Raw genomic sequence first — 57,543 nt, 5'->3', positions numbered from 1 at the left:
GTGGTACTGCGGGCATCAGGCGGCAGAGACAATGCGCAGGGCAGAGCGCAGATACTGGCTATCCTTGAGCAATTGGGCATAACGCATCTGGCGTTGCAGTATCTCGACCAGCTTTCCGGCGGTCAGCGGCAGTTAGTGGGTCTGGCGCAATCGCTGATTCGTCGCCCTGAACTTCTGTTGCTGGATGAGCCGCTCAGCGCGCTGGATTTAAACTATCAGTTTCACGTAATGGATCTCGTGCGTCGGGATACCCAGGCGCAAAATAGGGTGACGATAGTCGTGGCGCATGACATTAATATTGCACTGCGTCATGGTGACCATGTCCTGATGCTAAAAGACGGTAGGCTGGTCGCCAGCGGCGCGCCGGAGACGGTGATTACTGCGGAGCGTCTGGCTGAAGTGTACCGGGTACGAGGACGCGTGGAGCGCTGTTCGCAGGGGAAATTGCAGGTGGTGCTGGACGGCGTGATCGCTGTTTAAGACATATTGCCTGATGGCGCTGCGCTTATCCGGCCTACCCATTGCTCGTAGGCCGGATAAGGCAGTTATACCGCCATCCGGCAAAGGTGATTATTTCGCTTTACCCTGATTCGCCACGGCAGCCGCTTTCGCAGCGATCTCGTCAGCGTTGCCCAGATAGTAATGTTTGATCGGCTTGAAGTTTTCGTCGAACTCATACACCAGCGGAACGCCGGTCGGGATGTTTAACTCAAGAATCTCATCTTCACTCATGTTATCCAGGTATTTCACCAGCGCACGCAATGAGTTACCGTGAGCGGCGATGATCACGCGCTCACCGCTCTTCATACGCGGCAGGATGGTGTCGTTCCAGTAAGGAATAACGCGGTCGATGGTCAGCGCCAGACTTTCGGTCAACGGCAGCTCTTTCTCGCTCAGTTTGGCATAACGTGGATCGTGACCCGGATAACGCTCATCATCTTTGGTCAGTTCCGGCGGCGTCACGGCAAAACCGCGGCGCCACTGCTTAACCTGCTCGTCACCATATTTTTCTGCCGTTTCCGCTTTATTCAGCCCCTGCAACGCGCCATAGTGACGTTCATTGAGTTTCCAGGATTTTTCCACCGGTAGCCACGCCTGATCCAGTTCATCCAGTACGTTCCACAGCGTATGGATAGCGCGTTTCAGTACGGAAGTGTAGGCAAAATCAAAGCTGAAACCTTCTTCTTTTAGCAGTTTACCCGCTGCTTTTGCTTCGCTTACGCCTTTTTCAGACAGGTCAACATCATACCAGCCGGTGAAACGGTTCTCTTTGTTCCATTGACTTTCACCGTGACGTACCAGAACCAGCTTAGTTACAGCCATACTCTCACTCCTATAAATCATATGTAATGATAATAATTCTCATTATATTGCCGCGAGGTGTTGGCGGCAATGCTTACGCATAACCATAGCGAAAATAGTGGCGCAGTGTAAGGTTCTTGTGAACTCAGAGTTGCGATTTTGTCTTTAAGTGGTGGAGGTTTGAGCAGGGCAATGGCGCGTAGGCCCGATAAGCTTGCGTCATCGGGCATGTAGCGGCATATCGTTAGAACGGAATAAACTGATACTCGGTCAGGCTGGCGTACTCCTCGCCAGGGCGAAGGATACAGTCAGGCTGCGGCCATTCAGGATGATTCGGGCTGTCCGGCAGCAGTTCGCTTTCCAGCGCCAGCCCTTGCCAGTCGGCATAAGGTTCCGGCCCGCGGGAAGGTGTACCCGCCAGATAATTGCCGGAATAAAACTGTAGCGCCGGGGCGGTGGTGTAAACCATCATTTGTAGCTTTCCATCCTGTGACCACAGACGGGCCGCCGGCTTTTTGCCATCACCCTGCGTCTGTAGCAGGAAAGCATGATCGTAGCCTTTAACCTTGCGCTGATCGTCATCGGCGAGAAACTCGCTGGCAATGACTTTTGGCATCCGGAAGTCAAACGAGGTATTGGCTACCGATTTTAGCCCCTGGCGTGGAATACCGGATTCATCTACCGGCAGATACTCATCCGCCAGAATTTGCAGCTTATGCTGGCGCACGTCGGTCCGATCGCCGTCCAGATTAAAATAGACGTGGTTGGTCAAATTCACCGGACAGGGCTTATCGACCGTTGCCCGGTAAGTAATGGAGATTCTATTGTCATCGGTCAGACGATATTGCGCCGTGGCGCACAGATGGCCAGGAAAGCCCTGGTCGCCGTCATCAGAGGTGAGCGCGAATAATACCTGGCGATCGTTCTGGTTCACAATTTGCCAGCGGCGCTTATCAAAGCCTTCCGGTCCGCCGTGTAGCTGGTTCTCGCCCTGGCTTGGGCTTAACTGTACGGTTTCGCCGGCAAACGTATAGCGGCTATTGGCGATACGGTTCGCGTAACGGCCAATAGAGGCGCCGAGGAACGACGTCTGTTCAGGGTAGTGTTCCGGGCTGGCGCAGCCCAGCAATGCTTCCCGAACGCTGCCGTCAGACAGCGGAATACGGGCGGAAAGAAGAGTGGCTCCCCAGTCCATCAGCGTTACCACCATCCCTGCGCTGTTGCGCAGGGTTAGCAGGCGGTACGGTTGACCATCGGGGGCCAGTGCGGGCGTTTCATTTAGCACTGTCCTGCTCCTTGTGACGGTTTGCATACATAAAAGGTTTCTTTGATTCCGGTTTTCGCTTCGTACTGTTGCGCAACGGCCTGCTGCACAGCGGGAACCAGATCTTCCGGGATCAGCGCGACAACACACCCGCCAAAGCCGCCGCCGGTCATGCGCACGCCGCCTTGATCGCCGATGGTCGCTTTGACAATGTCTACCAGCGTGTCTATCTGCGGGACGGTAATTTCGAAATCATCGCGCATTGAGGCATGGGACTCCGCCATCAGTTGGCCCATACGTTGCAAATCACCTTTCTCCAGCGCGCTTGCCGCTTCAACGGTGCGCGCATTTTCGCTCAATACATGGCGAACGCGTTTTGCGACTACCGGGTCCAGTTCGCTGGCAACGGCATTGAACGCCTCAAGGCTAACATCGCGCAGGGCCGGCTGCTGGAAGAAACGGGCGCCGGTTTCGCACTGTTCACGGCGGGTATTATACTCGCTGCCCACCAGCGTGCGCTTAAAGTTACTATTGATGATCACCACGGCGACACCTTTCGGCATGGAAACCGCTTTGGCGCCGAGCGTACGGCAATCAATCAGCAACGCATGATCTTTTTTGCCGAGCGCAGAGATGAGCTGATCCATAATGCCGCAGTTACAGCCAACAAACTGGTTCTCGGCCTCTTGTCCGTTGAGCGCAATTTGCGCGCCGTCCAGCGGCAGGTGATAAAGCTGCTGGAAGACGGTGCCCACCGCCACTTCCAGCGAGGCGGAGGAGCTTAACCCGGCGCCCTGCGGCACATTGCCGCTGATGACCATATCCACGCCGCCAAACGCGTTGTTACGCTGCTGCAGGTGTTTCACTACGCCGCGCACATAGTTTGACCACTGCTGGCTATCGTGGGTCACGATCGGCGCATCCAGTGAAAATTCGTCCGCCTGATTGTCGTAATCGGCGGCAATCACCCGTACGGTACGATCGTCGCGCGGCGCACAGCTAATTACGGTCTGGTAATCGATAGCGCAGGGCAGAACGAAACCATCATTGTAATCAGTATGCTCGCCGATCAGGTTGACGCGGCCTGGCGCCTGAATCGTGTGGGTGGCAGGGTAGCTGAAAATTTCAGCAAACAGCGCGCGCGTTTTCTCTTTCAGATTCATTTTTATACTCCGGATTCGCGAAAATGGATGTCGCTGACCGCGCGCAGGCGTTCAGCCGCTTGTTCTGCGGTTAAATCACGCTGGGTTTCCGCCAGCATTTCATAGCCGACCATAAATTTACGGACGGTCGCAGAGCGCAGCAGCGGCGGGTAAAAGTGTGCGTGCAACTGCCAGTGTGCGTTTTCTTCACCGTTAAACGGCGCGCCGTGCCAGCCCATTGAGTAGGGGAAGGAACACTGAAACAGGTTGTCATAACGACTGGTCAGCTTTTTCAACGCCAGCGCCAGAGAGTCGCGCTGCTCGTCGCTTAAATCGGTAATGCGCAGGACATGTGTTTTGGGTAACAGTAGCGTTTCGAACGGCCACGCCGCCCAGTAAGGCACCACCGCCAGCCAGTGTTCGGTTTCGACCACGGTGCGGCTGCCGTCCGCCAGTTCTCGCTGGACATAATCCACCAGCATTGGCGAACGCTGTTCGGCGAAATAGGCTTTTTGTAAACGATCTTCGCGTTCGGCCTCATTCGGCAGGAAGCTGTTGGCCCAGACCTGTCCATGCGGATGCGGGTTCGAACAGCCCATCGCCGCGCCTTTATTTTCAAAGACCTGCACCCACGGATAGGTTTTGCCTAACTCGGCGGTCTGCGTCTGCCAGGTTCTGACGATTTCCGTCAGCGCGGGCAGGCTCAACTCCGGCAGCGTTTTACTGTGATCGGGAGAAAAGCAGATCACGCGGCTGGTGCCGCGCGCGCTCTGACAGCGCATCAGCGGATCGTGGCTGTCCGGCGCATCCGGCGTGTCGGCCATCAGCGCTGCGAAATCGTTAGTAAAGACGTAAGTCCCTTTGTAATCGGGATTTTTATCGCCGGTGACACGCGTATTGCCCGCACACAAGAAGCAGTCCGGATCGTGGGCCGGCAGCATTTGCTGAGACGGCGTTTCCTGCGCCCCCTGCCAGGGGCGTTTTGCGCGATGCGGCGAAACCAGAACCCACTGGCCGGTAAGCGGGTTATAACGGCGATGCGGATGATCGATGGGATTAAATGGGGTCATAACAACGTCCTTAATCTGGGTATCCCTGCGGATGGCGTGACTGCCAGTGCCAGGTGTCCTGCGCCATTTCGTCAAGCGTGCGGGTGACGCGCCAGTTCAGCTCGCGATCGGCTTTGCTGGCATCCGCCCAATACGCCGGGAGATCGCCGTCGCGGCGCGGCGCGAAGTGGTAATTAATGGGTTTACCGCAGGCTTTACTAAAGGCGTTGACCACATCCAGGACGCTACTGCCGACACCCGCGCCGAGGTTATAAATATGTACGCCGGATTTGTCCGCCAGTTTTTCCATCGCCACGACGTGCCCGTCGGCTAAGTCCATAACGTGAATGTAATCGCGTACGCCGGTGCCATCCTCGGTCGGGTAATCGTTGCCGAAAACGGCGAGCGATTCGCGACGACCCACGGCGACCTGGGCGATATAGGGCATCAGGTTATTCGGAATACCTTGCGGATCTTCTCCCATGTCGCCCGACGGGTGAGCGCCGACCGGGTTGAAATAACGCAGCAGCGCAATACTCCACTCCGGCTGGGCTTTTTGCAGATCGGTGAGGATCTGTTCTACCATCAATTTACTTTTGCCGTAGGGGCTTTGCGGCGTGCCGGTAGGAAAACTTTCGACGTAAGGAATTTTGGGCTGATCGCCATAAACGGTGGCGGAGGAGCTAAAAATAAGGTTTTTAACGTTGGCCGCACGCATGGCGCTGACCAACCGCAGCGTACCGTTGACGTTGTTGTCATAGTACTCCAGCGGCCTGGCGACCGATTCGCCGACGGCTTTCAGGCCGGCAAAGTGAATCACGGTATCAATCGCGTGATCGTGCAGAATTTCGGTTATAAGCGCTTCGTTGCGAATATCGCCTTCGACAAAGGTCGGGTGCTTACCGCCCAGACGTTCAATAACGGGCAGCACGCTGCGCTTGCTGTTGCAGAGGTTATCGAGGATGACGACGTCATGACCATTTTGCAGCAATTGTACGCAGGTATGACTTCCAATGTAACCGCTACCACCTGTAACCAATACTCTCATAATTCGCTCCGTTAAGCCTATGGTATGGAATAACCATAGCATAACAAAGATGCGAAAAGTGTGACATGTAATAAATTAGTGGAATCGTTTACACACTGGTGATTTTACGCATTTATATCAATTAAATGATTACAAATCATCTGGCTTGAGAATGCTTCTGCTTTTTATCCGAAAAAAAGGCGCGTTACGCGCCTGGGAATGAAACGGACGGGGCAGGAGCTGTCAGTCTTTTTTACGCGAGAGTAGCTTCCTGGCGAGCGCCCCGACAGCGACGACGCCGATGGCGGTCACTTTCCAGAACTTAAGCAGCGCGATACCGAGCATAGCAAGCAGACCTACTTTTTTGGCCGCGATACCGCCAATCAGCGCGGCGAGCCCATACTCCGCTATTTTGTCCGTTGATTCGTTGAAGTCAGCGTAGCGTTGTCCAGCGTTGAACTTGACGGAACTGAGAATTCTTTTCGCCAGAGGGATTTCGTGGTCAACAGAACCTCTGTCGGTCACCAGATTTAAAGAAAAATAACCTTCACGTCCCAGCAGATAGGTGTTGTAGTTCACGCCTTGTTCATTCAGTGGTTCGTTGGTGCCGATATCCTGGATGGCGGCGGACCAGATCAGACGATGATTGGTTGCATCGTAGGTAGGCTTCTCGATCCAGCCAATAATTTCTATCGGCTCAATGCCTTTTGCAATACGATCTTTATTCGCTTCTTTTGTGCCTTTGCGCAGGTTATCCATTAATTCATCGGCATCCCAGTTTTTTGCATCGTCATCTTTTACATAACCAGAATCATCATATTCGATAGAAATAAATCCATTCATTTCCTTTTTAAATACGAGACCGTAAAAATATTCATCGTCAACATAGTTACCAATTTCACGCATAAATACCGCCGCTTCTTTTGCGGGTATCCAGGTAAATCCTTCCGGCAGATTAAGCGTGGCTTTATCACCTAAACTAATTTTTGTCGGACCCGCAACGGCGGCGCGACTCATGCCTTCAACAGCGACCTCAACGGCGGTTTTACGCGCTTCCTGCGCAGCGGTCGGCTTTTGCTCAGCATAACTGCTGGGGCAAAATAACATGGCTGCCAGTAAAAATAGTATTATTTGTGGAAAACGAAAAGCCATAATGAATCCCTTATATTCACATACGACATCATTGTCGAAAATTTCAGGATTATTATGACAATGAGGCGGTCAGCGATTCAAGAGATAGTAAGCTTATCGACAGTTATTATTATTCTTAATAAAAGGAGAGTGGTTCCAGAATGGCGCGCGGCGCCATTCTGATAATACATTTAATTATTGCATCGTCCGGAAACGTACTTATAACGTTCGCCATCTGGTACAAATTCCAGCCGGTGGGTAATACAGGCAGGCGCATCCTCTGCATGATGGGAAACGAACAGCAGTTGGGTCTCTCCCTGGCGAATTAATACATCTACAAAACGGCGTACCAGTTGGCGGTTCAGCGGGTCCAACCCTTGCAGCGGCTCGTCCAGAATCAGCACTGTCGGATGTTTAACCAGCGCGCGCACGATCAGCGCCAGCCGCTGCTGTCCCCAGGAGAGACTGTGGAAGGGGGCATCCGCCGTACGCTTATCGATTCCCAGAATATCCAGCCACTGTTGCGCCAGTTTTCGTTGCCTGTCTGAAACGGCCTGGTAAATGCCGATAGAATCGAAATAGCCGGAGAGAATGACATTGCGTACCGTGGTACTGACGCGGTAATCCAGATGTAAACTGCTGCTGACGTAGCCGATATGTTTTTTGATATCCCAGATTGTTTCGCCGCTTCCTCGCCGCCGCCCGAACAGCGTAAGATCGTTGCTGTAGCCTTGCGGATGATCGCCAGTAATAAGGCTAAGCAGCGTAGACTTACCCGCTCCGTTAGGACCGACGATCTGCCAGTGTTCGCCTGGATTGACTCGCCAGTTTAGGTGGTGGAGGATAGGGCGATCGTTATACGAGACTACGCCATCGTTAAGTACGATCCGTGGTTCGCCATCGGGTAACGCATGGCGGGCGGAAGGTTCGTCCGGTTCGGGTAATTGTACGTCGGTCAGACGCTCGCTGTGCGCGAGTTGAGCAACCAACGCCCGTTGCAGCAACTCTGCCGTCGTTCCGGTTTCCGCCAGCGTACAGTCGGCAAGCACGCCGGCAAACTGCACGAAGTCCGGGATTTCATCAAAACGGTTGAGTACCAGCGCCAGGGTCATACCCGCCTGGTTCAACGCCGTCAGGCGTTGCGCCAGTTGTTGACGGGCGGTCACGTCAAGCCCGTCGAACGGTTCATCAAGGATTAATAACTCCGGCTCAGACATCAGCGCCTGACACAGCAGCGCTTTTCGCGTCTCGCCGGTAGAAAGGTATTTAAAACGCCTGTTGAGTAAAGCGGAAATGCCGAACTGCTGCGCCAGCATCGCACAGCGGGCAGGATGGTGAACATCATCCTGAATAATTTCCGCGGTAGTGCGCCCGGTATCGTCTTCGCCAGGACTGAGCATATCGGTGTTATTACGTTGCCACTCATCGCTGACCAGCTTTTGCAATTGTTCAAAGGACAGACGAGTAATGCGGGTAAACCGACACTGGCGCTCGCCTGTTAATAACGGCAGTTCACCCGCCAGCGCGCGGGCGAGCGCCGACTTCCCGCTCCCGTTAGCCCCAACGAATGCCCAGCTATCGCCCGCTTTGAGCGTCAGCGAATCCAGATGAAGTGTTTTTGTATCGCTCAGACGAAACGTGCCTTGCGAAATTTGCAACGATGACATTTTGCATCCCATTTTTTGCAGCGATGAATGACAGGGATACGTCTTTCGGCAACGGATGTCAATGTGCTTAGCACAACGTCGCAATAATCACTCTGTCCGCATTAAACCAGGCAATCACGTCATCGCCTTCCTTTAACGTGGCGGCATCTGAAGTCGGTATCGTGGCGCACAGCGTCTGGCCGTCCGGCAGCGCCATCAACACTTCACACTGTTCCGCGCCGCGCTCGATATGGCTGATCGTTCCCGACAACTGATTGTCAGCGGCGCGCGCAACGGCTGCATCCCGGGTAATGCCAACCCACGGCGCTTTTAGCAGGATCAGCACTTCTTTACCTTCCTCCAGGCCGAGACGCTCGCCGCTTTGTGCCGTCAGCGCGACTTTGAGCCGCGTTTTGCCGTCGGCCAGCAGCACGTCGACATGCTGTTGCACCTGATCGCGATCGCGGGCGGTAATGGTGCCGAACCACTGATTTCGGGCGCTGGTTTGCAGTGAAAAGCGGGAGATAGCTGCCAGCAGACTGTCAAGCGGCAGGGCGTCATCGTCGCTTAACACATCGAACGCTTTTTGCTGAATTTGACCCAGCAAATCGTAAAGCTGGATCAGACGCTGGCCATAGCGGGTTAATACCGCGCCGCCGCCGCCTTTGCCGCCCGTTGCGCGTTCAACCAGCATATGTTCGCTAAGCTGGTTCATGTCGTTTATCGCATCCCAGGCGCTCTTATAGCTGATTCCCGCGTCTTTCGCGCCCTGACTAATCGAGCCGGAAAGCGCAATGTGTTTCAGCAGAGAGATACGTCGGGGATCGGCAAAAAGCTTTTGCTGAAGTTTCAGGGTAAGAAGGATTTCGGCCTGCATAACCAGCTCCTGGTAAAAAGACTATTGTGACTGAAAAGCGCGTCAGCGCAAAGCCGACCGCACAAAAGGGGAGTGCTTTTCTGTGTGATGCGGTTAAAATACAAAAAGGACTATATCTGGAGTTGCCCATGTTAGAGTTATTAAAAAGTCTGGTATTCGCCGTCATCATGGTGCCGGTAGTGATGGCCATCATCCTCGGTCTGATTTACGGTCTGGGTGAGGTGTTCAACATTTTTTCCGGTATCGGTCAGAAAGACCAGTCCAGACAGAACCGCTGATTTCCCCAAACGCCCGCTCAGTCGGGCGTTTTTGTTACTCAAGATCCTGCTTTTCCTGCCGATATTTTCTGTGTTTAATCGTTAATGGGTATGAATAACCGCTGGGAAACCCCTGAGATTATCGTTATATTGTCGTTTACATAACGAAACGCATAAGGAGTTACAGATGGCGCATTCCTGGTTACGCCTGGTCGCAGGGGCGACATTATCTTTCGTCATCGCTGGCTATGCGCTGGCGGATGAAGGCAAGATCACCGTATTCGCCGCCGCGTCGCTAACGAACGCGATGCAAGACATTGCGGCAGAATATAAAAAAGAGAAAAATGTGGATGTGGTCTCCTCATTCGCCTCCTCTTCAACGCTGGCGCGCCAGATAGAAGCGGGCGCGCCGGCGGATCTGTTCATCTCTGCTGACCAGAAATGGATGGATTACGCAGCCGATAAAAAAGCGGTGGATACCACGACGCGCGAAACATTGCTTGGCAATAGCCTGGTGGTGGTAGCGCCGAAAGCCAGCGAGCAGAAACCGTTTACCATCGACAACAAAACGGACTGGATTCGTCTGCTGAACGGCGGGCGTCTGGCGGTGGGCGATCCGCAACACGTACCGGCGGGAATTTATGCCAAAGAAGCGCTGCAAAAGTTGGGCGCATGGCAAACGCTTGAACCGAAACTGGCGCCGGGCGAGGATGTGCGCGGCGCGTTGGCGCTGGTCGAACGTAACGAAGCGCCTTTGGGCATTGTATACGGTTCTGATGCGGTCGCCAGCAAGGGGGTCAACGTGGTGGCGACGTTCCCGGAGGATTCACATAAAAAAGTAGAATACCCCATCGCTATCGTGGAGGGGCATAAAAATGCGACCGTCAGCGCGTTCTATGATTACCTGAAAGGACCGCAGGCCTCGGCAATCTTTAAACGTTATGGATTTACGACGAAGTAATGATACTGACCGATCCAGAATGGCAGGCTGTCCTTCTTAGCCTGAAAGTGTCTTCCCTGGCCGTGCTGTTTAGCCTGCCGTTTGGGATCTTTTTTGCCTGGTTACTGGTGCGATGCCGGTTTCCGGGCAAAGCCTTACTTGATAGCGTCCTGCATCTGCCGCTGGTGCTGCCGCCGGTGGTGGTCGGCTATCTGCTGCTGGTGTCGATGGGGCGACGCGGGTTTATTGGCCAGTGGCTGTATGACTGGTTCGGTCTCACGTTTGCCTTTAGCTGGCGCGGCGCCGTGCTGGCGGCGGCGGTGATGTCCTTCCCGCTGATGGTGCGGGCCATTCGGCTGGCGCTGGAGGGGGTGGATATCAAGCTTGAACAGGCCGCCAGAACGCTGGGCGCCGGGCGCTGGCGCGTTTTTCTGACTATCACCTTACCGCTTACCCTGCCGGGTATTATTGTTGGTACGGTGCTGGCGTTTGCCCGTTCGCTTGGCGAATTTGGCGCGACCATTACCTTTGTTTCCAATATTCCGGGCGAAACCCGCACCATACCTTCCGCCATGTATACCTTGATCCAGACGCCGGGCGGGGAGAGCGCGGCGGCGAGGCTGTGCGTGATTTCGATTGTATTAGCGCTGATTTCGCTGTTGATTTCTGAATGGCTGGCGCGGATTAGCCGTGAACGGACGGGGCGCTAACCATGCTGGAGCTTAATTTTTCCCAGACGCTGGGAACGCACTGTTTAACCCTCAACGAAACGCTGCCAGCCAGTGGGATCACGGCTATCTTTGGCGTCTCCGGCGCGGGAAAAACCTCGCTGATTAATGCCATCAGCGGTTTGACTCGCCCGCAAAAAGGACGCATCGCGCTGAATGGCCGGGTGTTGCATGACGCGGAAAACGGTATCTGTTTAACGCCGGAAAAGCGCCGCATCGGTTATGTTTTCCAGGATGCGCGCCTGTTCCCCCATTACAAAGTACGCGGCAATTTGCGCTACGGCATGGCGAAAAGCATGACCGGTCAGTTTGATAAGCTGGTGTCGCTGCTGGGAATTGAAGCGTTGCTTGATCGCCTGCCGGGGAGCCTGTCCGGCGGAGAAAAACAGCGCGTAGCGATAGGCCGGGCATTGCTCACCGCCCCGGAGTTGCTGCTGTTGGACGAACCGTTGGCCTCGCTGGATATCCCGCGAAAACGCGAATTACTGCCGTACCTGCAACGGCTGGCGCGAGAAATCAATATTCCCATGCTGTATGTCAGCCATTCTCTCGATGAAATTCTCCACCTGGCGGATAAAGTCATGGTGCTGGAGGATGGACAGGTTAAAGCGTTTGGCCCGCTGGAAGAAGTCTGGGGAAGCAGCGTTATGCACCCGTGGCTGCCGAAAGAGCAACAGAGCAGTATTCTGAAAGTTAGCGTGCTGGAGCATCACCCGCATTATGCCATGACCGCCCTGGCGCTTGGCGACCAGCACCTGTGGGTAAATAAACTCAATCAGCCGCTGCAATCCACACTGCGTATTCGTATACAGGCGTCGGATGTCTCGCTGGTACTACAGCCGCCGCAGCAGACCAGTATCCGCAACGTATTGCGGGCAAAAGTGGCGAATTGTTATGACGATAACGGACAGGTGGAAGTCCAGCTTGAGATAGGCGGCAGAACGCTGTGGGCGCGAATAAGCCCGTGGGCCAGGGATGAGCTGAATATCAAGCCTGGCCTGTGGCTTTACGCGCAGGTGAAAAGCGTTTCTATCACCGCCTGACTATAGCAGGTGGGTGTAAATAAATTTGGCGATGCTATTGGTAGTGTTATCGCCGATCACAACGTCAGCGCGCGCTTTCACCGCCTCATCGGCGTTGCCCATCGCAACGCCGGTACCTGCCGCCTCCAGCATACTGATGTCGTTGTAGTTATCGCCGAAAGCGATCACATTCTTCATTGACCCTCCCTGCGCTTCTATCCACTGGGTAAGGCGCTTGCCTTTACTGTTGCCTTTGCGCGCGATATCCACCTGATCGTGCCATGACCATTCGCACTCCAGGCCAAGCGCCTGTTCAACATGCTGACCGAACCGCTGTAGCCTGGGAATATCTTCATCGGTAAGCGCAAACTTCCACACGGCATTCACGTCGCGCGCCGCCTGCGCCAACGAAGAGACCTGTGTAAAGGTCGGACGTTGCTCCGGCGGCAAGGTCTGCGCCCACCGGGAGGTACGCACGACGTGACCGGTTGGGTGTTCGTAAAGCATAGCGTCATCAACATACATCAGGCCGTGAATCTGATGCTCATCCAGTAAATCAATCAACTGCAACGCCTTATCCACGGGCATAGGATCGGCATCCAGGACAGTTTTAGCTTGATAATCATACAAATAGGTGCCGTTGCAGCAAATAGCAGGTGTTTCCAGCGCCAGCGCCTGATAAAAAGGATGAATAGCAACGTGATGGCGGCCAGTGACAATGATAAGTTGAAAGCCCGCCTCTTTGGCGCGTGATAGCGCGTCAAGCGAGGAGGGGAGTAAGGTTTTATGCGGGGTTAATAACGTTCCGTCTAAATCGAGGGCAATCACGCGTGCAGTCATAATTTTTTCCAGATTAAGAGTAATAATTCCGTCTGTCGGCATGGTACACCGGGACGGTAAGCAGACAAAATTCTGCGTCTGAATTCAGCATTCGCCGTCAAAAGCGACTACGTTAAGCTGTGTCCTGTTATTGCAGCTACATGCCATATGCAAAGGAGTATTCATGAAACAAACAGTCTATACCGCCAGCCCTGAGAGTCAGCAAATTCACGTCTGGAGCCTGAACCACGAAGGGACGCTGACGCTGGTGCAGGTCGTAGATGTGCCCGGTCAGGTTCAGCCGATGGTGGTCAGTCCGGATAAACGCTACCTCTATGTCGGCGTGCGCCCGGAGTTTCGTGTCCTGGCGTATCGTATTGCGCCGGATGATGGCGCGCTGACGTTTGCCGCCGAATCCGCCCTGCCGGGTAGCCCGACCCATATTTCTACCGATCATCATGGTCGTTTTGTCTTTGTCGGATCGTATAACGCCGGTAATGTCAGCGTGACGCGCTTACAGGATGGTCTGCCGGTTGAGCTGGTGGATGTGGTGGAAGGGCTGGACGGCTGCCACTCGGCAAATATTACGCCTGATAACCGTACCCTGTGGGTGCCTGCGCTAAAACAGGATCGCATTTGTCTGTTTACGCTAAGCGATGACGGCCATCTGGTGGCCCAGGAGCCGGCGGAAGTAAATACAGTTGAAGGGGCAGGCCCGCGTCATATGGTCTTCCACCCGAATCGACAATATGCCTATTGCGTCAATGAACTGAACAGTTCGGTGGATGTCTGGCAGCTTAAAAATCCGCATGGTGAGATAGAGTGCGTACAAACCCTGGATATGATGCCCGCCGATTTTTCCGATACCCGTTGGGCGGCGGATATTCATATTACGCCGGATGGACGGCATCTGTATGCCTGTGACCGCACCGCCAGTCTGATTACCGTCTTTAGTGTCTCCGAAGACGGCAGCGTACTTAGCGTTGAAGGCTTCCAGCCGACGGAAGCCCAACCGCGCGGCTTTAATATCGACAATAGCGGAAAATACCTGATTGCTGCGGGTCAAAAATCACATCATATCGCGGTCTATGAAATTACGGGCACTCAGGGGTTGCTGACGGAAAAAGGTCGTTATGCCGTCGGCCAGGGGCCAATGTGGGTTGTGGTGAACGCGTACTAAAGCGCTGTGTGCCGGAGGGCGGCGGGCTGCCTGATTAATTTCAATAAACATCGCTTGCAGTAAAACCACGGGCCGCCACATCTGCTGCGGCGGCCCGTTTATAAACCTGAACCGGAACGGCGATTACTGCTTAGGTTCCGCCACCACTTTACTGCCAACACCGCGGTTGTTGTATTCCCACATGCGGTTGTAGTTAGTGTCGTTCAGATTACGCTGCACCTCGTCTTTGTCATCCACGGTTCCCGTATTTCCGGCAAACGGACGTTTCGAGATGACCGCGTCGGCCCACGGTTTGGCAACGTTGAAGCCCTCGTTAATCACGCTGTCGCGGATCACTACCTGACCGTTGGTGTTGGCGTCGACATCCAGCGAGCGGCCAAGCTGCGCAACGCCATCGCCGGAGGCGTTAAAGCGGCTGTTGATCGCCAAAAAGCCATAGTAAATATTGGACAGCGTCGCCGGGGCGAAGACGTAGGCTTCCTGCTGTGTGCGGGAGTTGACGACCTGGAAGTTGGTGTTATCGAACACCACGGCGCCGCGTCCGGAAACCATATCCACATCGCCTTCAATATAGCTGTTCGTCACCAGCGTACGCGGCTGACGATCGGTCTGCAGACGGTTCTGCACGCCGCTGTTGGTCACAAAGAAGGTGTTCTGGCGGCCAAGGATATTGACCTTGTTAATCTGGACTTTGTCGCCATCGGTACGCAGCGCCACCGCCGGATGGTTTCCAGCATCGACGCTGTCGCCCAGCGTGTTCTCGATGGTCAGATTTTGTAGCTGCAGACCGTTATTCTGTGACCAGAACGCGGCAGAACACATCACACCGATCGTTGCGGCGTGTTTGCTTTGGCAGTTATCGAACATATACCAGGCGGGTTTACCAGGCATATATTTCCCGCCGGGATTCACCGCGCGGCGCCAGTCAGCGACGCTCATTTCACCATCAATCGCCATCCCAATTTTCACATCGATCGGTTTTTCACCGGTCCCGTACAGGGTCAGACTTCCCGGCGCGGCGGGAACATACACGGTCCCCTGATAGTCGCCCGGCATAATAGCAATGTACTGGCGTTTGTTCGTGCGTTTAACCATTGCCGCATCGACCGCGGCCTGAATCGAGGTGTGCGTAACGCCTGGCGTACCTGCCGGCCCCACCACAAAGTCAGGCTGTGCGGGCAGGGTAATCGGCGACGGCGACCACGGGGCGGTATTCGGCGTCAGGGAGGCAAAATAGCGCGCCGCAACGAAGTTTTTCGCTTCATTTGCCGACAGAATTGGGCGCGAGGCGGTGCCAGGCGCGGTTTGATCGGAAGGGATCTGATCGGGTGGCGTAGAGCTACAGGCGCTCAGCGTCACGCCAAAAGCCAGTGCCAGCGCCAGACGGGAAACCGATAATGTATTCACAGGTTGCTCCGGGCTTGAAAAAGTTAAATGACATCCATTGAAGCCTGCTTTTTTATACTAAGTTGAACGAAACGGGAAGGCGAAAAGGTAAAAAGTTCCTTTTCAGGCTGGAAACACCTGTCGCATCAGATAGTTTTATCACAATTAAGCAACAACTTTCGCGCTTTGAGTTGACAATCCGGAGCAGAAAGAAAATAAATGTCTATACAACTCATGACAGGCAAGAGAGCGACAGGAATGCGGCAACTTTTACCGGGCGATACTGTCTGGCGAAACATCAGGCTGGCGACAATGGACCCGCAGCGGCAAGCCCCGTACGGGCTGGTGGATAACCAGGCGCTGATTGTACGCGAAGGGCATATTTGCGATATCGTGCCAGAGACGCAGCTTCCTGTCAGTGGGGACAATATCCATGATATGCAGGGACGACTGGTAACCCCGGGACTTATCGATTGCCACACGCATCTGGTGTTTGCCGGTAACCGCGCCGCAGAGTGGGAGCAGCGGCTTAACGGCGCGTCATACCAGCATATTAGCGCTCAGGGCGGCGGCATTAACGCGACGGTATCAGCAACCCGCGCCTGTGCGGAGGAGACGCTCTACCTGCTGGCGCGCGAACGCATGATGCGCCTTGCCAGCGAAGGCGTTACGCTGCTGGAGATTAAATCCGGCTATGGTCTGGAGCTGGCGACAGAAGAAAAGCTGTTGCGCGTCGCTGCAAAACTTGCCGCCGAAAACGCTATCGACATTAGCCCCACGCTATTGGCCGCTCATGCTACGCCAGCGGAGTATCGTGACGACCCGGACGGCTACATCACTCTGGTCTGCGAGACGATGATTCCGCAGCTCTGGCAAAAAGGGTTATTTGATGCGGTAGACCTCTTTTGCGAGAGCGTCGGCTTTAATGTGGCCCAGAGTGAGCGCGTGTTGCAGACGGCGAAGGCGTTAGGTATTCCCGTTAAAGGCCATGTTGAGCAGCTTTCGATGTTGGGCGGCGCGCAGCTGGTGAGTCGTTATCAGGGCTTATCGGCGGATCATATCGAATATCTTGATGAAGCGGGCGTCGCGGCGATGCGTGACGGCGGTACTGTCGGCGTGTTGTTGCCCGGCGCGTTTTATTTTCTGCGCGAGACGCAGCGCCCGCCAGTTGAACTGCTGCGCCGCTATCAGGTGCCTGTCGCCGTCGCCAGCGATTTTAATCCCGGCACCAGCCCGTTTTGCAGTTTGCATCTGGCGATGAATATGGCCTGCGTACAGTTTGGTCTGACGCCGGAAGAGGCATGGGCGGGCGTTACGCGCCATGCCGCACGCGCGTTGGGAAGACAGGCGACGCATGGGCAGATCAGGGCCGGCTACCGGGCGGATTTTGTGGTGTGGGATGCTGAACAGCCGGTAGAGATTGTGTATGAGCCGGGGCGTAACCCTTTATATCAGCGGGTATACAGAGGACAAATCTCATGACGCAATGGTATCCGGCTTCTCCGGCGCTCTGGCAGGGGCGCGATGACAGTATGGAAGCGCCGGATGCGCGGCGTCTGTTTCAGACCGTCACGCGCAGCGAGACCTTTTCCCCCGAAAACTGGCAGCAAAAGATCGCGTTAATGGGATTTGCCTGCGACGAGGGGGTAAAACGCAATTCAGGCCGTCCCGGCGCGGCAGGCGCCCCGGACGCGTTGCGTAAAGCGCTGGCGAATATGGCCAGCCACCAGGGACATGAACGGCTGGTGGATTTAGGCAATTGGGTTGCGCCGACGCCCGATCTGGAAGGCGCGCAGCAGGCCTTGCGCGATGCGGTAAGCCGCTGTCTGCGGGCCGGGATGCGCACGCTGGTGCTGGGCGGTGGGCATGAAACCGCGTTTGGACACGGCGCGGGGGTGCTGGACGCGTTTGCGCAGGAAAGCGTAGGGATCATTAATCTTGATGCGCATCTGGATCTCCGTCAGACCGACCGGGCAACATCCGGGACGCCGTTTCGTCAACTGGCGCAGCTATGCGACGCGCAGAGCCGCGCGTTTCATTATGCCTGTTTCGGCGTGAGCCGTGCGGCGAATACGCAGGCGTTGTGGCGGGAAGCGCAGTGGCGGAATGTTACCGTGGTGGAGGATCTGGACTGCCATGACGCGCTGGCGCAGATGACGCAGTTTATCGACAAGGTGGATAAAATTTATCTGACTATCGATCTCGACGTATTGCCTGTCTGGGAAATGCCGGCCGTCTCCGCTCCCGCAGCGCTGGGCGTGCCGCTGATACAGGTTCTGCGTTTAATTGAGCCGGTTTGCCGCAGCGGAAAATTACAGGCGGCGGATCTGGTTGAGTTTAATCCACGCTTTGATGACGATGGCGCAGCGGCGCGCGTGGCGGCGCGGCTTGGCTGGCAAATCGCGCACTGGTGGCGTTAATCTGTCATCCGGAAAACATTATCCGCATAAGGAAGGCTTCACGCATGTATTCATCCCGCTCCCGTTCTGCGCCTGCGCCTTTTTACGAAACGGTGAAACAGGACATCTGTAAAAAAATAGCCGGCGGCGTCTGGCAGCCGCACGATCGCATTCCGTCGGAAGCAGAACTGGTCGCTCAGTATGGCTTTAGCCGAATGACTATCAACCGGGCGCTGCGTGAGCTGACGGATGAAGGGTGGCTGGTGCGTTTACAGGGCGTGGGGACGTTTGTCGCCGAACCGAAAGGCCAGTCCGCGCTGTTTGAAGTCCGCAGTATCGCCGAGGAGATTGCCGCCCGCCGTCATCAGCATCGTTGTGAGGTGCTCACGCTGGAGCGCGTGCGGGCAAACGCCATCCAGGCCAGCGCTCTCAACGTCAATGAGAGCGATGTCATTTTCCATTCCATCATGGTGCATTATGAAAACGATCTGCCGGTACAAATTGAAGATCGCTGCGTGAATGCGGATATTGCCGTGGATTACCTGACGCAGGATTACCGTCAGACCACGCCGCACGCCTATTTGTCGCGGATCGCGCCGCTAACGGAAGGGGAACATATTGTGGAGGCGGTGCGCGCCACGGCGCAAGAGTGCGCGTGGTTAACTATCAAAGAGCATGAGCCCTGTCTGCTCATTCGTCGTACAACCTGGTCCGCGTCGCGGATTGTTTCTCACGCCCGTTTACTTTTCCCCGGGTCGCGCTACCGGCTACAGGGACGATTTATCTCCTGAGCGGGCCGCTGCCGGAAAACGTGATTGCTGACACAATATAACAAAATTGTATCATTTTTGTTAATTCTATTCTTGTGCTTACTTGTATAGACAAGTATATGTCTGATTCTTATCTGTGGGTCTGCGGCGGTGCCTGATAGTGGTGTTTTAGCGTTATTTGGCGATGGCAGACCGATAATAATGAGGAGTCATTGCTATGCCTGAAAGCAAGTATCGTCAGCAGACTATCCGCGCGCCCCGAGGCACGGTATTAACGGCGAAAAGCTGGCTGACAGAAGCCCCGCTGCGGATGTTAATGAATAATCTCGATCCTGACGTGGCGGAAAATCCGCATGAGCTGGTGGTCTACGGCGGGATTGGTCGCGCCGCGCGCAACTGGGAATGCTATGACGCTATTGTTGATGCGCTCACCCGGCTGGAGGCGGACGAAACGTTGCTTATTCAGTCTGGCAAACCGGTCGGCGTATTTAAAACGCACGACAACGCGCCGCGGGTATTAATCGCCAACTCCAACCTGGTTCCCCACTGGGCGACATGGGAACACTTTAACGAACTGGATGCGAAAGGGCTGGCGATGTACGGTCAGATGACGGCCGGAAGCTGGATCTATATCGGCAGCCAGGGAATCGTGCAGGGAACATACGAAACCTTTGTCGAGGCGGGGCGTCAGCACTATAACGGCACGCTGGCGGGACGCTGGGTGCTGACCGCCGGACTGGGCGGCATGGGCGGCGCGCAACCGCTAGCCGCGACGCTGGCCGGAGCGTGTTCGCTGACGATTGAATGCCAGCAAAGCCGTATCGATTTTCGTCTGCGTACTCGCTACGTGGATGAGCAGGCCGCCACGCTGGATGACGCGCTGGCCCGCATTACGCGCTACACCCGCGAGGGGAAAGCCGTGTCCGTCGCCCTGTGCGCGAACGCGGCGGATATCCTGTCGGAACTGGTTAATCGCGGCGTGCGCCCGGACCTGGTGACCGATCAGACCAGCGCCCACGATCCGCTACATGGCTATTTACCCTCCGGCTGGCGCTGGGAGGAGTATCAGAAAAACGCGCAATCCGATCCCCACGGGACGATGCAGGCAGCGAAACGTTCCATGGCGGCACATGTTCGGGCGATGCTGGCGTTCAGTAAAATGGGCGTGCCGACCTTTGACTATGGCAACAATATTCGCCAGATGGCGAAAGAGATGGGGGTGGAAAACGCCTTTGATTTTCCGGGATTTGTGCCAGCCTATATTCGTCCGCTGTTCTGTCGTGGCATCGGGCCGTTTCGCTGGGTGGCGCTGTCCGGCGATCCGCAGGATATCTATAAAACCGATGCTAAAGTCAAAGAGATAGTGGCTGAGGATAAACATCTGCATCACTGGCTGGATATGGCGCGCGAGCGCATTCATTTTCAGGGGTTACCGGCGCGTATCTGCTGGGTAGGCCTGGAGTGGCGGCAAAAACTGGGGCTGGCGTTCAACGAAATGGTGCGTTGCGGCGAGGTATCCGCGCCCATTGTGATTGGCCGCGATCACCTGGATTCCGGTTCTGTCGCCAGCCCTAACCGTGAAACCGAAGCGATGCGCGACGGTTCCGACGCGGTTTCCGACTGGCCGCTGTTAAATGCGTTGCTGAATACCGCCAGCGGGGCGACATGGGTATCGCTCCATCATGGCGGCGGGGTGGGAATGGGGTTTTCGCAACACGCCGGTATGGTGATTGTCTGTGATGGCACTGACGAGGCCGCCGCGCGTATTCGCCGCGTGTTACACAACGATCCGGCGACGGGCGTCATGCGCCATGCCGATGCCGGATATGATCTCGCGGTGGAATGCGCTGTTGAGCAAGGTCTGAATTTACCGATGGTTGCGGCGACGCAGGGGAAAGGCTGATATGAACACCATGACACTCACTCCGGGGCAGTTAAGCCTCTCTCAACTGTACGATATCTGGCGTCATCCGGTACAGCTTCGGCTGGACGCCAGCGCTATTGACGGCATTAACGCCAGCGTCGCGTGCGTCAATGATATCGTTGCCGAAGGGCGTACCGCCTACGGCATCAACACCGGTTTCGGCCTGCTGGCGCAGACGCGCATCGCTGATGAAGACTTGCAAAATCTACAGCGATCGTTGGTGCTGTCTCACGCCGCGGGCGTAGGCGACCCACTGGATGACGCGATGGTGCGTCTGATCATGGTATTGAAAATCAATAGCCTGGCGCGCGGGTTTTCCGGGATTCGGTTGAGCGTGATAGAAGCGCTCATCGCTCTGGTGAATGCCGGCGTGTATCCGCTGATTCCGGCAAAAGGCTCGGTTGGCGCGTCGGGCGACTTAGCGCCGCTGGCGCATCTGTCGCTGACGCTGCTTGGCGAAGGAAAAGCGCACTGGCAGGGTGAATGGCTTCCGGCGCAGACGGCGCTAAAAAAGGCCGGACTGGAGCCTGTCGCGCTGGCGGCCAAAGAGGGGCTGGCGCTGCTTAACGGCACCCAGGCGTCAACGGCCTTCGCGCTGCGCGGTTTGTTTGAGGCACAGGAGTTATTTGCCTCCGCCGTCGTCTGCGGCGCGCTGACTACCGAAGCCGTGCTGGGATCGCGCCGTCCTTTTGATGCGCGCATTCATGCCGCGCGCGGACAACAGGGGCAAATTGACGCCGCGCGGTTGTTCCGGCATCTGCTGACCGATACCAGCGCCATTGCTGAATCACATCACCACTGTCATAAAGTTCAGGACCCGTATTCCCTTCGCTGCCAGCCGCAGGTAATGGGCGCTTGTCTGACCCAGTTACGTCAGACGAAAGAGGTACTGCTGGCTGAGGCCAACGCGGTGTCCGATAATCCGCTGGTCTTTGCCGATGCGGGGGAGGTGATCTCCGGCGGTAACTTCCATGCTGAACCGGTTGCCATGGCGGCGGATAATCTGGCGCTGGCGATAGCGGAAATCGGCGCGCTATCGGAGCGGCGCATCGCGCTGATGATGGATAAACATATGTCGCAGTTACCGCCGTTCCTGGTGAAAAATGGCGGCGTTAATTCCGGTTTTATGATTGCCCAGGTCACCGCCGCGGCGCTCGCCAGCGAGAATAAAGCGCTGGCGCACCCGCACAGCGTGGATAGCCTGCCGACCTCGGCGAATCAGGAAGATCATGTCTCAATGGCCCCGGCGGCAGGACGGCGACTCTGGGAAATGGCGGCGAATACCCGCGGCATCATTGCCGTGGAGTGGCTGGCTGCCTGTCAGGGGATAGATTTACGGGAAGGGTTAACCTCCAGCCCGTTACTGGAACAGGCGCGGCAGACACTGCGCGAGCGGGTGGCGCATTATACGCAGGATCGTTTTTTCGCACCCGATATTGAGTGTGCGACGACGCTGCTGGCGCAAGGCGCGTTACAGCGTCTGGTGCCGGACTTTATGTGAATGCTGCCGGATGGCGCGGCGTTTATTCGGCTTACCCAACCCGTTGGCAGGGTAAGACGTTTACGCCGCCATCCGGCACAGCGTTTAACTGAACATCGCCGTGATAGAGGCGCTGGCGAGCGAATGGAAATGCACGTTAAAGCCGACCATCGCGCCGCTGGCGTCTTCATCAACGTCAAGACGCTCGACGTCCAGCGCGTGAACCGTAAAGATATAGCGGTGCGTTTCCCCTTTAGGCGGCGCCGCGCCGCCGTAGCCCGCTTTACCGAAATCGGTACGCGTCTGAATGACGCCGTCTGGTACGGCCACCAGGCCTGAGCCGAACCCCTGGGTCAGTACGCGCGTATCCGCCGGGAGGTTCACCACCACCCAGTGCCACCAGCCGGAGCCGGTCGGCGCATCGGGATCGTAACAGGTCACGACAAAACTTTTGGTGCCCATCGGCACGTCGTCCCAGGCCAGATGCGGCGAAATATTATCGCCATCATAGCCCATACCGTTAAAAACGTGGCGATGAGGAAGTTTATCTCCATCGCGCAAATCGTTGCTGATAAGTTTCATGCGCTCTCCTTTTGACTCACCAGAAGTGTAGCCAGAAGCAGCATCGCTTACCGCTGATTAATGGCTAAAAAATGTTTCATTGTGTACCGCGTCATTGACCGCCTGGGTCAAACGGCGCAGTTGATCCGGACGAATAATGTAGGGCGGCATCAGGTAGATTAGCCTGCCGAACGGCCTGATCCAGACGCCTTGCCCGACGAAGAAGCGTTGAAGCGCCGCCATATTGACCGGATGCGTGGTTTCAACCACCCCAATCGCGCCCAACACCCGTACATCCGCCACCCAGGGCGAACTTTGCGCGGGGGCTAACTCAGCGCGTAACTGAGACTCGATAGACGCCACCTGCTGACGCCATTCGCCGCTTTCCAGCAGCGTCAGGCTGGCGCAGGCGACGGCGCAGGCCAGCGGATTCCCCATAAACGTCGGGCCATGCATAAAACACCCCGCCTCGCCGTTGCTAATAGTCTCTGCAACCTGGCGTGTCGTGAGCGTTGCCGAGAGGGTCATGGTGCCGCCGGTTAAGGCTTTGCCGAGACACAGAATATCCGGCGCGATCCCGGCGTGCTCGCAGGCGAACAGTTTGCCGGTACGGCCAAACCCGGTGGCTATTTCATCGGCAATCAGCAGAATGCCTTCGCGATCGCACATGTTACGAATACGCCTGAGCCATTGTGGATGATATATGCGCATCCCGCCCGCGCCCTGAACGATAGGTTCCAGAATCACGGCGGCTATTTCATGGCGATGCGCGGCCATCAGGCGGGCAAATGGCGCGATGTCGCTTTCATCCCATTCGCCATCCATCCGGCTTTGCGGCGCCGACGCGAACAGATTTTCCGGCAGATAGCCTTTCCACAAGCTGTGCATGGAGTTATCCGGATCGCACACCGACATCGCGCCGAACGTGTCGCCATGATAACCGTGGCGAAACGTCAGAAAACGCTGACGCGATTCGCCCCGCGCCTGCCAGTATTGCAGCGCCATCTTCATGGCCACTTCTACCGACACCGAACCGGAGTCGGCCAGAAAGACACACTCCAGCGGCTCAGGCGTTATCGCGACCAGCTTACGGCACAGATTCACCGCAGGTGTATGGGTTATGCCGCCGAACATGACATGCGACATGGCGTCAATTTGCGCTTTCATCGCCGCGTTCAATTGCGGGTGGTTATAACCATGAATGGCCGCCCACCAGGAGGACATCCCCTCAATCAGGCGTTCGCCCGAGGCGAGAACCAGCTCGCAGCCTTCGGCCCGCTCAACGGGATATACCGGCAGCGGCGAGGTCATGGAAGTGTAAGGATGCCAAATATGGCGTTTATCGAAGGCCAGATCGTCCGTTGTCATAATCGACTTGTAAACCAAATTAAAAAGATTTAGGTTTACGAGTCTACACCATATCAAAAACAAACAACATATTTTGGAGAAGCCCGATGGCTCGCCACCCACGCTGGACACTGTCGCAAGTAACCGAATTATTTGAAAAACCACTGCTGGAATTGCTGTTTGAAGCGCAGCAAATTCATCGCCAGCATTTCGATCCGCAGCAGGTACAGGTTAGTACGCTGCTGTCGATCAAAACCGGCGCCTGCCCGGAGGATTGTAAATACTGCCCGCAGAGCTCGCGCTATAAAACCGGGCTGGAAGCCGAGCGTTTAATGGAAGTAGAGCAGGTACTGGACTCCGCCCGTAAAGCGAAAAACGCCGGTTCGACCCGCTTCTGTATGGGAGCGGCCTGGAAGAATCCGCATGAACGCGATATGCCTTATCTGGAGCAGATTGTACAGGGCGTCAAAGCGATGGGGCTGGAAACCTGTATGACGCTAGGCATGTTGAACGAGAGCCAGGCGCAGCGTCTGGCTAACGCCGGGCTGGATTACTACAACCACAACCTCGATACCTCGCCGGAGTTTTACGGCAATATCATCACTACCCGTACCTATCAGGAGCGCCTCGACACGCTGGAAAAAGTCCGTGAAGCAGGGATTAAAGTGTGCTCCGGCGGCATTGTGGGTCTGGGCGAAACGGTTACCGATCGCGCCGGACTGTTGTTGCAGTTGGCGAACCTGCCGACGCCGCCGGAAAGCGTGCCAATTAACATGCTGGTGAAGGTGAAAGGCACGCCGCTTGCGGATAACGATGACGTGGATGCGTTTGATTTTATTCGTACTATCGCCGTAGCGCGCATCATGATGCCGACCTCATACGTGCGTCTTTCCGCAGGACGTGAACAGATGAACGAGCAGACCCAGGCGATGTGCTTTATGGCCGGGGCGAACTCGATTTTCTATGGCTGCAAATTGTTAACTACGCCAAATCCGGCAGAGGACAAGGATCTGCAGTTATTCCGTAAGCTGGGGCTGAATCCGCAGCAGACCAGGGTGCTGGCGGGCGATAACGAGCAGCAGCAACGTCTGGAGCAGACGCTGATGACGCCTGACACCGATGATTATTACAACGCGGCAGCCTTATGAGTTGGCAACAACGCGTCGACGATGCGCTGACGGCGCGTCGGGCGACGGATACATTGCGCCGCCGCTATGTGGTGTCGCAGGGCGCCGGACGCTGGCTGGTAGCGAACGGGCGACAGTATCTTAACTTCTCCAGCAATGATTACCTCGGCTTAAGTCAACACCCGCAGATTATTCGCGCCTGGCAACAGGCAGCGACGCGTTTTGGCGTCGGCAGCGGCGGGTCGGGTCATATCAGCGGTTATTCCGTGGCGCACCGGGCGTTAGAGGAGGAACTGGCGCAATGGTTAGGATATCCGCGCGCGCTGCTGTTTATCTCTGGCTTTGCGGCGAATCAGGCGGTCATTACCGCCTTAATGAAAAAAAATGACCGGATTGTGGCCGACAGGTTAAGTCATGCTTCCCTGCTGGAGGCCGCTAATCTGAGTCCGGCGCAGCTTCGCCGCTTTATCCATAACGATACGCAGCATCTGTCGCGTTTACTGCAATCGCCCTGCGTGGGCCAGCAACTGGTGGTGACAGAAGGTGTATACAGCATGGACGGCGACAGCGCGCCGCTGGCGGAAATCCAGCACATTGCCCGCAGGCATCATGCCTGGCTGTTGGTTGATGATGCGCACGGCATCGGCGTGACTGGCGATGAGGGGCGGGGCACCTGCTGGCAACGGGGGGTGAAGCCTGAGTTGCTGGTGGTGACTTTCGGTAAGGGGTTTGGCGTCAGCGGCGCTGCGGTGCTCTGCTCGGAAAGCGTCGCGGATTATCTGCTGCAATTTGCCCGTCATCTGGTTTACAGCACCAGTATGCCGCCCGCCCAGGCGCAGGCGTTAAGCGCCTCGCTGGCGGTGATCCGTAGCGATGAAGGTGGTGAACGGCGCGAAAAACTCGCCGCTCTGGTTCAGCGCTTTCGGGCCGGCGTTAACGCGTCCCGGTTTACGCTACTGAATGCCCATAGCGCCATCCAGCCGTTAATCGTGGGCGATAACAGCCGTGCATTACGCCTGGCGGAGGCACTGCGTCAACAAGGATGCTGGGCGACGGCGATTCGCCCGCCGACGGTGCCTGTCGGCACGGCGCGCCTGCGCTTAACGTTAACGCAGGCGCATGAAGCGTGTGATATCGATCGTCTGCTGGAGGTGCTGCATGGCGCAGGTGAATAAGCAGGCTATTGCGGCGGCGTTTGGCCGGGCCGCATCGCAATATGAACAGCACGCCTCTTTGCAGCAACACAGCGCGGATGCGCTGCTGACGCTGTTGGCAGGCCGCCAGTTTGCCAGTGTGTTGGACGCAGGCTGCGGCCCCGGACGTATGAGTCGTTACTGGCGAGAGCGGGGGAGCGAAGTGACCGCCCTGGATCTTTCGCTGCCGATGCTGCAACAGGCGCGCGATCGTCAGGCGGCGCATCACTATTTGCTGGCGGATATCGAAGCGATTCCCCATGACGCCGAAGTTTTTGACCTGGCCTGGAGCAACCTGGCGGTCCAGTGGTGTGGCGATTTACGTGATGCATTGAGCGAGTTGTATCGGGTTGTACGGCCCGGCGGCGTGGTGGCGTTTACCACCTTGTGCCAGGGGTCGTTGCCGGAGCTGCGTCAGGCATGGCAGGCCGTCGATAATCGCGCTCACGCGAATAGCTTTTTGCCGGAAGAGGCCATTGACCACGCGCTGCGCGGCTGGCGGGCGTCTCGTCATACTCAGGCGATGACATTGTGGTTTGAGGATGCCCTGAGCGCGATGCGCTCGCTTAAAGGCATTGGCGCCACCCATCTTCATGAAGGGCGGGAGTCAGATGTATTAACCCGCGCCCGGCTTAGACAGATTCAGTTGGCATGGCCGCAGCGGCAGGGGAAATATCCGCTGACGTACCATCTTTTTATGGGAGTGATTGAACGTGACTAAACGCTATTTTGTCACCGGTACTGATACTGAAGTCGGTAAAACGGTTGCCAGTTGCGCCTTATTGCAGGCCGCAACGCAGTTAGGTTATCAAACCGTAGGCTATAAGCCCGTCGCTTCCGGCAGCGAAATGACAACCGACGGGCTACGCAATAGCGATGCCCTGGCCTTGCAGCGTAACAGCAGCCTGCCGCAACCTTATTCCGCTATCAATCCTTATACTTTTGCCGAGCCTACCTCTCCCCACATCGTTAGCGCCGACGAAGGCCGGGCGATAGACGCGGCGGTATTATCACGCGGATTGCGAACGCTGGAGGCGCAGGCAGACTGGGTGTTGACAGAAGGGGCGGGCGGCTGGTTTACACCGCTCTCTGCCACGCTGACGTTTGCCGACTGGGTACAGACGGAGCAGCTGCCGGTGATTCTGGTTGTTGGCGTCAAGCTGGGCTGTATTAATCACGCCATGCTGACGGCGCTGGCGGTAGAACAGGCCGGATTACCGCTTGTCGGATGGATAGCCAACGACGTACAGCCGCCAGGCGCGCGTCATGGTGAATATCTCGCGACGCTTCGCCGCGTCATACCGGCCCCGCTGTTAGGGGAAATCCCGTGGCTGGGCGTTTCTCCATCGCAGGCGGCGACAGGACAGTATCTGGACCTTAGCCCCCTGGAACACGCCTGACCGCGCCTAAAAACCGCCTTCTTGCAGGATCAGACGATCCTGCTGTTCTTTCGCCAGACCCTCCTGACGTCGCCATGCTAAAAATGTGCAAAATGTGAGCGTGTACGCTTCAATTTTTCCCTTCTCGTTAGCCAATAATCTGCCAAAAATAGCGATAATTTTTTTTTATCGCCCGGCGAAAACGTCAGGGGCTGATTTTGCCAGGCGGCAGGGGATACGGGCTGGAAGCAGTTATCCACTATTCCTGTGGATAACCTTGTGTATTAGAGTTAGAAAACACAACGTAAGCGAGAGGCGACGCGGCCTGCGACTAAATTGGCGCGAAAGACGGCTTGAGAAAATATCCCTTTTTAGACAGCAAGTTATATAAAATCAATGGTTGTAAAGGAAGGGGGATACGTTGACATAAAACTTTCATCATCCGACTTGACAAATGTTAAAAAAGACTCTGGTCTGGGGATAACCAGCACACTGCTGGAATTTTACCCCGCGACTGTCTATGTTTTACCTCTAAATAGCGTGGGATATCTGCCGATAGCCATTATACACTGGAGTGTTACTGTTTTTTCATCCAGTATTTTTTATTGGCAATATTCACCGTCGAGAGTAAAATTACACCCCTGCCCGCTCACTCCTTCAGGTAGCCGCTCATGAGTAAACCGTTCAAACTGAATTCCGCTTTTAAACCTTCTGGCGATCAGCCGGACGCTATACGTCGTCTGGAAGAGGGGCTGGAGGACGGGCTGGCGCATCAGACGTTGTTGGGAGTGACCGGCTCCGGGAAGACATTCACCATCGCCAACGTCATTGCGGACTTGCAGCGGCCAACGATGGTGCTTGCGCCCAATAAAACCCTGGCGGCGCAGCTCTACGGCGAAATGAAAGAGTTTTTCCCGGAAAACGCGGTGGAGTATTTCGTCTCCTACTATGACTACTATCAGCCGGAAGCGTATGTGCCAAGTTCGGATACGTTTATCGAAAAAGACGCTTCGGTAAACGAACATATTGAGCAAATGCGGTTGTCGGCAACGAAAGCGTTGCTTGAGCGACGCGATGTCGTGGTGGTGGCTTCCGTGTCCGCGATTTACGGTCTGGGCGATCCGGATCTCTACCTGAAAATGATGCTGCATCTGACGGTGGGAATGCTGATTGACCAGCGCGCGATTTTGCGTCGGCTGGCGGAATTGCAATACACCCGTAACGATCAAGCTTTTCAGCGTGGTACCTTTCGCGTGCGCGGCGAAGTGATCGACATCTTCCCGGCTGAATCTGACGACATCGCGCTACGCGTTGAGCTGTTTGATGAAGAAGTGGAACGCCTGTCGCTGTTCGACCCGTTAACCGGGCAGGTAGAGTCAACGGTGCCACGTTATACTATCTATCCCAAAACGCACTACGTGACGCCGCGCGAGCGTATTCTGCAGGCGATGGAAGAGATAAAAGATGAGCTGGCGGACAGGCGTAAGGTCTTGCTGGCAAATAATAAGCTGCTTGAAGAGCAGCGATTAAGCCAGCGCACGCAGTTCGATTTAGAGATGATGAACGAGCTGGGCTACTGCTCAGGCATTGAAAACTATTCCCGCTTTCTGTCGGGCCGCGGGCCGGGCGAACCGCCGCCAACCTTGTTCGATTATCTGCCCGCCGACGGACTGCTGGTGGTGGATGAGTCTCATGTCACCATCCCGCAGATAGGCGGCATGTACCGCGGCGACCGGGCGCGCAAAGAGACGCTGGTCGAGTATGGCTTCCGTCTGCCTTCGGCGCTGGATAACCGTCCGCTGAAGTTTGAGGAGTTTGAAGCCTTAGCGCCGCAAACTATCTATGTTTCCGCCACGCCCGGCAACTATGAGCTGGAAAAATCTGGTGATGAGGTGGTGGATCAGGTCGTGCGACCGACCGGGCTGCTGGACCCGATTATTGAAGTGCGTCCGGTGGCGACCCAGGTGGACGATCTGCTGTCCGAAATTCGTCAGCGTGCGGCCATTAATGAGCGTGTCCTTGTCACTACGCTCACCAAACGGATGGCGGAAGATTTGACCGAATATCTGGAAGAACACGGCGAGCGCGTGCGTTACCTGCACTCAGATATTGATACCGTGGAGCGCATGGAAATCATCCGCGATTTGCGTCTGGGCGAGTTTGACGTTCTGGTGGGGATTAACCTGCTGCGCGAAGGGCTGGATATGCCGGAAGTCTCGCTGGTGGCGATTCTGGACGCCGATAAAGAGGGCTTCCTGCGCTCCGAGCGCTCCCTGATTCAGACCATAGGACGCGCGGCGCGTAACGTTAATGGTAAAGCGATTCTGTATGGCGATAAAATCACGCCGTCGATGGCGAAGGCGATTGGCGAAACCGAGCGACGTCGCGAGAAGCAGCAGAAGTACAACGAAGAGCACGGTATCACTCCGCAGGGGCTGAACAAAAAAGTGGTCGACATCCTGGCGCTGGGGCAGAACATTGCGAAAACCAAAGCGAAGGGGAAAGGCAAGGGCCGTTCTACGGCAAAAGCCGGAATTGTCGAACTGGATATGACGCCGAAAGCGTTGCAGCAGAAAATTCATGAGCTGGAAGGGCAAATGATGCAGCACGCGCAAAATCTGGAGTTTGAAGAAGCCGCGCAAATTCGCGACCAGTTGCACCAGTTACGCGAGTTGTTTATCGCGGCGTCCTGACAATGTGTCGATCGCCAGCGAGTCATCGTTACCATGGCTCGCTTTTGAGAATTTCAGTGCAATAGTAAGGGCTAAGTCAGTCAGGAATGAAAAACAGTGACAGGCTTTGACTAACGAGATTGTCGAAAAACTAAAAACATCAATGAGTTAGCTAGTTTAATCACAACTGAAGAAAATTAGCGTTGAGGCTGAACCCAACGCTAATTTTCCCTCTCTCCTCGGCTATGAAAAAAACGCCCCGTATTATCGGTATAGCTATCCTTATGATCGTCATTTTAATCTTATGTGAGTTCGTTGAAATCGTGTCATGGCAACAGATAACATCATCCTACATAAAAAAGAGGTGATGGAAGCGTGAGCATTTATAAGTCAAGCGCTGCAAATACTGAATGATTTGTCCGAAATAATGACGACCAGGACCTCTTATTTAAAGTTGAGAATATCCTTATCTGTTACTTTAGGTTACGTTCAGATCAGGTAGGGAAAATATGTTTAATATTACTAATATACAATCTACGGCAAGGCAGCAAAGTATTAGCAATGAGGCATCAACAGAGGTGCCTTTAAAAGAAGAGATATGGAATAAAATAAGTGCCTTTTTCTCTTCAGAACATCAGGTTGAAGCACAAAGCTGCATCGCTTATCTTTGTCATCCACCTGAAACCGCCTCGCCAGAAGAGATCAAAAGCAAGTTTGAATGTTTAAGGATGTTAGCTTTCCCGGCGTATGCGGATAATATTCAGTATAGTAGAGGGGGGGCAGACCAATACTGTATTTTGAGTGAAAATAGTCAGGAAATTCTGTCTATAGTTTTTAATACAGAGGGCTATACCGTTGAGGGAGGGGGAAAGTCAGTCACCTATACCCGTGTGACAGAAAGCGAGCAGGCGAGTAGCGCTTCCGGCTCCAAAGATGCTGTGAATTATGAGTTAATCTGGTCTGAGTGGGTAAAAGCGGCGCCAGCGGAAGAGGCAGCAAATCGTGAAGAAGCCGTACAACGGATGCGTGACTGCCTGAAAAATAATAAGACGGAACTCCGTCTGAAAATATTAGGACTTACCACTATACCCGCCTGTATTCCTGAGCAGATAACTACTCTGATACTCGATAACAATGAACTGAAAAGTTTTCCGGAAAATTTACAGGGAAATATAAAGACCCTGTATGCCAGCAGTAATCAGCTAACCAGTATCCCTGCCACGTTACCGGATACCATAAAGAAAATGGAGCTGAGCATTAACCGTATTACTGAATTACCGGAACGTTTGCCTTCAGCGCTTCAATCGCTGGATCTTTTCCATAATAAAATTAGTTCCTTACCTGAAAATCTACCTGAGGAACTTCGGTACCTGAGCGTTTATGATAACCGCATAAGGACACTGCCAGAACATCTTCCGTCAGGGATTACCCATTTGAATGTGCAGAGTAATTCGTTAACCGCTCTGCCTGAAACATTGCCGCCGGGCCTGAAGAATCTGGAGGCCGGTGAAAATGCCTTAACCAGTCTGCCCGCATCGTTACCACCAGAATTACAGTTCCTGGATGTAAGTAAAAATCAGATTACTGTTCTGCCTGAAACACTACCTCCCACGATAACAACGCTGGACGTTTCCCGTAACGCATTGAGTAATCTACCGGAAAACCTCCCGGCGGCATTACAAATAATGCAGGCCTCTCGCAATCGCCTGGTCCGTCTCCCGGAGTCGTTACCCCGTTTTCGTGGTGAGGGACCTCGACCTACAAGAATAATCGTAGAACATAATCCTTTTTCAGAACGAACGATACAGAATATGCAGCGGCTAATGTCCTCTGCGGGTTATCAGGGACCCGAGGTATTTTTTGCCATGGGCGACTTTTCAATTGTTCGGGTAACTCGACCACTGCATCAAGCTGTCCAGGGGTGGCTAACCAATCTCGAGGAGGAAGACGTCAACCAATGGCGGGCGTTTGAGACGGAAGTAAACGCGGCAGCCTTCAGCATGTTTCTGGATCGTCTTAGCGATACGCAGAACACCCGACACCCGGATTTTAAGGAACAAGTCTCCGCCTGGCTAATGCGCCTGGCTGATGATAGCACACTAAGAGAAACCGCATTTTTTATAGCGATGGATGCAACGATAAGCTGTGAAGATCGGGTCACACTGGCATACCACCAAATGCAGGAAGCGACGTTGGTTCATGATGCTGAAAGAGGCGCCTTTGATAGCCACTTAGCGGAACTGATTATGGCGGGGCGTGAAATTTTTCGGCTGGAGCAAATAGAATCGCTCGCCAGAGAAAAGGTAAAACGGCTGTTTTTTATTGACGAAGTCGAAGTATACCTGGGTTTTCAGAATCAGTTACGAGAGTCGCTGTCGCTGACAACAATGACCCAGGATATGCGGTTCTATAACGTTTCGGGTATTACTGAGTCTGACCTGGACGATGCGGAAATAAGGATAAAAATTGCTGAAAATAGGGATTTTCACAAATGGTTTGCGCTGTGGGGGCCGTGGCATAAAGTGCTGGAGCGTATAGCGCCAGAAGAGTGGCGTGAAATGATGGACAAAAGGGCTGAGTGTATTGAAACGGATGAGTATCAGAGCCGGGTCAATGCTGAACTGGAAGCGTTAGGAATAGCAGGTGATCCTGACGCAGAGCGCATGGCTGGAATGCGGATAATGGAAGAGATCAATCAGACCCTCTTTACTGAGATCATGGAGAATATATTGCTGAAAAAAGAGGTGAGCTCGCTCGTGAGCGCCTACTGGTGATAGCTGAACGCAGTTTATCAGAAGAGGGAGAGAGCCTGTTTACCCTTCGGTGTAAACAGGCTTCTGATAAGCGCAGCGTCGTCGGTAAACGGGCTTAACCCAACGCCTGTAGCGCTTTTTCCAGCGCATTGTGTAATAACTGACGATCGTGGCGATAGGGGATATCGCTGGCCTCCAGCACTTCCTGAATCACCAGCCGATCGTTCACCGCACTGACGTCAACTCGCGGCCCAACCACTACTGCGTCAATGACTTTTTTGCCAATATATTGCTCCATCATTGCCAGCTTATCGACCAGCGTTAAACTGGCGGCGGGCAGACTCAGTTCGCGACCCAGATTGCCGATATACACCATTGGCGCTGGGGTGCGCCGCAGCGCCTGCGCCAGTTCATCCAGCAGCAGGCAAGGCATCAGGCTGGTATAAAAACTGCCAGGGCCAATCAGAATCAGATCCGCGTCATTAATGGCCTGTACCGCTTCCCGCGTCGCCGGAACGTTTGGCGTTAACATGATCTCCTGCGGCGGAGTCGCTAACTGATCGATATTCACCTCGCCATAAATCTCATGCCCCTGATCGTCAATCGCCATCAGATCTACCGGTAGCTCTGACATCGGGATCAGCTGCGCGTCCACTTTAAGCAGATTACGAATTAAATTAATCGCTTCCAGAGGCCGCACGCTCAGGTGATCTAACGCCTTTAACATCAAATTTCCGAGGTTATGACCAGAAAGTTCGCCATTACCGCCAAAACGATACTCAAACATAGCGGATGCGACGCTGGGTTCGGTAATTAACTGATTCAGACAGTTGCGCATATCGCCCCATGCGATCCCGCCTTCCGAGCGGCGAATACGGCCAGTTGACCCCCCGTTATCTGTGGTAGTCACAATGCCGGTCAGGCGCGAACCTAAAGAAGAAAGCGAGGAGAGGACGCGTCCTAATCCATGCCCTCCGCCGAGGGCAACGACACGATCAAGGTCAGCCAGCGTACGATTGCGCATAAAAATTCCTGAAGTCAAATAAGCAGCGCTACAGTAGCGCAAGTCGCGGGTTTTCAGCAATTAGCCGACCGGCTAAAAGACAATTAATTATTCCCGACTACCCCTTTATAGCGAGGGCGTTACCACGGCTAAATGATATATATCAATGTAAAAGTGTGATTTTCACGTATTCTGTCGCTAAATAGCACGATCATATCGCTATGTATATGTTTATATAGCGAAAGCGTGATGGCGAAATTGTCATTTACACGCTAGTATCGGCGTAACCACAGTAAACACTCTAGCCTCTGCACCTGGGTCATTTTTGATATGGTGCTTTGGCCGTGACAACGTTTAACGTTTGCCACCAGGGCGCAGGAAGAAATGACTCCGCCTCCCGTATTTGGAAAGGTGTACATGGCTTCACAACTTACCGATGCTTTCGCGCGTAAGTTTTACTACTTGCGTTTGTCGATTACCGATGTGTGTAACTTTCGTTGCACCTACTGCCTGCCGGATGGCTACAAACCTGGCGGCGTCACTAACAACGGTTTCCTTACCGTTGATGAAATTCGTCGCGTTACGCGCGCTTTTGCCAGTCTTGGCACGGAGAAGGTGCGTCTTACCGGCGGCGAGCCTTCATTACGCCGCGATTTTACCGACATCATTGCCGCCGTGGGTGAAAATGATGCTATTCGCCAGATCGCGGTGACCACTAACGGTTATCGACTGGCGCGCGATGCCGCGAACTGGCGCGAAGCGGGGCTGACGGGCGTCAATGTTAGCGTGGATAGTCTGGATGCGCGTCAGTTCCATGCGATTACCGGTCAGGACAAATTCCGTCAGGTGATGGCGGGCATCGATGCCGCCTTTGACGCCGGTTTCGAAAAGGTGAAAGTCAACACCGTGCTGATGCGCGACGTGAATCACCATCAGTTGGATACCTTCCTTGCCTGGATTCAGCCTCGCCCCATTCAGCTACGCTTCATTGAACTTATGGAGACGGGCGAGGGGAGCGATCTCTTCCGCAAACATCATATTTCGGGTCAGGTATTGCGCGACGAGCTGATTAAGCGCGGCTGGATCCACCAGCTCCGCCAGCGTAGCGATGGTCCGGCGCAGGTTTTTTGTCACCCCGATTACGCCGGTGAGATCGGTCTCATTATGCCGTACGAAAAAGATTTCTGCGCCACCTGTAATCGCCTGCGTGTTTCGTCCGTCGGTAAGCTGCATTTATGTCTGTTTGGCGACGGCGGCGTGAGTTTACGCGACCTGTTACAGGATGATGCGCAGCAATACGCGCTTGAGGAACGTATTTCCGACGCGTTGCGGGAGAAAAAGCAGACCCATTTCCTTCACCAGAGCAATACTGGTATTACGCAAAATTTATCTTACATTGGCGGTTAATCCTTAATAAGGAGATTTCAGATGAGTCAGGTCAGCGCTGAATTTATCCCGACCCGCATCGCTATTCTTACTGTTTCCAGCCGACGCGGCGAAGAAGACGACACCTCCGGTCATTATCTGCGTGATTCGGCGCAGGAGGCCGGGCATGAAGTGGTGGCGAAAGCCATCGTTAAAGAAAACCGTTACGCGATTCGCGCCCAGGTTTCCGCCTGGATCGCCAGTGATGAGGTGCAGGTCGTATTGATAACTGGTGGGACCGGTTTGACCGAAGGCGATCAGGCGCCGGAAGCGCTGTTGCCGCTGTTCGATCGTGAAGTGGAAGGATTTGGCGAAGTGTTTCGCATGCTCTCGTTTGAAGAGATCGGCACCGCAACTCTGCAGTCGCGCGCGGTAGCTGGCGTGGCGAATAACACCTTGATTTTCGCCATGCCGGGCTCCACAAAAGCGTGCAGAACCGCATGGGAGAATATCATTGCGCCGCAGCTGGATGCCCGTACACGCCCATGTAATTTTCACCCTCATTTAAAGAAATAACGATGTCGCAATTAACCCATATAAACGCCGCAGGCGAAGCGCACATGGTGGACGTTTCCGCGAAAGCGGAAACCGTTCGTGAAGCGCGTGCGGAAGCATTCGTTACCATGCGTAGTGAAACGCTGGCGATGATTGTTGATGGCAAACACCACAAGGGCGATGTTTTCGCCACCGCCCGAATTGCTGGTATTCAGGCCGCCAAACGCACCTGGGAGCTGATCCCGCTGTGCCACCCGCTACTGCTAAGTAAAGTGGAGATTCAGCTTCAGGCCGAGCCGGAGCATAACCGCGTACGTATTGAGTCTCTGTGCCGTCTGACCGGTAAAACCGGTGTCGAAATGGAAGCATTAACCGCGGCGTCCGTCGCGGCGTTAACCATCTACGACATGTGCAAAGCGGTACAAAAAGATATGGTAATTGGTCCGGTGCGCCTGCTGGCGAAAAGCGGCGGCAAATCGGGGGATTTTAAGGTGGATGCGCATGATTAAAGTGCTTTTCTTCGCCCAGGTTCGCGAGCTTACAGGAACTGATGCGCTGGATCTTCCAGCAGATTTTTCCACCGTTGAGTCGCTGCGACAGCATCTGGCGACAAAGAGCGATCGTTGGGCGCTGGCGCTGGAAGACGGCAAGCTGTTGGCGGCGGTCAACCAGACGCTGGTAAGTTTTGACCATCCGCTGACGGCGGGCGATGAAGTGGCGTTTTTCCCGCCAGTCACGGGGGGCTAACATGCACGAAACGCGAATTGTAGTCGGCCCCGCGCCGTTTAGCGTCGGGGAGGAATATTCCTGGCTGGCGGCGCGCGACGAAGACGGCGCGGTCGTCACCTTTACCGGAAAAGTGCGCAATCATAACCTGGGCGATAGCGTTAAGGCGCTGACGCTGGAGCATTATCCCGGCATGACTGAGAAAGCTCTGGCGGAGATCGTCGTTGAGGCACGTTCCCGCTGGCCGCTGGGTCGGGTAACGGTGATTCATCGCGTTGGCGAATTATGGCCGGGCGATGAGATTGTGTTTGTCGGCGTCACCAGCGCGCACCGCAGTAGCGCGTTCGACGCCGGCCAGTTCATTATGGATTATCTGAAAACCCGTGCGCCGTTCTGGAAGCGTGAAGCCACGCCGGAAGGCGATCGCTGGGTCGAAGCGCGCGACAGCGACCAGCAGTCGGCGAAACGTTGGTAGCAGAATGTGATACGCTTTAGGGTATCATTTCCACACAGGAGTTCATCATGGACAGATTTCCACGATCTGATTCAATAGTGCAGGCACGGTCCGGCCTGCAGACCTATATGGCGCAAGTGTATGGCTGGATGACGGTCGGACTGTTACTGACCGCGTTTATCGCGTGGTATGCGGCTAATACGCCAGCCGTCATGATGTTTGTCTTTTCCAGTAAGATCACCTTCTTTGGCTTAATTATTGCCCAGCTTGCGCTGGTGTTTGTTCTGTCGGGACTGGTGCATAAACTTAGCGCCGGAATGGCGACGACGCTGTTTATGCTCTATTCGGCGCTAACCGGATTGACGTTATCCAGTATTTTTATCGTTTACACCTACTCCTCTATCGCCAGCACGTTTGTGGTGACGGGGGGAATGTTTGGCGCCATGAGCCTGTACGGGTACACCACTAAACGCGATCTTAGCGGTTTCGGCAATATGCTGTTTATGGCGCTTATTGGTATCGTTCTGGCGTCGCTGGTCAATTTCTGGCTGAAGAGTGAAGCGCTGATGTGGGCGGTAACCTATATCGGGGTGGTGGTGTTTGTCGGTCTGACCGCCTATGACACGCAGAAACTGAAAAATATCGGCGAGCAAATAGATACCCGCGATAGCGCTAATCTGCGTAAATATTCGATTCTCGGCGCGTTAACGCTGTACCTGGACTTTATCAACCTGTTCCTGATGTTACTGCGTATTTTTGGTAATCGCCGCTAATTATAGCGATCTCTTAAAATCCTGGCCCTGCGCCAGGATTTTTTTTAGGACTTTATTTAGGGCGAAACAGCATAAACATCTTAGAAATATTTTCCTGCGCTTGCCATTCTTATCACCGTGATCATGAGAAGAGTGATAAATGACAAGTGGGACCTCTGGCTGCAATACGTATACGGCAAATAGCATTTATTCCTGCGACAATGTTATCCCTTACCTATTGGTATACTGCGCTGGGACTATGGTGTACCGCCGGCATTATATGGTTAACGTTGTATACTCATTTTTTGATAACTCACGTTCAACCTGTTGTTGTTTTGTGGATATCAGCACTTTTGCTTGGCCTGGGGTATGGGGCCATTACCTGCCTTCCCGCTTTGGCACTGTTGTCGCAACGTTGATATATATTGCCATCATTACGCTTACCGGCGTGTCATTAGCTTACCTTTTCTCAGGTGGCGCGACCATTTTCGTGATTGTTGGAATCATGTTTAGTCTTAATGCCTTATTTATTTTCTACCTGAATATCAGTTCTGGTCTATTCAGGCCGTTAATTTTTATGGCGGTAAGCGGGATCATCGCTGCGATAGTCGTCAATAGCCTGGTGGCCAGTAGCACTCTGGTCTGGATAGCCAGTGTGCTGACGGTATTAGTATGGACATTGATTACAGCACTAGAAAAATCGACACTTCATGGTTATGCCCGCATGTTATATCACAGCGAGTTTTCATCCCTGCCTCGTTGCGCTTTATTTGGCGCGCTGACGCTTTACCTTGGCATTATTAATGCTGTGGTTACGCTGTGTCGTTATATCATTTTGATGATTCTGGAAATACTACTATCTTTCAGGCCGTAGGCGTTGCAGGTTTTTTATTCAGGTTGGTGATGATGGGTATAATGAGTAAATTATGTGGCAAACAATTTTGGTTAGCGTTTTGTGAAGCTAAAGACGTCACTCGCGCCATTAAAAATGGCGGCGAGGATTTTAATCAGAAATGCCCGCCAGCGCTGATTTCTCATTTCATTACCGGAATGTCATGGGAACATTCATTACCCAATCCTGCGCCTGTTTGCGCGTTTAGTTTTATGCTTCTTGTGGGAGGTGTGTGCAGTGCGCATTTTGTTTTTGATAAGTTTATTCTATATTGGCCACTAAATATAATCATTTATTTGGGCAGTGCTATAGGTATGATGCTATGTGTTATGGCTGAGGTATGGCTTATTGCCAAGGGTTATATCCTGGGGTTGCGCCTCTGCGTTTTACTGTTTTTATTAAATATTATGCTCTGCGGTACTGGATTATTTGACGTGTTGTGCAATCAAAATAGCGAACTAAAAAGTGATCTGGTTATCGCTATTATTATGGTTGTGCTTTGCCGCTGGGTGATGAATGGCGAAACGTTTACGATGATGATTCGTTTCTGCCTGGGGCGTCGATTAGTGCGAGTTGCATTACAAGAATATCTCACCTCACAGACAAGGAAATGATAAGCCCATGAACCTGATGACGTGGCTAACAGGAAAAACACTGGCGGAGCTGGTGAAAAAAGGGCAGTTGATCCCGCCAGAAATTAAGTTACCTGTGTATCCGGCCAGCCACTACAAAAAAAACTGGTATGAACAAGGTATTCCTCACGGAGGCGTTATTGGGCTTACGGCGATCATGATGACCATGACATGGATCGTCAGTATAAACATGGTTATTGCGCAGTTTGAGCTGCACAATAAAAAGCATCTGGAGCTGGTCTTCTTCCTGGCCGTGGGCTATATCGCTTTTCTTACCCCGTCAAATCAGCTCCTGCTTAAAGGAAGAATGAGCGGGGTCATTATTTACCGCTATGCGCTATTGCTGGCCATTATTTCCGTTACGTTGGCAACGTTCTGTACCCTGTCATCAGTATTCATGGGCGAGTTTCACGAAGTGCTCCTGCTGCTGTTTAGCTGGTCATTGCTGCTTTTTTCCCGCTTACAGATGAATACGTCTTTTTTCTCAGCATATGTTTATTTTTACCGGATAAAACGCGTTGTGCTGGAAAGCGAAAACGCGTCTGCTTAAATTTATTTCGCCATCGCCCGCTCGTTTTTCGCCCGCAGCTTCTTCGCCCGGCTCTCCAGGATCAGGTAGCACACCAGCGCCAGCAACAGGGGAATAAAATAGTAAAGCACGCGGTACGCGAGCAGGGCGGCGATAATCGTGCCTTGCGACGTATGTTCGCCCGCCAGCAACGCAAGGAATACGGCCTCCAGCACGCCGATGCCTGCCGGAATATGCACGATGACGCCCGCGATACTGCTCACCAGCAGTACGCCCAGCACAAAGAAATAGTTCACATCCTGACCCATCAGCAGCCAGATGATGGCGCCCATCGCCATCCAGTTCGCGCTGGAGATCGCCATCTGCGCCAGCGCGAATTTCCATGACGGCAGCACCAGTTTCTGTCCTTTAATCGTCATATGCCGCCGCTTCGCAAAGGCGCAAAACCACAGATAGACCGCGATAATCAACAATAAAACGATACCGAGAATTCGTAGCGTGCCTTCATCGATATACCAGTGGTCGGGAAGCTGGACAATGCCGAAGGTAAAAATGATGCCGCCAAGCAGAATATAGCCTAGCCAGTTAGTGGTAATGCTGAGTGAGAAAATGCGCGTGATAGTACTGCCGGGCAACCCGAGGCGAGAGTATAGTCGGTAACGCATCCCGATCCCGCCGACCCAGGTGCTGAGCGTCAGGTTAAAGGCATAGCAGACGAACGATACCAACATCACCTGTCGCTTCGCCAGCTTATGGCCGCAATAAAGCCGTCCAAGCAGGTCGTAGCAGCCGTACAGAAGATAGCTAACGATCACCAGTCCTACAGCGCTTAAAAGCGCCGTGCGGTTATAGTCGCGGATGACGGTCCAGACATCGCCCCAGTCGACCTTTTTAGCATAAACCACCAGCAGAACGACGACCGCAATAAAAAACAGCCAGGTCAGCACTTTTTTAGCCAGCCGCCAGCGCGGATGCGATTTAGCCATTAGGGCTTCACTCCTGTATTTTCTGGATCAACGCGATCCTGGGTTTCCATTTCTGGCTGGGCAGGCGGGGGAACCTGCGCCAGATGCGGGGTATGCGCCGGTAGCCAGCCGACCAGCGCCGGGAAATGACGTAAAAAGTGGAACGCCAGCACGCTTTTGGTCAGGTTCCACCAGGTGCGTTTCGGCAGCATAGACTCATCGACCTGCTTACAATCGTTCACGATGATGCCTTGTAAATTATCGCGCAGGGTCTGGTTAAAGGTACGATCGTGAATGATCAGGTTAGCTTCAAGGTTAAGCGACAGGCTGAGCGGATCGAGATTACTCGACCCTACCGTGGCCCAGTGATCGTCCATCAGCGCCACTTTGCCATGCAGCGGACGGCGTCGGTATTCATAAACCTGCACGCCGCCCTTCACCAGATAGTTATAGAGCAACCGCGCGCCGACTTTGACTATCGGCATGTCTGGTTCCCCCTGGACAATCAGTTTTACGCTCACGCCACGGCGGGCGGCTTTACGCATTGCGTGGAGCAAGCGATAGCCGGGGAAAAAATAGGCGTTAGCGATAATCACTTCACGCTTTGCCTGGGTCAGCATTTTCAGATAATGACGTTCGATATCGTCGCGGTGCTCTTCATTATCCCGCCAGACAAACAGCGCCTGCGCTTCGCCGGGGTGACGGTTTTCTTCAGCCTGGTGATGGCGCTTCCACCAGCGGCGCGCGGGGCTTTGCCCCGGCAGATTCTCGACTTCGAATTGCAGGATATCGGCCACAACAGGCCCTTCGACCCGTACCGCGTAGTCTTGTTTCGCCTGCGGGCCGTAATCCGACATATGTTCGGCGGAGTAGTTAATGCCGCCGACAAAGGCAATACGATCATCAATCACCACAATTTTGCGGTGCATTCGGCGGAAGATATTGGTTCGCAACCCCAGTAGACGCGGGCGGGGGTCGTAATAGCGGAAAATAACGCCCGCCGAGGTTAATTCGCCGACAAACGCGTCGCTGAGATCGGGAGAGCCGTAGCCGTCGAGTAATACTTCGGCTTTTACGCCGCGCTGTGCGGCTTTTAGCAGAGCGGCATGGAGTTTTTTACCCACCTCATCTTCAAATAAGATAAAGGTTTCCAGAATGATTTTTTGCTGTGCCTGAGCGATGGCTTCAAACACGGCAGGATAGAACTGGTCGCCGTTTTCCAGTAGCTGAATTTGATTACCTTCACGCCAGCCGCATTTCATAGATGGATCTCCGCGCTAAGGGGGGCATGGTCTGATAAATGTCGCCAGTTCCGCAGCGGTAGCGCCGTAGGAGAACTGGCGTTCGCATTCTTGACGTAAATACGATCGAGTCGCAGCAGCGGCATACTCACCGGGAATGTGCGCGCCGGTCGGCCATGGGCACGGGTGAATATCTCCTCCAGTCCGGCCGCGTTTAACGGCGGGCCGGCCTTTTGCCGCCAGTCATTAAAGTCTCCGGCCACCAGCACCGGTTCTGATTCTGGCAAGGCATTCACCCATCCCGCCAGCATGGTTAACTGCGCCTGGCGGTGGCTCTCCCGCAGGCCGAGATGTACGCACATGACGTGGATAGGGCGGTTGAGCATGGGCGGCGTAATGCGGCAATAGAGCACGCCGCGTTTTTCGCTACCGCCGACTGAGACGTCGCGATTTTCATAATGTTCAATGGGATAGCGAGAAAGAACCGCGTTACCGTGATGGCCTTCCGGATAGACCGCATTGCGGCCATAGGCGAAATCGCTCCACATGGTGTCGGCCAAAAATTCATAGTGGGTAGTGTCCGGCCAGTTTTCGATATGCAGCGGATGTACTTCATGCGCGCCCATCACTTCTTGCAGACAGACGATATCGGCGCCGACCGTTCTGACGGCGTCGCGCAGCTCCGGCAGGATGAAGCGTTTATTAAAGGCGGTAAAACCTTTGTGCGTATTAATTGTGAGCACTTTGAATGAAAAATTTCGCGTGTGTTGAGTCATTTTCTTCCTGTCCGCGTCACTATCCTGATTGAAATAGTGTAGTCGTCGTCACAAAAAGATGCGGTCTTACGGAATTTTCCGTAAAGTTCGGTACTCTGAATAATGAGAGAAAAATGCTTCAGGAGAAAAGCCATGAAGTGGCAACAACGCGTTCGTGTCGCAACCGGCCTCGGTTGTTGGCAGATTATGTTGCATTTACTGGTAGTGGCGATGCTGGTAATAGGCTGGATGAGCGGCACATTAGTGCGCGTCGGCCTGGGATTATGCGTGCTTTATGGCGTGACGGTACTGCTGATGCTGGCGTTGCAGCGCCATCATGAGCAACGCTGGCGCGATGTGGCGGATGTGCTGGAAGAGCTGACTACCACCTGGTACTTCGGCACCGCGCTGATTGTCCTCTGGCTGCTATCCCGCGTATTGCAAAACAATGTCTTGCTGGCGCTGGCGGGGCTGGCTATCCTGGCCGGGCCCGCCGTGGTCTCGCTACTGGCGAAAGATAAAAAGCTACATCACTTTGCGTCTAAACATCGCATACGCCGCTGACCCCGTGGTGGCCGCTATCACCAGTAGCGGCCACAAACTTCCCCAGACAATCCCCAGACTCGCATCCTTAAGATAAATTTGCTTGGTAATATCAGTAAAGTGGCGGATAGGATTTATCCACGTCAGGTTTTGCAGCCAGACTGGCATATTTTCCACCGGCGAGACATAACCCGAGAGCAAAATCGCCGGCATCATAAAGACAAAGACGCCGATAAACGCCTGCTGTTGCGTGGCGCAAAGCGATGATATCAGCAAGCCAAAGCCTACCAGCGACAGCCCGTAAATCACCATCGTGAAATAAAACAGCGCTAATGAACCGGCGAAGGGAATTTGGTATGCCCAAATGCCGATAGCCAGCACGATCGTGGCCTGGAAGGTCGCGACAATCAGCGCCGGCACCGCTTTACCAACGAAAATCTGCCAGGTGGTGAGCGGAGAGACCAGCAGCTGATCCAGAGTGCCTTGTTCACGCTCGCGGGCGACGGACAGCGAAGTGACGATCATCACGCCAATAGTGGTGATCATGGCGATCAGCGAGGGCACCACAAACCACTTGTAGTCCAGATTCGGGTTATACCAGTTGCGTACCACCAGTTCGCTATTGTTGGGCTTTGGCTTGCCGTCCATCAATGTCTGCTGATACTCCTTGACGATCTGTTGCAGATAATTGGCGGCGATTTGCGCGCTGTTGGAGTTACGTCCATCAAGAATGAGTTGCATCGGCGCAGGTTGGAAGGTATCCAGATTCCGCGAGAAATCCGCCGGGAAGCGCACCAGCAGCAGCGCTTTTTGCGTATCGATAGTCGGCTGGATCTCCTGCGGACTGTTCAGCAATAGCACATGGGTAAACGCTTTCGCGCGGGCAAAGCGCTGGGTAAGTTCTACCGAATGTTTGCCGTTATCTTCGTTATAGATGGCGATAGTCGCGTTAGTGACTTCAAGCGTCGCGGCGAACGGAAACAGGATGACCTGAATCAGCACCGGCAGAATCAGGATCGCGCGCGTTTGCGGTTCGCGTAAAAGCGATTGCAGTTCTTTGCGAATTAACGTCCATAAGCGATGAAACATGCCCGTCCTCTCAGTCCAGTTTGTAGGCCTGATAAGCAAAGCGCATCAGGCATAATGCCGGATGGCGGCGTGAACGCCTTATCCGACCTACGACGACAATTATCCATACACAGAGTTAATCCAGCCGTCGTTTGGTTTTTAGCCACGTCAGGCCAATAAACATCACCGCCGAGGCGATTAAAAACAGTACGTTAACGCCTAAAACGACCGGAATATTGCCGGCCAGAAACAGACTTTGCAGGGTGCTGACAAAATAGCGCGCCGGAATAATATAGGTCACCGCGCGGATCACCGCAGGCATACTGTCTATCTGGAAGATAAACCCGGACAGCATAATCGAGGGTAAAAAGGCGGCGTTCAGCGCCACCTGCGCGGCGTTAAACTGGTTGCGAGTGATGGTGGAAATCAACAGCCCCATCCCCAGCGTACTTAGTAAAAACAGACTGGTGATGATAAACAGAATCACCAGCGAACCGCGATACGGCACGCCGAGAATAAACACCGATACCAGCATACAGAGCAGCATCGCCAGCATACCGAGAAAGTAATAGGGAATAAGCTTACACAGCAGCAGTTCAACACGCGTCACTTCGGTTGAGAGCAGCGCCTCCATCGTGCCGCGTTCCCATTCGCGGGCAACGACCAGCGAGGTGAGGATTGCGCCAATTACCGTCATGATAATGGTCACCGCCCCGGGAATAATAAAATGCTGACTGATCGCCGCCGGGTTAAACCAGTAGCGCGTCTGGACGTCGATGAGCGGTTCAAAGGTGTCGCCGCGATCTTCCGCCCGCTGCTGTTGCCAGATTTGCCAGATGCCTTCAACATAACCCTGAACGAAGTTGGCGGTGTTTGGCTCGCTGCCGTCGGTAATCACCTGAATCGGCGCGCTGTCACCGTCGCGCGCCATTTGCTGCGCGAAATCCACCGGAATCACCACCAGTCCGCGAATGCGTCCGGCCTGCATTTTTTCAATTAATTCATGGCGGTTATCGCTAATGGTCGCGTCGATATAGGGTGAACCGGTCATCGCATGAGTGAAATCCAGCGCCTCCTGGCTTTGTTGTTCAAGCAGAATCCCCACCCGCAGCTTGCTGGAGTCAAGGTTAATACCGTAACCAAAAATAAACAGCAACAGTAGCGGGATCACCACCGCAATAAGCCAGCTACTGGGATCGCGCACGATCTGGCGCGTCTCTTTGACGCACAACGCACGCACGCGGCGCCAGGAGAGAGACTTACTCATGCGTATGCTCCTTATCCCAGTCATTGATGAGAGTGATAAAGGCCTGCTCCATCGTCGGATCGGCCTGTTGCTCATCGGCGGCCTGCGCTTTGAGATCGTCCGGCGTACCGCTGGCGATAAGCTTCCCGCGATAAACCAGTCCGATGCGATCGCAATATTCCGCCTCATCCATAAAGTGGGTCGTCACCATTACCGTGACCCCTTTTTCCACCATGCTATTAATATGCAGCCAAAATTCACGGCGGGTGAGGGGATCAACCCCGGACGTTGGTTCATCAAGGAATAAAATATCCGGTTCGTGCATCAGCGAGCAGGCCAGCGCCAGTCGCTGTTTAAAGCCCAGCGGCAGCGCATCGGTGGGATGCGACGCGATGCTTTTCAGACCAAACGCTTCACTCATGCGCTGAATTTTTTCATTTTGCGCGCGGCCCCGCAAACCGTAGACGCCGGAGAAAAAACGCAGGTTCTGCTCAACCGTCAGGTTGCCGTAAAGCGAAAATTTTTGCGCCATATAGCCCAGATGCTGACGGGCTTTGCCGGAGCTGACTTTCAGGTCCATATCCAGCACCAGCGCCTTGCCGGACGTCGGCACCAGCAGGCCGCACATCATTTTAAAGGTGGTTGATTTACCCGCGCCGTTCGGGCCGAGCAGGCCAAAAATCTCGCCGCGCTGTACGACGAAATTAACATGGTCCGTGGCCGCGAAATCGCCAAATTTTTTCGTCAGTTCCTGCGCTTCAATCACCGTTTCGCCGGCAGTGCCTTCAACCGTATGCAGGATCGAACCCAGCGGAGACTCCGAGGTTCCCGCTCCGCCAAGCAGATCGATAAACGCATCTTCGAAGCGCGGCGCGGTCTCATTGAGGGTGATTTCCGGCATCCCTTCGGCCTGGCGAATATCTGCTGCGGTCGCCTCTTTTTTCAGGATCAGGCGTACCGAACGTCCCTGAATCATGCCGTCGCTCACCTGCGGCAGTCTGAGCGCTCTCTGTAGCAACTTACGGTTGTTTTCCTGTGGACTGCTCATCAGAAAGCTACGACCGGCCATCGTTTGCGTCAGCGCTTTAGGTTCGCCCTGATAGAGCAGCTCGCCTTCATTCATCAGCAGTACATCGCAACACTGTTCGGCTTCATCCAGATAGGAGGTGCTCCATAAAATCAGCATCCCGTCGCCCGCCAGTTCGTGGACCATTTGCCACAACTCGCGCCGTGAAATCGGGTCAACGCCAACGCCCGGTTCATCCAACAGCAGCACTTTCGGTTCGCCGACCAGCGTACAGGCCAGCCCCAGTTTTTGCTTCATCCCGCCGGACAATTTCCCCGCCAGACGGCCAGTGAAAGGGCCGAGGGCGGTAAACTCCAACAAACGGGCAAAGGTCTTTTCCCGTATCTCGCCGGTAACGCTGCGTAAATCGGCATAGAGATTAAGGTTCTCCATGACGGTAAGATCTTCATACAGACCGAATTTCTGCGGCATATAGCCCAGAACCGCGTGCAGCTCGCTGTCGTTTTGTATCGGATCGAAGCCCAATACTGACGCGTTGCCGCCATCGGCTTTGAGCAGGCCCGCCAGCATACGCATCAGCGTAGTTTTTCCTGCGCCGTCCGGCCCTACCAGCCCGGTGACATAACCGGAATGAATGGTACAGTCGAGCGGCGCGACGGCGGGTTTATCCATTCCCGCAAAGCGCTTCGTCAGACCGTGCAGCTTAATAACGGCCTCACTCATGCCGTGCCTCGTCATTAAATTTCACCGTGACTGGCATCCCCTGGCGTAACGCATCGTCCGCATCGGTGACGATAATGCGCAGGCGATAGACAAGATCGGTACGCAGATCCGGCGTTTCGACGGTTTTCGGCGTAAATTCCGCGGTGGGCGAAACGAAACCAATCTTACCGTGGTAAGGTTTGTCAGGACGACCGTCGGTATACAACAGAATGTCGCGCCCCGGTTGCGTCTGACTGAGGTTGCGTTCATCGACATAGGCGCGCACCCAGACGGGGCGGGTCAGCGAGAGCGTTAATACCGTGCTGCCGGCGTTCAGCATACTGCCAGGCTCGACCGCGCGGGTGAGCAAGGTTCCGTTGGCAGGCGCGATAAGCGTAGTGTCCTGCAAATCAAGCTGCGCCTGCGCCAGTTGGGCCTTTGCCTGTTCCAGGCTGGCTTTCGCCTGGGCGATATCCTGTTCACGATTACCGGTACGGTACTGGCTCAGTTTATCCTGCGCGGACTTCAGCGTCGCCTGCGCCTGATCGCGCGATGAGCGGGCGTTTTCCAGATCGTTAGCGGAAATGGTGCGGCTTTTCCACAATCCTTGCTGACGGTTATAAAAGTTTTGCGCGTAGTCATAGGCGGCTTGCGCCTGTCTGACGGCGGCGGCGGCCTGGGCTATCTCTTCATCGCGATAGCCTGCCAGCATCAAATCATATTGCGCCTGCGCGACCGACACGCCAGCTTTCGCCTGCATTAGCGCGTTTTCGTATGGCGCGTGATCCAGTTCGCCGAGCACCTGTCCGGCTTTGATAGTATCGCCTTCATCAACATTCAGCGACGCCAGCCTGCCGCCGACGCGAAAGCTGATATTGACGGTACGGATATCGACATTACCGTATAGCGTCAGCCCATCGTCCTGCCGACTTTGATACCACCAGGTTCCACCGGCAATCACAGCGACGATCGCTGCGATTGCCAGTCCGATAACGACAGGTTTTTTCATCAGTCCAGACTCCTTTGCGTTAAACCGTGCAGAATAAGATCGATGTGGCAGGTTACCGTCTGGTAAATCAGCTCCGCTTTTTCTTCATCAAACTGCGGCCAGCCGGTACGTAACAGAATAGTTTCTTTGCCGAGACGAAACGCCAGCACTTCGCCCAGTAAGGCATGGGTATGCAAAATCATGCGCGTATCATTGGCGTCGCAGCCGGTATAAGCGGCAACCAATCTTGTCAGATGGGTGTGCAACGGATCGATAACCTGTTCATGGACCAATTGATAGGCCGACGTGGGAGAGAGCTGCTCGCGTGAAATAAATTTGCTCAGGTTAACGGTGTCTTCCTGCGTCAGCAGCATAATCATGTTCTTGCAGGCGAGCAGAATGAGCTCGCGTATGGCGTCCCGGTCAGGGGCAGGCTGGCTAAACAGACGCTCCGCTTTTTCAGCATGGGGGCGAAATTTTTCGCCAAGAAAATCGGCAATCCACTGGGCGCAGGCGAGGTATAAATCCTCTTTTGAGCCGAAATAGTAAGTAATGGCGGCAATATTTTGCCCCGCCAGCGCAGCGATATCGCGCGTGGTGGCATGGAGGCCATACTCGCCAAACTGCGCCAGTGCGGCGGCAATGAGCTGACTTTTCGCCTGCTCGCCCTTGGTGGTCGTGGTGGGAATATTCATCACACGCCCTAAGTCTTAATCAATCGATTGATTAACTTTAGGCGCACATTTCAGGTTTGTCTACCGCCAGCTATTAGATCTGAAATCCTTCGCGGCTTAGCTCTTTGGAAACCCAATTAAAGAATATCCTCACTTTCTCTTTTTGTTCATTGTGGTGTGGCAAAACGAAGTGGTGAGCGTTAACCGGCATACTCACGTCAGTCGTAAAAACGGGCGCCAGGTGGCGTTGGCTAACGCTTTGTCCGGCCAGTAAATTGCTCTCGAGAATAATACCCATGCCCATGCGTGCGGCCTCAATGCTCATATAGGAACGGTCAAAATTAAAAATAAAGTTTTTATTCCAGCCGCGAACCTTATGCCAGGACAGCCAGTTGCTCCAGTTGATCAGCGTGCTATCTGAATGAATAAGATCGCAACCCAGTAAATCTTCAATGTTTTGAATGCTATGACTCGCTAAATAAGTCGATGACGTATAGGGGAGCATACGTTCATTTTTTATGGTTTTGACGACCAGCGTCGGCCATTGTGAAAGGCCGTGGCGGATATCGATATCGATATTATCACGGGAGAACTGAATACTTTCGTAAGAACAGGTCAGGCTAATTTTAAGCTCAGGCCAGGCCTGGCGAAATTTATTCAGACGGGGCATCAACCATAGTAATCCAAAACTCGGTGCTGAATGTATGCGTAAATAATCCTGGTGAATATCATTTATGACCTGGTTGGTAGCCTGTCCAATAATGTTTAACGCCCCCGAAACCTCTTTTAAATATTTTTCACCAATCGCGGTCAATACGACGCCTTTACTGCTGCGCGAAAAAAGTTTCTTTCCCAGATACTGTTCCAGACTGGCTATCTGATGGCTTACCGCGGAGGCCGTAACATTGAGATTTTCAGCTGCCAGATTCAGGCTGTTGGTATCAGCCACTTCAATGAATGCCTGGATATTGCGTAAAGATGGCACAGGCAAGCTTTTATTCTGTAGTGGCTGGTTCATGATTATCTCCGGTGAATGGAATGATGATCGCCCAATTTTATTACCCCAGGAAGTAAATTCAGCAGTTACTCCCCTAATACCTGGTCAGCTTAACATAGGCGAAAAATAAGTTATGGGGTAATTCGTGATGAAGTTAACAGTTTTATCTGCCATTTCTGTCGGTCAAGCTGATTCAACAATAATTTGAATCCAGTCACGAAGCAAATTTTCCTCATTCATAATTGAGGTTTTTTGAATGCCGTTTCTTTTGGGGATTGTTATATTGCAACCACAGGCCTGATAACAAGGCGCGATGCGGTAAGGTTCGCGAAAAAAACATATACCCAAAATAATTCGAGTTGCTTAAAGGCGGCAAGGGAGTGAGTCCCCAGGAGCATAGATAACTATGTGACTGGGGTGAGCGACAAATCTGCCGGGAATAGATTTGAACGTCGCGTGCGACGGCCCGTCAGGGCGAGGCCCATGGATGGGCCGAGTAATCCGTAGCCAACACATAAGCAACTTGAAGTATGAAGGGTATAAACAATAATGAGGATACCCTATGTCACGTATAGATACTGTAGTCTGTACTGACGCCAGGAAGACAAAATATCGTTTGGTTGTTTTGACGATGATTTTCCTGGTGTATGCAATAAATTACGCCGACAGAACCAATATCGGCGCGGTGCTGCCGTTTATCATTGATGAGTTTCATATCAACAACTTTGAAGCCGGGGCCATCGCCAGTATGTTTTTCCTTGGCTACGCGGTAAGCCAGATCCCGGCAGGTTTTTTTATCGCCAAACGCGGCACGCGGGGGTTAGTTTCACTGTCAATTTTCGGCTTTTCCGCTTTCACCTGGCTGATGGGCACGGTAAGTTCGGTGTTTAGCCTGAAGATGGTGCGACTGGGACTGGGGCTTAGCGAAGGACCATGCCCGGTGGGGCTGGCTTCAACGATTAATAACTGGTTTCCGCCGAAAGAGAAAGCCACGGCAACCGGCGTTTATATCGCGGCCACCATGTTTGCGCCGATTATCGTGCCGCCGTTGGCGGTGTGGATTGCGGTCACCTGGGGCTGGCGGTGGGTCTTTTTCTCCTTTGCGATCCCGGGGATCGTGGCGGCGATTGCCTGGTATTTACTGGTTAAGTCAAAACCTTCAGAGAGCGGATTTGTTTCGCAAAGTGAACTGGAAGAGATTAATGCCGGGCGTGATATCCATAAAAACACCGTACGGGAAAATATATTAATTGCCGATCGTTTCACTTTGCTGGATAAAATTATTCGGGTGAAAAAAATGGCGCCTATCGATACGACAAAAGGATTATTCACCTCCAAAAATATCCTCGGTGACTGCCTGGCCTATTTTATGATGGTTAGCGTGCTGTACGGCTTATTAACCTGGATTCCGCTCTATTTAGTGAAAGAACGCGGTTTTGATGTCATGAGTATGGGGTTTGTAGCCAGTATGCCGTGCATCGGCGGGTTTATTGGCGCGATTGGCGGCGGATGGATTTCGGATAAAGTATTAGGCCGTCGTCGTAAGCCAACGATGATGTTTACCGCTATTTCCACCGTGGTCATGATGTTAATTATGCTGAATATTCCGGCAAGCACCTGGGCGGTATGTGTTGGGTTATTCTTCGTCGGTTTATGCCTGAATATTGGCTGGCCCGCATTCACAGCATACGGTATGGCGGTTTCGGATACGAAAACGTATCCCATTGCCTCTTCTATTATCAATAGCGGCGGCAACCTCGGCGGGTTTGTCGCTCCGATGGCTGCGGGTTTTTTACTTGATAAGACCGGCAGCTTTAATTCTGTATTTACCTATTTCGGTATCTGCGCAGCAATTGGTCTGGTGGTTATTCTCTTCCTCGATGAGCCACAATAACGGAAATATATCCTGTTAATTAATATGACATAATGTCATGGAGTGAAAATATGTTATTAAAAGATAAAGTCGCCATTATTACTGGCGCGGCCTCCGCACGCGGTTTGGGTTTTGCTACCGCGAAATTATTTGCTGAAAACGGCGCTAAAGTGGTCATTATCGACCTCAATGGCGAAGCCAGCGAAGCCGCGGCTGCGGCATTAGGCGAAGGTCATCTCGGGCTGGCGGCAAACGTCGCTGACGAAGTTCAGGTTCAGGCGGCAATTGAACAGATCATGGCTAAATATGGTCGGGTCGATGTACTGGTGAATAACGCCGGTATTACTCAGCCGCTGAAGCTAATGGACATTAAGCGCGCTAATTATGACGCGGTGCTTGACGTCAGCCTGCGCGGCACGCTGTTGATGTCACAGGCGGTTATCCCGGTCATGAGAGCGCAAAAATCCGGCAGCATTGTCTGCATCTCCTCCGTTTCCGCCCAGCGCGGCGGCGGTATCTTCGGCGGCCCGCACTACAGCGCGGCAAAAGCCGGCGTGCTCGGTCTGGCGCGGGCGATGGCGCGTGAGCTTGGCCCCGATAACGTCCGCGTAAACTGCATCACTCCGGGGCTGATTCAGACCGACATCACCGCCGGTAAGCTGACCGATGAAATGACGGCCAACATCCTTGCCGGGATCCCGATGAACCGCCTGGGCGATGCGGTAGACATCGCGCGCGCCGCGCTGTTCCTGGGAAGCGATCTCGCGTCCTACTCCACCGGTATCACCCTGGATGTTAACGGCGGCATGTTAATTCACTAAGCGAGGCAATGAGATGAAGATGACCGAATCACAAAAAGTCGCCGCAGCGGCGTGGCGCATCCGCCGCTACGCCCTGCAAATGGGGGAAGTTCAGGGACAGGGCTATATCGGCCAGGCTCTGGGCTATGCCGATGTGCTGGCAACCGCGTTCAGCCACGCGATGACCTACCGTCCGGAAGACCCTGAGTGGGAAGGGCGCGACCGCTTCCTGCTCTCTCACGGCCATTACGCCATCGCCTATTATGCGGCGCTGCTGGAAGCGGGAATTATCCCGGAAGAGGAGCTGGAAACCTACGGTTCCGACGACAGCCGCCTGCCGATGTCGGGGATGGCGACCTACACGCCGGGGATGGAGATGTCCGGTGGTTCGCTGGGGCAGGGGCTGTCCATTGCCGTAGGAATGGCGCTCGGGCTGAAGCAAAAGAGCAGCACGTCCTGGGTTTATAACTCTATGTCGGATGGGGAACTGGACGAAGGTTCAACCTGGGAAGCGGCGATGTCGGCAGCCCACTATGGCCTGACTAACTTGATTAACATCGTTGATGTCAACAAACAGCAGGCGGACGGCGATTCGCGCAAAATCCTCGGCTTTGAGCCGCTGCATGAAAAATGGGCCGCTTTCGGCTGGTACGTACAGCGCGTGGACGGTAACGATCTGGCCGCGGTGATTGCGGCCTTTGACAACGCGAAAAGTCATGCCGGCAACCAGCCGCGGGTCATTCTCTGCGACACGCTGATGGGCAAAGGGGTGCCGTTCCTCGAAACCCGCGATAAGAACCATTTTATTCGCGTCGATGCTGACGAGTGGCAAAAAGCGATTGCGGTGCTGGACGCTAACAAACCGGAAGGAGTGCTGTAATGAGCCAGAGTAAACCACGTTTAAAAACGTCCGCGATGATTGCTTCTATCGCCGATGAAGGCCAGGCGACGATCCCTGCGCCGTTTGGCGTCGCGCTGTCAAAACTGGCGGCGCAGCGCCCTGAAATCGTCGGTATGACCGCGGACCTGTCAAAATATACCGATCTACATATTTTCGCCCAGGCTTTCCCGGATCGCTTTTTCCAGATGGGAATGGCGGAACAGCTGCTGATGGGCGCGGCGGGGGGCATGGCGAAAGAGGGATTTATTCCCTTCGCTACCACCTACGCTGCGTTTGCCACCCGTCGCGCCTATGATTTTATCCATCAGGTGATCGCCGAAGAGCATCTGAACGTGAAGATCTGCGCAGCGCTGCCGGGTCTGACAACGGGCTACGGGCCAAGCCACCAGGCAACCGAAGATCTGGCGATTATGCGCGGCATTCCCGGCATGGTTATCGTCGATCCTTGCGATGCGCTGGAGATAGAGCAGGCGGTACCGGCAATTGCTGACCATAACGGCCCGGTGTATATGCGCCTGCTGCGCGGTAAGGTGCCGCTGGTGCTGGATAAGTACGACTATCAGTTTGAGCTGGGCAAGGCGAAACTGCTGGAGGACGGCAATGATGTGCTGATTATCTCTTCCGGGCTGATGACCATGCGTGCTCTGGAGGCGGTTGAAAAGCTACGCGCCGATAATATCAGCGTGGCCGTACTGCACGTGCCGACAATCAAGCCACTTGATGAAAAAGCGATTATTGAGCAGGCGTCGAAGCCCGGTCGCCTGGTGATGACCGCGGAAAACCATACCTCGGTCGGCGGGTTAGGGGAGGCGGTTGCCGCGCTGCTGATGCGCAAAGGCGTACGCTGTGAGCTGGATACCGTTGGTTTGCCTGACGAATTCCTGCTGGCCGGCGCGCTGCCGACGCTGCACGATCGCTACGGCATCTCCACCGCGATGATGGTAGAAAAAATTAAGCATCGTCTGCGTTAATGACTTTCGCCGCCGCGTTCTGCGGCGGCGCTTCTCTGTTTCCGTTCGAGGTTTCCATGTCGATTAATTCCATTGAAGAATTAAACGCGCTGGTTGCGCGCGTCAAAAAAGCCCAGCGTCAGTACGCGAGTTTCACGCAACAACAGGTAGACAAAATCTTCCGCGCCGCCGCTCTGGCCGCCGCTGATGCCCGCATTCCGCTGGCCAAAATGGCGGTCGCCGAGTCTGGTATGGGCATCGTGGAAGACAAAGTGATTAAAAACCACTTCGCTTCCGAATATATCTATAACGCCTATAAAGATGAAAAGACCTGCGGCGTGCTGTCAGAAGACGACACTTTCGGGACCATTACGATTGCTGAACCTGTCGGTATTATTTGCGGCATCGTTCCGACAACCAACCCGACCTCTACCGCGATTTTCAAGTCGCTGATTAGCCTGAAGACCCGTAACGCCATCATCTTTTCTCCGCATCCGCGCGCTAAAGAAGCAACCAACAAAGCGGCAGACATCGTTCTGCAAGCGGCTATCGCTGCCGGCGCGCCGAAAGATCTGATTGGCTGGATCGATCAACCTTCCGTAGAACTGTCTAACGCATTGATGCACCACCCGGATATTAACCTGATCCTCGCGACGGGTGGTCCAGGCATGGTTAAAGCAGCATACAGCTCCGGCAAACCGGCTATCGGCGTAGGCGCAGGTAACACTCCGGTAGTGATTGATGAAACTGCTGACATTAAACGCGCTGTGGCGTCAATCCTGATGTCGAAAACCTTCGATAACGGCGTAATCTGTGCTTCTGAACAGTCTGTTGTCGTTGTTGATTCCGTCTATGATGCCGTTCGCGAGCGTTTTGCGAAATGCGGCGCGGTGATTCTGAATAAAAAAGAGAGGAAAGCTGTAGGCGGAGTATTGCTCAAAAATGGGGCGCTGAACGCGGCAATTGTCGGCCAGTCAGCGGCTACAATCGCAGAGATTGCCGGCATTTTTGTGCCTGAAAACAGCAAGGTTCTGATAGGGGAGGTGAGTGCAACGGACGTCTCTGAGCCTTTCGCTCACGAAAAACTCTCTCCGACGCTCGCCATGTACCGAGCAAAAGATTTTGCCGATGCGGTAGATAAAGCGGAGCAACTGGTCGCAATGGGCGGTATCGGTCATACCTCCTGCCTGTACACTGACCAGGATAACCAGCCAGAACGCGTTGCTTACTTCGGTCAGATGATGAAAACCGCGCGTATCCTGATCAACACCCCGGCCTCTCAGGGTGGTATCGGTGACCTGTACAACTTCAAACTCGCACCTTCCCTGACGTTGGGTTGTGGTTCCTGGGGTGGTAACTCCATCTCTGAAAACGTTGGTCCGAAACACCTGATCAACAAGAAAACCGTTGCTAAGCGAGCTGAAAACATGTTGTGGCACAAACTTCCGAAATCTATCTACTTCCGCCGTGGCTCTCTGCCCATCGCGCTGGATGAAGTGATTACTGATGGCCACAAACGTGCGCTCATCGTGACTGACCGCTTCCTGTTCAACAACGGCTATGCAGACCAGATCACCTCTGTGCTGAAAGCGGCTGGCGTTGAAACCGAAGTCTTCTTCGAAGTTGAAGCCGACCCGACGCTTTCCGTTGTTCGCAAAGGCGCTGAGCTGGCGAACTCCTTCAAACCGGACGTGATTATCGCGCTGGGCGGCGGTTCCCCGATGGACGCCGCGAAAATCATGTGGGTCATGTACGAACATCCGGAAACTCACTTTGAAGAACTGGCGCTGCGCTTTATGGACATCCGTAAACGTATCTACAAGTTCCCGAAAATGGGCGTGAAAGCGAAAATGATCGCCGTCACCACCACTTCCGGTACCGGTTCTGAAGTCACACCGTTTGCGGTTGTGACCGACGATGCAACCGGTCAGAAATATCCGCTGGCTGACTATGCCCTGACCCCGGATATGGCGATTGTCGACGCCAACCTGGTGATGGATATGCCGAAGTCCCTGTGTGCGTTCGGTGGTCTGGATGCGGTGACTCACGCCCTGGAAGCTTATGTTTCCGTACTGGCTTCTGAGTTCTCTGACGGTCAGGCTCTGCAGGCTCTGAAACTGCTGAAAGAAAACCTGCCGGCGTCTTACCACGAAGGGTCTAAAAACCCGGTTGCGCGTGAACGTGTTCACAGTGCAGCGACTATCGCCGGTATCGCGTTTGCCAACGCCTTCCTCGGTGTATGTCACTCCATGGCGCACAAACTGGGCTCTCAGTTCCACATTCCGCACGGTCTGGCGAACGCCCTGCTGATTTGTAACGTTATCCGCTACAACGCGAATGACAACCCGACCAAGCAGACCGCTTTCAGCCAGTACGATCGTCCGCAGGCACGCCGTCGTTACGCTGAAATTGCTGACCACCTGGGCCTGAGCGCGCCGGGCGACCGTACCGCCGCTAAGATTGAAAAACTGCTGGCATGGCTGGAAAGCATTAAAGCTGAGCTGGGCATTCCTAAGTCTATCCGTGAAGC

The 57,543-nt window shown here is 54.1% G+C and carries 53 protein-coding genes, 2 pseudogenes and 1 riboswitch (1 of these 56 only partly in view); of the genes and pseudogenes, 33 read left to right on the top strand and 22 right to left on the bottom strand.

Translation table 11 applies throughout. From position 1 onward, the window contains the following. On the top strand, positions 1-480 hold the 3' portion of the coding sequence (locus ABVM99_RS23035; protein WP_001214710.1) for an ABC transporter ATP-binding protein. It extends 297 nt beyond the left edge of the window; the window shows 480 of its 777 coding nt (coding positions 298-777); its start codon lies beyond the left edge, outside the window; the stop codon is at positions 478-480. 90 nt (positions 481-570) lie between these two features. Here ABVM99_RS23035 and gpmA read toward each other — a convergent pair whose 3' ends face one another. From gpmA to modE, 8 genes are all read right to left on the bottom strand, one after another. Then, entirely contained in the window at positions 571-1,323 is a 753-nt protein-coding gene (gpmA, locus tag ABVM99_RS23030; RefSeq protein WP_000301554.1) for a 2,3-diphosphoglycerate-dependent phosphoglycerate mutase, read from the bottom strand. Positions 1,324-1,546: 223 nt separating this feature from the next. Beyond that, on the bottom strand, positions 1,547-2,587 hold the full coding sequence (gene galM, locus ABVM99_RS23025) for a galactose-1-epimerase (protein WP_000931428.1): 1,041 nt from the start codon (positions 2,585-2,587) through the stop codon (positions 1,547-1,549). Then, complete coding sequence (gene galK, locus ABVM99_RS23020; RefSeq protein ID WP_023195255.1) at positions 2,581-3,729, bottom strand: galactokinase; 1,149 nt, start codon at positions 3,727-3,729, stop codon at positions 2,581-2,583. Before galK ends, galM begins: the two co-directional genes overlap by 7 nt. A 2-nt stretch (positions 3,730-3,731) precedes the next feature. Continuing rightward, positions 3,732-4,778, bottom strand: coding sequence for a galactose-1-phosphate uridylyltransferase (galT, locus tag ABVM99_RS23015; RefSeq protein ID WP_000187473.1), 1,047 nt, complete (start codon positions 4,776-4,778; stop codon positions 3,732-3,734). Positions 4,779-4,788: 10 nt separating this feature from the next. Continuing rightward, complete coding sequence (gene galE, locus ABVM99_RS23010) at positions 4,789-5,805, bottom strand: UDP-glucose 4-epimerase GalE (RefSeq protein WP_001265465.1); 1,017 nt, start codon at positions 5,803-5,805, stop codon at positions 4,789-4,791. A gap of 222 nt (positions 5,806-6,027) precedes the next feature. Then, entirely contained in the window at positions 6,028-6,936 is a 909-nt protein-coding gene (locus ABVM99_RS23005) for a DUF2167 domain-containing protein (protein WP_000885531.1), read from the bottom strand. A 170-nt stretch (positions 6,937-7,106) separates the two neighbouring features. Beyond that, positions 7,107-8,582, bottom strand: a complete 1,476-nt coding sequence (gene modF / locus ABVM99_RS23000; protein ID WP_023194802.1) for a molybdate ABC transporter ATP-binding protein ModF — start codon at positions 8,580-8,582, stop codon at positions 7,107-7,109. A 67-nt stretch (positions 8,583-8,649) separates the two neighbouring features. Continuing rightward, positions 8,650-9,438 carry a molybdenum-dependent transcriptional regulator gene (gene modE, locus ABVM99_RS22995; RefSeq protein WP_001147418.1) on the bottom strand — a complete coding sequence of 263 codons (789 nt, stop codon included), beginning with the start codon at positions 9,436-9,438 and terminating at the stop codon, positions 8,650-8,652. Positions 9,439-9,566: 128 nt separating this feature from the next. On the opposite strand from modE, the gene ABVM99_RS22990 reads away from it, so the two are divergent. The 4 genes from ABVM99_RS22990 to modC all read left to right on the top strand — a co-directional run bounded on the left by ABVM99_RS22990 (position 9,567) and on the right by modC (position 12,406). Then, a complete protein-coding gene (locus tag ABVM99_RS22990) occupies positions 9,567-9,716 on the top strand; it encodes an AcrZ family multidrug efflux pump-associated protein (protein WP_000891513.1) in 150 nt (49 codons plus the stop codon). A 166-nt stretch (positions 9,717-9,882) separates the two neighbouring features. Further along, a complete protein-coding gene (gene modA / locus ABVM99_RS22985) occupies positions 9,883-10,656 on the top strand; it encodes a molybdate ABC transporter substrate-binding protein (protein WP_052938323.1) in 774 nt (257 codons plus the stop codon). Further along, the gene (gene modB / locus ABVM99_RS22980) at positions 10,656-11,345 is read left to right on the top strand and encodes a molybdate ABC transporter permease subunit (protein ID WP_000604026.1); all 690 of its coding nucleotides are present in this window, start codon (positions 10,656-10,658) and stop codon (positions 11,343-11,345) included. The genes modA and modB overlap by 1 nt, the downstream gene beginning before the upstream one ends. A gap of 2 nt (positions 11,346-11,347) precedes the next feature. After that, positions 11,348-12,406 (top strand): molybdenum ABC transporter ATP-binding protein ModC, encoded by a 1,059-nt coding sequence (modC, locus tag ABVM99_RS22975; RefSeq protein WP_000891710.1) that lies wholly within the window; start codon positions 11,348-11,350, stop codon positions 12,404-12,406. Here the strand turns inward: modC and ABVM99_RS22970 are convergent, their stop codons facing one another. Further along, the gene (locus ABVM99_RS22970) at positions 12,407-13,225 is read right to left on the bottom strand and encodes a pyridoxal phosphatase (RefSeq protein ID WP_023195247.1); all 819 of its coding nucleotides are present in this window, start codon (positions 13,223-13,225) and stop codon (positions 12,407-12,409) included. Between the two features lie 163 nt (positions 13,226-13,388). On the opposite strand from ABVM99_RS22970, the gene pgl reads away from it, so the two are divergent. After that, positions 13,389-14,384 (top strand): 6-phosphogluconolactonase, encoded by a 996-nt coding sequence (gene pgl, locus ABVM99_RS22965; RefSeq protein ID WP_000815468.1) that lies wholly within the window; start codon positions 13,389-13,391, stop codon positions 14,382-14,384. 123 nt (positions 14,385-14,507) lie between these two features. Here pgl and ABVM99_RS22960 read toward each other — a convergent pair whose 3' ends face one another. Continuing rightward, entirely contained in the window at positions 14,508-15,791 is a 1,284-nt protein-coding gene (locus tag ABVM99_RS22960; protein WP_001094776.1) for a putative acyl-CoA thioester hydrolase, read from the bottom strand. A 237-nt stretch (positions 15,792-16,028) separates the two neighbouring features. Here ABVM99_RS22960 and hutI point away from each other — a divergent pair, with 237 nt between their 5' ends. From hutI to hutH, 5 genes are all read left to right on the top strand, one after another. Further along, positions 16,029-17,252: an imidazolonepropionase gene (gene hutI / locus ABVM99_RS22955; protein WP_023195248.1), complete on the top strand. Its 1,224-nt coding sequence runs from the start codon at positions 16,029-16,031 to the stop codon at positions 17,250-17,252. Next, complete coding sequence (gene hutG / locus ABVM99_RS22950; protein ID WP_272709661.1) at positions 17,249-18,190, top strand: formimidoylglutamase; 942 nt, start codon at positions 17,249-17,251, stop codon at positions 18,188-18,190. The genes hutI and hutG overlap by 4 nt, the downstream gene beginning before the upstream one ends. A gap of 44 nt (positions 18,191-18,234) precedes the next feature. After that, positions 18,235-18,960, top strand: coding sequence for a histidine utilization repressor (locus ABVM99_RS22945; RefSeq protein ID WP_000287413.1), 726 nt, complete (start codon positions 18,235-18,237; stop codon positions 18,958-18,960). Positions 18,961-19,156: 196 nt separating this feature from the next. Further along, positions 19,157-20,842: a urocanate hydratase gene (gene hutU, locus ABVM99_RS22940; protein ID WP_023195250.1), complete on the top strand. Its 1,686-nt coding sequence runs from the start codon at positions 19,157-19,159 to the stop codon at positions 20,840-20,842. Position 20,843: 1 nt separating this feature from the next. Next, the gene (gene hutH, locus ABVM99_RS22935; protein ID WP_052938325.1) at positions 20,844-22,364 is read left to right on the top strand and encodes a histidine ammonia-lyase; all 1,521 of its coding nucleotides are present in this window, start codon (positions 20,844-20,846) and stop codon (positions 22,362-22,364) included. Between the two features lie 84 nt (positions 22,365-22,448). On the opposite strand, the gene ABVM99_RS22930 is transcribed toward hutH, so the two are convergent. Continuing rightward, positions 22,449-22,925, bottom strand: coding sequence for a kinase inhibitor (locus ABVM99_RS22930; protein WP_000767403.1), 477 nt, complete (start codon positions 22,923-22,925; stop codon positions 22,449-22,451). 57 nt (positions 22,926-22,982) lie between these two features. Continuing rightward, positions 22,983-24,272: an adenosylmethionine--8-amino-7-oxononanoate transaminase gene (gene bioA / locus ABVM99_RS22925; protein ID WP_023195569.1), complete on the bottom strand. Its 1,290-nt coding sequence runs from the start codon at positions 24,270-24,272 to the stop codon at positions 22,983-22,985. Positions 24,273-24,358: 86 nt separating this feature from the next. Between bioA and bioB the strand changes: the two genes are divergently transcribed. The 7 genes and pseudogenes from bioB (at position 24,359) to slrP (ending at position 33,396) form a co-directional block, all read left to right on the top strand. After that, a complete protein-coding gene (gene bioB / locus ABVM99_RS22920) occupies positions 24,359-25,399 on the top strand; it encodes a biotin synthase BioB (protein WP_000090727.1) in 1,041 nt (346 codons plus the stop codon). Continuing rightward, positions 25,396-26,553 carry an 8-amino-7-oxononanoate synthase gene (bioF, locus tag ABVM99_RS22915; protein WP_023195570.1) on the top strand — a complete coding sequence of 386 codons (1,158 nt, stop codon included), beginning with the start codon at positions 25,396-25,398 and terminating at the stop codon, positions 26,551-26,553. The genes bioB and bioF overlap by 4 nt, the downstream gene beginning before the upstream one ends. Beyond that, on the top strand, positions 26,537-27,292 hold the full coding sequence (gene bioC / locus ABVM99_RS22910; RefSeq protein WP_020898567.1) for a malonyl-ACP O-methyltransferase BioC: 756 nt from the start codon (positions 26,537-26,539) through the stop codon (positions 27,290-27,292). The genes bioF and bioC overlap by 17 nt, the downstream gene beginning before the upstream one ends. Further along, positions 27,285-27,971: a dethiobiotin synthase gene (gene bioD, locus ABVM99_RS22905; RefSeq protein WP_023195571.1), complete on the top strand. Its 687-nt coding sequence runs from the start codon at positions 27,285-27,287 to the stop codon at positions 27,969-27,971. Before bioC ends, bioD begins: the two co-directional genes overlap by 8 nt. Before the next feature lie 650 nt (positions 27,972-28,621). Then, positions 28,622-30,643, top strand: a complete 2,022-nt coding sequence (gene uvrB, locus ABVM99_RS22900; RefSeq protein ID WP_000042502.1) for an excinuclease ABC subunit UvrB — start codon at positions 28,622-28,624, stop codon at positions 30,641-30,643. Positions 30,644-30,950: 307 nt separating this feature from the next. Next, a pseudogene (locus ABVM99_RS22895) lies at positions 30,951-31,124 on the top strand (hypothetical protein). Positions 31,125-31,131: 7 nt separating this feature from the next. Then, positions 31,132-33,396 carry an SPI-1 type III secretion system effector E3 ubiquitin transferase SlrP gene (gene slrP, locus ABVM99_RS22890; protein ID WP_052938326.1) on the top strand — a complete coding sequence of 755 codons (2,265 nt, stop codon included), beginning with the start codon at positions 31,132-31,134 and terminating at the stop codon, positions 33,394-33,396. Positions 33,397-33,490: 94 nt separating this feature from the next. Here slrP and yvcK read toward each other — a convergent pair whose 3' ends face one another. After that, positions 33,491-34,399 carry a uridine diphosphate-N-acetylglucosamine-binding protein YvcK gene (gene yvcK, locus ABVM99_RS22885; protein ID WP_001246033.1) on the bottom strand — a complete coding sequence of 303 codons (909 nt, stop codon included), beginning with the start codon at positions 34,397-34,399 and terminating at the stop codon, positions 33,491-33,493. A 264-nt stretch (positions 34,400-34,663) separates the two neighbouring features. After that, positions 34,664-34,808: riboswitch (molybdenum cofactor riboswitch) on the top strand. Between yvcK and moaA the strand changes: the two genes are divergently transcribed. From moaA to ABVM99_RS22840, 9 genes and pseudogenes are all read left to right on the top strand, one after another. Further along, the gene (moaA, locus tag ABVM99_RS22880; RefSeq protein ID WP_000168180.1) at positions 34,796-35,785 is read left to right on the top strand and encodes a GTP 3',8-cyclase MoaA; all 990 of its coding nucleotides are present in this window, start codon (positions 34,796-34,798) and stop codon (positions 35,783-35,785) included. Its footprint overlaps the riboswitch before it by 13 nt. Positions 35,786-35,806: 21 nt before the next feature. Then, positions 35,807-36,319 (top strand): molybdenum cofactor biosynthesis protein B, encoded by a 513-nt coding sequence (gene moaB, locus ABVM99_RS22875; RefSeq protein WP_000084604.1) that lies wholly within the window; start codon positions 35,807-35,809, stop codon positions 36,317-36,319. Positions 36,320-36,321: 2 nt separating this feature from the next. Further along, positions 36,322-36,807 (top strand): cyclic pyranopterin monophosphate synthase MoaC, encoded by a 486-nt coding sequence (gene moaC / locus ABVM99_RS22870; protein WP_000080894.1) that lies wholly within the window; start codon positions 36,322-36,324, stop codon positions 36,805-36,807. Further along, positions 36,800-37,045 carry a molybdopterin synthase sulfur carrier subunit gene (gene moaD / locus ABVM99_RS22865; RefSeq protein WP_000598596.1) on the top strand — a complete coding sequence of 82 codons (246 nt, stop codon included), beginning with the start codon at positions 36,800-36,802 and terminating at the stop codon, positions 37,043-37,045. Before moaC ends, moaD begins: the two co-directional genes overlap by 8 nt. Before the next feature lies 1 nt (position 37,046). Then, the gene (moaE, locus tag ABVM99_RS22860) at positions 37,047-37,499 is read left to right on the top strand and encodes a molybdopterin synthase catalytic subunit MoaE (protein ID WP_023195573.1); all 453 of its coding nucleotides are present in this window, start codon (positions 37,047-37,049) and stop codon (positions 37,497-37,499) included. A 47-nt stretch (positions 37,500-37,546) separates the two neighbouring features. Further along, positions 37,547-38,251 carry a Bax inhibitor-1/YccA family protein gene (locus ABVM99_RS22855; protein ID WP_000373611.1) on the top strand — a complete coding sequence of 235 codons (705 nt, stop codon included), beginning with the start codon at positions 37,547-37,549 and terminating at the stop codon, positions 38,249-38,251. A 146-nt stretch (positions 38,252-38,397) separates the two neighbouring features. Beyond that, positions 38,398-39,104 (top strand): annotated as a pseudogene (locus ABVM99_RS22850) (Bax inhibitor-1 family protein). A 23-nt stretch (positions 39,105-39,127) separates the two neighbouring features. Then, positions 39,128-39,736, top strand: coding sequence for a hypothetical protein (locus ABVM99_RS22845; RefSeq protein ID WP_077684078.1), 609 nt, complete (start codon positions 39,128-39,130; stop codon positions 39,734-39,736). Between the two features lie 7 nt (positions 39,737-39,743). Beyond that, positions 39,744-40,304, top strand: coding sequence for a hypothetical protein (locus tag ABVM99_RS22840; protein WP_001052196.1), 561 nt, complete (start codon positions 39,744-39,746; stop codon positions 40,302-40,304). Positions 40,305-40,306: 2 nt separating this feature from the next. Here ABVM99_RS22840 and ABVM99_RS22835 read toward each other — a convergent pair whose 3' ends face one another. From ABVM99_RS22835 to ABVM99_RS22825, 3 genes are read right to left on the bottom strand one after another with little or no spacing between them, the layout of a single operon-like run. After that, entirely contained in the window at positions 40,307-41,269 is a 963-nt protein-coding gene (locus ABVM99_RS22835; RefSeq protein WP_001129817.1) for a YbhN family protein, read from the bottom strand. Then, a complete protein-coding gene (gene clsB, locus ABVM99_RS22830; RefSeq protein ID WP_000649639.1) occupies positions 41,269-42,510 on the bottom strand; it encodes a cardiolipin synthase ClsB in 1,242 nt (413 codons plus the stop codon). Before clsB ends, ABVM99_RS22835 begins: the two co-directional genes overlap by 1 nt. Further along, positions 42,507-43,265, bottom strand: coding sequence for an endonuclease/exonuclease/phosphatase family protein (locus ABVM99_RS22825; protein ID WP_000192039.1), 759 nt, complete (start codon positions 43,263-43,265; stop codon positions 42,507-42,509). Before ABVM99_RS22825 ends, clsB begins: the two co-directional genes overlap by 4 nt. Positions 43,266-43,397: 132 nt before the next feature. Here ABVM99_RS22825 and ABVM99_RS22820 point away from each other — a divergent pair, with 132 nt between their 5' ends. Then, the gene (locus ABVM99_RS22820) at positions 43,398-43,808 is read left to right on the top strand and encodes a YbhQ family protein (protein WP_000871970.1); all 411 of its coding nucleotides are present in this window, start codon (positions 43,398-43,400) and stop codon (positions 43,806-43,808) included. On the opposite strand, the gene ABVM99_RS22815 is transcribed toward ABVM99_RS22820, so the two are convergent. The 6 genes from ABVM99_RS22815 to ABVM99_RS22790 all read right to left on the bottom strand — a co-directional run bounded on the left by ABVM99_RS22815 (position 43,770) and on the right by ABVM99_RS22790 (position 50,510). Then, positions 43,770-44,876: an ABC transporter permease gene (locus ABVM99_RS22815; RefSeq protein ID WP_000469050.1), complete on the bottom strand. Its 1,107-nt coding sequence runs from the start codon at positions 44,874-44,876 to the stop codon at positions 43,770-43,772. The two genes, ABVM99_RS22820 and ABVM99_RS22815, sit on opposite strands and share 39 nt — an antisense overlap. Positions 44,877-44,991: 115 nt before the next feature. Next, positions 44,992-46,122 carry an ABC transporter permease gene (locus tag ABVM99_RS22810; RefSeq protein WP_000045765.1) on the bottom strand — a complete coding sequence of 377 codons (1,131 nt, stop codon included), beginning with the start codon at positions 46,120-46,122 and terminating at the stop codon, positions 44,992-44,994. Next, positions 46,115-47,851, bottom strand: a complete 1,737-nt coding sequence (locus ABVM99_RS22805; protein WP_023194811.1) for an ATP-binding cassette domain-containing protein — start codon at positions 47,849-47,851, stop codon at positions 46,115-46,117. Before ABVM99_RS22805 ends, ABVM99_RS22810 begins: the two co-directional genes overlap by 8 nt. Beyond that, positions 47,844-48,839 carry a secretion protein HlyD gene (gene hlyD / locus ABVM99_RS22800; RefSeq protein WP_000743436.1) on the bottom strand — a complete coding sequence of 332 codons (996 nt, stop codon included), beginning with the start codon at positions 48,837-48,839 and terminating at the stop codon, positions 47,844-47,846. The genes ABVM99_RS22805 and hlyD overlap by 8 nt, the downstream gene beginning before the upstream one ends. Beyond that, positions 48,839-49,513 carry a transcriptional regulator CecR gene (cecR, locus tag ABVM99_RS22795; protein ID WP_001025254.1) on the bottom strand — a complete coding sequence of 225 codons (675 nt, stop codon included), beginning with the start codon at positions 49,511-49,513 and terminating at the stop codon, positions 48,839-48,841. Before cecR ends, hlyD begins: the two co-directional genes overlap by 1 nt. Before the next feature lie 73 nt (positions 49,514-49,586). Further along, positions 49,587-50,510 (bottom strand): LysR substrate-binding domain-containing protein, encoded by a 924-nt coding sequence (locus ABVM99_RS22790; protein ID WP_001075547.1) that lies wholly within the window; start codon positions 50,508-50,510, stop codon positions 49,587-49,589. 541 nt (positions 50,511-51,051) lie between these two features. On the opposite strand from ABVM99_RS22790, the gene ABVM99_RS22785 reads away from it, so the two are divergent. The 5 genes from ABVM99_RS22785 to adhE form a co-directional block, all read left to right on the top strand. After that, positions 51,052-52,383, top strand: coding sequence for an MFS transporter (locus tag ABVM99_RS22785; protein WP_024145443.1), 1,332 nt, complete (start codon positions 51,052-51,054; stop codon positions 52,381-52,383). Between the two features lie 50 nt (positions 52,384-52,433). Continuing rightward, the gene (locus ABVM99_RS22780; RefSeq protein ID WP_000924697.1) at positions 52,434-53,183 is read left to right on the top strand and encodes an SDR family NAD(P)-dependent oxidoreductase; all 750 of its coding nucleotides are present in this window, start codon (positions 52,434-52,436) and stop codon (positions 53,181-53,183) included. Between the two features lie 13 nt (positions 53,184-53,196). After that, positions 53,197-54,042: a transketolase gene (locus ABVM99_RS22775; RefSeq protein WP_000784291.1), complete on the top strand. Its 846-nt coding sequence runs from the start codon at positions 53,197-53,199 to the stop codon at positions 54,040-54,042. After that, positions 54,042-55,034 (top strand): transketolase family protein, encoded by a 993-nt coding sequence (locus ABVM99_RS22770; protein WP_000083414.1) that lies wholly within the window; start codon positions 54,042-54,044, stop codon positions 55,032-55,034. Before ABVM99_RS22775 ends, ABVM99_RS22770 begins: the two co-directional genes overlap by 1 nt. A 56-nt stretch (positions 55,035-55,090) precedes the next feature. Continuing rightward, the coding region (gene adhE, locus ABVM99_RS22765; RefSeq protein ID WP_052938841.1) for a bifunctional acetaldehyde-CoA/alcohol dehydrogenase at positions 55,091-57,543 on the top strand (2,453 nt) is incomplete at its 3' end.

The organism is Salmonella sp. SJTUF15591 (assembly GCF_043356435.1).
Taxonomy (GTDB): domain Bacteria; phylum Pseudomonadota; class Gammaproteobacteria; order Enterobacterales; family Enterobacteriaceae; genus Salmonella; species Salmonella enterica.
This window is presented reverse-complemented; position numbering and strand designations above follow the sequence as displayed.

What these genes read in the sequence shown, in the direction of transcription:
- gpmA (WP_000301554.1), bottom strand. Translation starts at nt 1,323, where the DNA reads ATGGCTGTAACTAAGCTGGTTCTGGTACGTCACGGTGAAAGTCAATGG.
- galK (WP_023195255.1), bottom strand. Translation starts at nt 3,729, where the DNA reads ATGAATCTGAAAGAGAAAACGCGCGCGCTGTTTGCTGAAATTTTCAGC.
- galT (WP_000187473.1), bottom strand. Translation starts at nt 4,778, where the DNA reads ATGACCCCATTTAATCCCATCGATCATCCGCATCGCCGTTATAACCCG.
- galE (WP_001265465.1), bottom strand. Translation starts at nt 5,805, where the DNA reads ATGAGAGTATTGGTTACAGGTGGTAGCGGTTACATTGGAAGTCATACC.
- ABVM99_RS23005 (WP_000885531.1), bottom strand. Translation starts at nt 6,936, where the DNA reads ATGGCTTTTCGTTTTCCACAAATAATACTATTTTTACTGGCAGCCATG.
- modF (WP_023194802.1), bottom strand. Translation starts at nt 8,582, where the DNA reads ATGTCATCGTTGCAAATTTCGCAAGGCACGTTTCGTCTGAGCGATACA.
- modE (WP_001147418.1), bottom strand. Translation starts at nt 9,438, where the DNA reads ATGCAGGCCGAAATCCTTCTTACCCTGAAACTTCAGCAAAAGCTTTTT.
- ABVM99_RS22990 (WP_000891513.1), top strand. Translation starts at nt 9,567, where the DNA reads ATGTTAGAGTTATTAAAAAGTCTGGTATTCGCCGTCATCATGGTGCCG.
- modA (WP_052938323.1), top strand. Translation starts at nt 9,883, where the DNA reads ATGGCGCATTCCTGGTTACGCCTGGTCGCAGGGGCGACATTATCTTTC.
- modB (WP_000604026.1), top strand. Translation starts at nt 10,656, where the DNA reads ATGATACTGACCGATCCAGAATGGCAGGCTGTCCTTCTTAGCCTGAAA.
- modC (WP_000891710.1), top strand. Translation starts at nt 11,348, where the DNA reads ATGCTGGAGCTTAATTTTTCCCAGACGCTGGGAACGCACTGTTTAACC.
- ABVM99_RS22970 (WP_023195247.1), bottom strand. Translation starts at nt 13,225, where the DNA reads ATGACTGCACGCGTGATTGCCCTCGATTTAGACGGAACGTTATTAACC.
- pgl (WP_000815468.1), top strand. Translation starts at nt 13,389, where the DNA reads ATGAAACAAACAGTCTATACCGCCAGCCCTGAGAGTCAGCAAATTCAC.
- hutI (WP_023195248.1), top strand. Translation starts at nt 16,029, where the DNA reads ATGCGGCAACTTTTACCGGGCGATACTGTCTGGCGAAACATCAGGCTG.
- hutG (WP_272709661.1), top strand. Translation starts at nt 17,249, where the DNA reads ATGACGCAATGGTATCCGGCTTCTCCGGCGCTCTGGCAGGGGCGCGAT.
- ABVM99_RS22945 (WP_000287413.1), top strand. Translation starts at nt 18,235, where the DNA reads ATGTATTCATCCCGCTCCCGTTCTGCGCCTGCGCCTTTTTACGAAACG.
- hutU (WP_023195250.1), top strand. Translation starts at nt 19,157, where the DNA reads ATGCCTGAAAGCAAGTATCGTCAGCAGACTATCCGCGCGCCCCGAGGC.
- hutH (WP_052938325.1), top strand. Translation starts at nt 20,844, where the DNA reads ATGAACACCATGACACTCACTCCGGGGCAGTTAAGCCTCTCTCAACTG.
- ABVM99_RS22930 (WP_000767403.1), bottom strand. Translation starts at nt 22,925, where the DNA reads ATGAAACTTATCAGCAACGATTTGCGCGATGGAGATAAACTTCCTCAT.
- bioA (WP_023195569.1), bottom strand. Translation starts at nt 24,272, where the DNA reads ATGACAACGGACGATCTGGCCTTCGATAAACGCCATATTTGGCATCCT.
- bioB (WP_000090727.1), top strand. Translation starts at nt 24,359, where the DNA reads ATGGCTCGCCACCCACGCTGGACACTGTCGCAAGTAACCGAATTATTT.
- bioF (WP_023195570.1), top strand. Translation starts at nt 25,396, where the DNA reads ATGAGTTGGCAACAACGCGTCGACGATGCGCTGACGGCGCGTCGGGCG.
- bioC (WP_020898567.1), top strand. Translation starts at nt 26,537, where the DNA reads ATGGCGCAGGTGAATAAGCAGGCTATTGCGGCGGCGTTTGGCCGGGCC.
- uvrB (WP_000042502.1), top strand. Translation starts at nt 28,622, where the DNA reads ATGAGTAAACCGTTCAAACTGAATTCCGCTTTTAAACCTTCTGGCGAT.
- slrP (WP_052938326.1), top strand. Translation starts at nt 31,132, where the DNA reads ATGTTTAATATTACTAATATACAATCTACGGCAAGGCAGCAAAGTATT.
- yvcK (WP_001246033.1), bottom strand. Translation starts at nt 34,399, where the DNA reads ATGCGCAATCGTACGCTGGCTGACCTTGATCGTGTCGTTGCCCTCGGC.
- moaA (WP_000168180.1), top strand. Translation starts at nt 34,796, where the DNA reads ATGGCTTCACAACTTACCGATGCTTTCGCGCGTAAGTTTTACTACTTG.
- moaB (WP_000084604.1), top strand. Translation starts at nt 35,807, where the DNA reads ATGAGTCAGGTCAGCGCTGAATTTATCCCGACCCGCATCGCTATTCTT.
- moaC (WP_000080894.1), top strand. Translation starts at nt 36,322, where the DNA reads ATGTCGCAATTAACCCATATAAACGCCGCAGGCGAAGCGCACATGGTG.
- moaD (WP_000598596.1), top strand. Translation starts at nt 36,800, where the DNA reads ATGATTAAAGTGCTTTTCTTCGCCCAGGTTCGCGAGCTTACAGGAACT.
- moaE (WP_023195573.1), top strand. Translation starts at nt 37,047, where the DNA reads ATGCACGAAACGCGAATTGTAGTCGGCCCCGCGCCGTTTAGCGTCGGG.
- ABVM99_RS22855 (WP_000373611.1), top strand. Translation starts at nt 37,547, where the DNA reads ATGGACAGATTTCCACGATCTGATTCAATAGTGCAGGCACGGTCCGGC.
- ABVM99_RS22840 (WP_001052196.1), top strand. Translation starts at nt 39,744, where the DNA reads ATGAACCTGATGACGTGGCTAACAGGAAAAACACTGGCGGAGCTGGTG.
- ABVM99_RS22835 (WP_001129817.1), bottom strand. Translation starts at nt 41,269, where the DNA reads ATGGCTAAATCGCATCCGCGCTGGCGGCTGGCTAAAAAAGTGCTGACC.
- clsB (WP_000649639.1), bottom strand. Translation starts at nt 42,510, where the DNA reads ATGAAATGCGGCTGGCGTGAAGGTAATCAAATTCAGCTACTGGAAAAC.
- ABVM99_RS22825 (WP_000192039.1), bottom strand. Translation starts at nt 43,265, where the DNA reads ATGACTCAACACACGCGAAATTTTTCATTCAAAGTGCTCACAATTAAT.
- ABVM99_RS22820 (WP_000871970.1), top strand. Translation starts at nt 43,398, where the DNA reads ATGAAGTGGCAACAACGCGTTCGTGTCGCAACCGGCCTCGGTTGTTGG.
- ABVM99_RS22815 (WP_000469050.1), bottom strand. Translation starts at nt 44,876, where the DNA reads ATGTTTCATCGCTTATGGACGTTAATTCGCAAAGAACTGCAATCGCTT.
- ABVM99_RS22810 (WP_000045765.1), bottom strand. Translation starts at nt 46,122, where the DNA reads ATGAGTAAGTCTCTCTCCTGGCGCCGCGTGCGTGCGTTGTGCGTCAAA.
- ABVM99_RS22805 (WP_023194811.1), bottom strand. Translation starts at nt 47,851, where the DNA reads ATGAGTGAGGCCGTTATTAAGCTGCACGGTCTGACGAAGCGCTTTGCG.
- hlyD (WP_000743436.1), bottom strand. Translation starts at nt 48,839, where the DNA reads ATGAAAAAACCTGTCGTTATCGGACTGGCAATCGCAGCGATCGTCGCT.
- cecR (WP_001025254.1), bottom strand. Translation starts at nt 49,513, where the DNA reads ATGAATATTCCCACCACGACCACCAAGGGCGAGCAGGCGAAAAGTCAG.
- ABVM99_RS22790 (WP_001075547.1), bottom strand. Translation starts at nt 50,510, where the DNA reads ATGAACCAGCCACTACAGAATAAAAGCTTGCCTGTGCCATCTTTACGC.
- ABVM99_RS22785 (WP_024145443.1), top strand. Translation starts at nt 51,052, where the DNA reads ATGTCACGTATAGATACTGTAGTCTGTACTGACGCCAGGAAGACAAAA.
- ABVM99_RS22780 (WP_000924697.1), top strand. Translation starts at nt 52,434, where the DNA reads ATGTTATTAAAAGATAAAGTCGCCATTATTACTGGCGCGGCCTCCGCA.
- ABVM99_RS22775 (WP_000784291.1), top strand. Translation starts at nt 53,197, where the DNA reads ATGAAGATGACCGAATCACAAAAAGTCGCCGCAGCGGCGTGGCGCATC.
- ABVM99_RS22770 (WP_000083414.1), top strand. Translation starts at nt 54,042, where the DNA reads ATGAGCCAGAGTAAACCACGTTTAAAAACGTCCGCGATGATTGCTTCT.